Origin of the sequence: Pandoraea terrigena (assembly GCF_902459705.1) — a bacterium.
Classification (GTDB): domain Bacteria; phylum Pseudomonadota; class Gammaproteobacteria; order Burkholderiales; family Burkholderiaceae; genus Pandoraea; species Pandoraea terrigena.
The window spans coordinates 172,393-229,087 of sequence record NZ_CABPRU010000006.1 but is presented as its reverse complement, the minus strand read 5'-3'; the positions used below and the strand labels follow the sequence as shown (position 1 = coordinate 229,087).

General features: G+C 65.0%; 57 protein-coding genes and 1 pseudogene (2 of these 58 running past the window's edge). 37 read left to right on the top strand and 21 right to left on the bottom strand.

Annotated elements, in window-relative coordinates; all coding sequences use genetic code 11:
• From atpD to PTE31013_RS14750, 24 genes are all read left to right on the top strand, one after another.
• A protein-coding gene (atpD, locus tag PTE31013_RS14865) for a F0F1 ATP synthase subunit beta (protein ID WP_150613556.1) crosses the window boundary here: on the top strand, positions 1-906 show its 3' portion. Its footprint begins 486 nt before the window's first position; only the last 906 of its 1,392 coding nucleotides appear in the window; its start codon lies beyond the left edge, outside the window; the stop codon is at positions 904-906.
• Positions 907-1,053: 147 nt separating this feature from the next.
• The gene (locus PTE31013_RS14860; RefSeq protein WP_150613555.1) at positions 1,054-1,470 is read left to right on the top strand and encodes a F0F1 ATP synthase subunit epsilon; all 417 of its coding nucleotides are present in this window, start codon (positions 1,054-1,056) and stop codon (positions 1,468-1,470) included.
• A gap of 393 nt (positions 1,471-1,863) precedes the next feature.
• Complete coding sequence (locus tag PTE31013_RS14855; RefSeq protein WP_150613554.1) at positions 1,864-3,582, top strand: AMP-binding protein; 1,719 nt, start codon at positions 1,864-1,866, stop codon at positions 3,580-3,582.
• A gap of 103 nt (positions 3,583-3,685) precedes the next feature.
• Positions 3,686-4,897: a Bcr/CflA family multidrug efflux MFS transporter gene (locus PTE31013_RS14850; protein ID WP_150613553.1), complete on the top strand. Its 1,212-nt coding sequence runs from the start codon at positions 3,686-3,688 to the stop codon at positions 4,895-4,897.
• Between the two features lie 558 nt (positions 4,898-5,455).
• Positions 5,456-5,773, top strand: coding sequence for a flagellar transcriptional regulator FlhD (flhD, locus tag PTE31013_RS14845; protein ID WP_150613552.1), 318 nt, complete (start codon positions 5,456-5,458; stop codon positions 5,771-5,773).
• 65 nt (positions 5,774-5,838) lie between these two features.
• A complete protein-coding gene (flhC, locus tag PTE31013_RS14840; protein ID WP_150613551.1) occupies positions 5,839-6,414 on the top strand; it encodes a flagellar transcriptional regulator FlhC in 576 nt (191 codons plus the stop codon).
• A 116-nt stretch (positions 6,415-6,530) separates the two neighbouring features.
• Complete coding sequence (motA, locus tag PTE31013_RS14835; protein WP_017233809.1) at positions 6,531-7,391, top strand: flagellar motor stator protein MotA; 861 nt, start codon at positions 6,531-6,533, stop codon at positions 7,389-7,391.
• 12 nt (positions 7,392-7,403) lie between these two features.
• A complete protein-coding gene (gene motB / locus PTE31013_RS14830; protein WP_150613550.1) occupies positions 7,404-8,381 on the top strand; it encodes a flagellar motor protein MotB in 978 nt (325 codons plus the stop codon).
• Between the two features lie 17 nt (positions 8,382-8,398).
• Complete coding sequence (locus tag PTE31013_RS14825) at positions 8,399-8,782, top strand: response regulator (protein WP_150613549.1); 384 nt, start codon at positions 8,399-8,401, stop codon at positions 8,780-8,782.
• A 42-nt stretch (positions 8,783-8,824) separates the two neighbouring features.
• Positions 8,825-11,038, top strand: a complete 2,214-nt coding sequence (gene cheA, locus PTE31013_RS14820; RefSeq protein WP_150613548.1) for a chemotaxis protein CheA — start codon at positions 8,825-8,827, stop codon at positions 11,036-11,038.
• Positions 11,039-11,055: 17 nt separating this feature from the next.
• On the top strand, positions 11,056-11,571 hold the full coding sequence (locus tag PTE31013_RS14815; RefSeq protein WP_023598346.1) for a chemotaxis protein CheW: 516 nt from the start codon (positions 11,056-11,058) through the stop codon (positions 11,569-11,571).
• A 76-nt stretch (positions 11,572-11,647) separates the two neighbouring features.
• Complete coding sequence (locus PTE31013_RS25270) at positions 11,648-13,972, top strand: methyl-accepting chemotaxis protein (RefSeq protein WP_150613547.1); 2,325 nt, start codon at positions 11,648-11,650, stop codon at positions 13,970-13,972.
• A 71-nt stretch (positions 13,973-14,043) separates the two neighbouring features.
• Entirely contained in the window at positions 14,044-15,813 is a 1,770-nt protein-coding gene (locus PTE31013_RS25265; protein ID WP_150613546.1) for a methyl-accepting chemotaxis protein, read from the top strand.
• A 181-nt stretch (positions 15,814-15,994) separates the two neighbouring features.
• Positions 15,995-17,617: a methyl-accepting chemotaxis protein gene (locus PTE31013_RS14800; protein WP_150613545.1), complete on the top strand. Its 1,623-nt coding sequence runs from the start codon at positions 15,995-15,997 to the stop codon at positions 17,615-17,617.
• 35 nt (positions 17,618-17,652) lie between these two features.
• Positions 17,653-18,594, top strand: a complete 942-nt coding sequence (locus PTE31013_RS14795; protein WP_150613544.1) for a CheR family methyltransferase — start codon at positions 17,653-17,655, stop codon at positions 18,592-18,594.
• Position 18,595: 1 nt separating this feature from the next.
• Positions 18,596-19,270 (top strand): chemoreceptor glutamine deamidase CheD, encoded by a 675-nt coding sequence (gene cheD, locus PTE31013_RS14790; RefSeq protein ID WP_150613543.1) that lies wholly within the window; start codon positions 18,596-18,598, stop codon positions 19,268-19,270.
• Positions 19,267-20,346, top strand: a complete 1,080-nt coding sequence (locus tag PTE31013_RS14785; protein WP_150613542.1) for a protein-glutamate methylesterase/protein-glutamine glutaminase — start codon at positions 19,267-19,269, stop codon at positions 20,344-20,346. The genes cheD and PTE31013_RS14785 overlap by 4 nt, the downstream gene beginning before the upstream one ends.
• Before the next feature lie 136 nt (positions 20,347-20,482).
• Positions 20,483-20,881, top strand: a complete 399-nt coding sequence (gene cheY / locus PTE31013_RS14780; protein WP_150613587.1) for a chemotaxis response regulator CheY — start codon at positions 20,483-20,485, stop codon at positions 20,879-20,881.
• 83 nt (positions 20,882-20,964) lie between these two features.
• A complete protein-coding gene (cheZ, locus tag PTE31013_RS14775; RefSeq protein WP_246174590.1) occupies positions 20,965-21,558 on the top strand; it encodes a protein phosphatase CheZ in 594 nt (197 codons plus the stop codon).
• Positions 21,559-21,744: 186 nt separating this feature from the next.
• Positions 21,745-22,896, top strand: coding sequence for a flagellar biosynthesis protein FlhB (flhB, locus tag PTE31013_RS14770; protein WP_150613541.1), 1,152 nt, complete (start codon positions 21,745-21,747; stop codon positions 22,894-22,896).
• Between the two features lie 9 nt (positions 22,897-22,905).
• Positions 22,906-25,005 carry a flagellar biosynthesis protein FlhA gene (flhA, locus tag PTE31013_RS14765; RefSeq protein WP_425495571.1) on the top strand — a complete coding sequence of 700 codons (2,100 nt, stop codon included), beginning with the start codon at positions 22,906-22,908 and terminating at the stop codon, positions 25,003-25,005.
• Complete coding sequence (flhF, locus tag PTE31013_RS14760; RefSeq protein ID WP_150613539.1) at positions 25,002-26,276, top strand: flagellar biosynthesis GTPase FlhF; 1,275 nt, start codon at positions 25,002-25,004, stop codon at positions 26,274-26,276. Before flhA ends, flhF begins: the two co-directional genes overlap by 4 nt.
• Complete coding sequence (locus PTE31013_RS14755; protein ID WP_150613538.1) at positions 26,269-27,144, top strand: MinD/ParA family ATP-binding protein; 876 nt, start codon at positions 26,269-26,271, stop codon at positions 27,142-27,144. Before flhF ends, PTE31013_RS14755 begins: the two co-directional genes overlap by 8 nt.
• A gap of 37 nt (positions 27,145-27,181) precedes the next feature.
• The gene (locus PTE31013_RS14750; protein ID WP_150613537.1) at positions 27,182-27,910 is read left to right on the top strand and encodes an RNA polymerase sigma factor FliA; all 729 of its coding nucleotides are present in this window, start codon (positions 27,182-27,184) and stop codon (positions 27,908-27,910) included.
• Between the two features lie 202 nt (positions 27,911-28,112).
• Here PTE31013_RS14750 and PTE31013_RS25380 read toward each other — a convergent pair whose 3' ends face one another.
• Genes PTE31013_RS25380 through PTE31013_RS14735 form a run of 3 tightly spaced genes read right to left on the bottom strand, consistent with a single transcriptional unit; the run spans position 28,113 to position 29,018 of the window.
• Positions 28,113-28,334, bottom strand: coding sequence for a flavoprotein (locus PTE31013_RS25380; protein ID WP_150613535.1), 222 nt, complete (start codon positions 28,332-28,334; stop codon positions 28,113-28,115).
• The gene (locus tag PTE31013_RS25375) at positions 28,331-28,588 is read right to left on the bottom strand and encodes a CBU_0592 family membrane protein (RefSeq protein ID WP_425495569.1); all 258 of its coding nucleotides are present in this window, start codon (positions 28,586-28,588) and stop codon (positions 28,331-28,333) included. Before PTE31013_RS25375 ends, PTE31013_RS25380 begins: the two co-directional genes overlap by 4 nt.
• Position 28,589: 1 nt before the next feature.
• Positions 28,590-29,018, bottom strand: a complete 429-nt coding sequence (locus tag PTE31013_RS14735; RefSeq protein ID WP_150613534.1) for a tunnelling fold family protein — start codon at positions 29,016-29,018, stop codon at positions 28,590-28,592.
• Between the two features lie 292 nt (positions 29,019-29,310).
• On the opposite strand from PTE31013_RS14735, the pseudogene PTE31013_RS25140 reads away from it, so the two are divergent.
• A pseudogene (locus tag PTE31013_RS25140) lies at positions 29,311-29,456 on the top strand (toxin-antitoxin system HicB family antitoxin); the annotation flags it as partial.
• 23 nt (positions 29,457-29,479) lie between these two features.
• Here the strand turns inward: PTE31013_RS25140 and PTE31013_RS14725 are convergent.
• The 3 genes from PTE31013_RS14725 to flgA all read right to left on the bottom strand — a co-directional run bounded on the left by PTE31013_RS14725 (position 29,480) and on the right by flgA (position 31,434).
• Positions 29,480-29,938, bottom strand: coding sequence for a flagella synthesis protein FlgN (locus PTE31013_RS14725; protein ID WP_150613533.1), 459 nt, complete (start codon positions 29,936-29,938; stop codon positions 29,480-29,482).
• Positions 29,935-30,273: a flagellar biosynthesis anti-sigma factor FlgM gene (gene flgM / locus PTE31013_RS14720; RefSeq protein WP_150613532.1), complete on the bottom strand. Its 339-nt coding sequence runs from the start codon at positions 30,271-30,273 to the stop codon at positions 29,935-29,937. The genes PTE31013_RS14725 and flgM overlap by 4 nt, the downstream gene beginning before the upstream one ends.
• Before the next feature lie 126 nt (positions 30,274-30,399).
• Positions 30,400-31,434 (bottom strand): flagellar basal body P-ring formation chaperone FlgA, encoded by a 1,035-nt coding sequence (gene flgA, locus PTE31013_RS14715; protein WP_174978575.1) that lies wholly within the window; start codon positions 31,432-31,434, stop codon positions 30,400-30,402.
• Positions 31,435-31,830: 396 nt separating this feature from the next.
• Between flgA and flgB the strand changes: the two genes are divergently transcribed.
• The 11 genes from flgB (at position 31,831) to flgL (ending at position 42,668) form a co-directional block, all read left to right on the top strand.
• Positions 31,831-32,271 (top strand): flagellar basal body rod protein FlgB, encoded by a 441-nt coding sequence (gene flgB / locus PTE31013_RS14710; RefSeq protein WP_150613585.1) that lies wholly within the window; start codon positions 31,831-31,833, stop codon positions 32,269-32,271.
• 5 nt (positions 32,272-32,276) lie between these two features.
• Entirely contained in the window at positions 32,277-32,681 is a 405-nt protein-coding gene (gene flgC, locus PTE31013_RS14705; RefSeq protein WP_150590141.1) for a flagellar basal body rod protein FlgC, read from the top strand.
• Between the two features lie 22 nt (positions 32,682-32,703).
• The gene (flgD, locus tag PTE31013_RS14700; RefSeq protein WP_150613530.1) at positions 32,704-33,435 is read left to right on the top strand and encodes a flagellar hook assembly protein FlgD; all 732 of its coding nucleotides are present in this window, start codon (positions 32,704-32,706) and stop codon (positions 33,433-33,435) included.
• 88 nt (positions 33,436-33,523) lie between these two features.
• Complete coding sequence (flgE, locus tag PTE31013_RS14695; RefSeq protein WP_150613529.1) at positions 33,524-34,780, top strand: flagellar hook protein FlgE; 1,257 nt, start codon at positions 33,524-33,526, stop codon at positions 34,778-34,780.
• A 41-nt stretch (positions 34,781-34,821) separates the two neighbouring features.
• Complete coding sequence (locus tag PTE31013_RS14690) at positions 34,822-35,565, top strand: flagellar basal body rod protein FlgF (protein WP_130027566.1); 744 nt, start codon at positions 34,822-34,824, stop codon at positions 35,563-35,565.
• Between the two features lie 67 nt (positions 35,566-35,632).
• Positions 35,633-36,415 carry a flagellar basal-body rod protein FlgG gene (gene flgG, locus PTE31013_RS14685; protein ID WP_150613528.1) on the top strand — a complete coding sequence of 261 codons (783 nt, stop codon included), beginning with the start codon at positions 35,633-35,635 and terminating at the stop codon, positions 36,413-36,415.
• A 30-nt stretch (positions 36,416-36,445) separates the two neighbouring features.
• Positions 36,446-37,207 (top strand): flagellar basal body L-ring protein FlgH, encoded by a 762-nt coding sequence (locus tag PTE31013_RS14680; RefSeq protein WP_150613527.1) that lies wholly within the window; start codon positions 36,446-36,448, stop codon positions 37,205-37,207.
• An 8-nt stretch (positions 37,208-37,215) separates the two neighbouring features.
• Positions 37,216-38,385, top strand: a complete 1,170-nt coding sequence (locus tag PTE31013_RS14675) for a flagellar basal body P-ring protein FlgI (RefSeq protein WP_425495568.1) — start codon at positions 37,216-37,218, stop codon at positions 38,383-38,385.
• A 1-nt stretch (position 38,386) separates the two neighbouring features.
• The gene (gene flgJ / locus PTE31013_RS14670) at positions 38,387-39,271 is read left to right on the top strand and encodes a flagellar assembly peptidoglycan hydrolase FlgJ (RefSeq protein ID WP_150613525.1); all 885 of its coding nucleotides are present in this window, start codon (positions 38,387-38,389) and stop codon (positions 39,269-39,271) included.
• Positions 39,272-39,427: 156 nt separating this feature from the next.
• Positions 39,428-41,416: a flagellar hook-associated protein FlgK gene (gene flgK / locus PTE31013_RS14665; protein ID WP_150613524.1), complete on the top strand. Its 1,989-nt coding sequence runs from the start codon at positions 39,428-39,430 to the stop codon at positions 41,414-41,416.
• 16 nt (positions 41,417-41,432) lie between these two features.
• Positions 41,433-42,668, top strand: a complete 1,236-nt coding sequence (gene flgL, locus PTE31013_RS14660; protein ID WP_150613523.1) for a flagellar hook-associated protein FlgL — start codon at positions 41,433-41,435, stop codon at positions 42,666-42,668.
• A gap of 114 nt (positions 42,669-42,782) precedes the next feature.
• Here flgL and fliR read toward each other — a convergent pair whose 3' ends face one another.
• The 13 genes from fliR to fliF all read right to left on the bottom strand — a co-directional run bounded on the left by fliR (position 42,783) and on the right by fliF (position 54,337).
• Positions 42,783-43,574, bottom strand: a complete 792-nt coding sequence (gene fliR / locus PTE31013_RS14655; RefSeq protein ID WP_150590150.1) for a flagellar biosynthetic protein FliR — start codon at positions 43,572-43,574, stop codon at positions 42,783-42,785.
• A gap of 12 nt (positions 43,575-43,586) precedes the next feature.
• A complete protein-coding gene (gene fliQ, locus PTE31013_RS14650) occupies positions 43,587-43,856 on the bottom strand; it encodes a flagellar biosynthesis protein FliQ (RefSeq protein ID WP_026131892.1) in 270 nt (89 codons plus the stop codon).
• 14 nt (positions 43,857-43,870) lie between these two features.
• Positions 43,871-44,665 (bottom strand): flagellar type III secretion system pore protein FliP, encoded by a 795-nt coding sequence (fliP, locus tag PTE31013_RS14645; RefSeq protein ID WP_150613522.1) that lies wholly within the window; start codon positions 44,663-44,665, stop codon positions 43,871-43,873.
• Entirely contained in the window at positions 44,665-45,219 is a 555-nt protein-coding gene (fliO, locus tag PTE31013_RS14640) for a flagellar biosynthetic protein FliO (RefSeq protein ID WP_150613521.1), read from the bottom strand. The genes fliP and fliO overlap by 1 nt, the downstream gene beginning before the upstream one ends.
• Positions 45,216-45,656 carry a flagellar motor switch protein FliN gene (gene fliN, locus PTE31013_RS14635; RefSeq protein WP_150613520.1) on the bottom strand — a complete coding sequence of 147 codons (441 nt, stop codon included), beginning with the start codon at positions 45,654-45,656 and terminating at the stop codon, positions 45,216-45,218. Before fliN ends, fliO begins: the two co-directional genes overlap by 4 nt.
• On the bottom strand, positions 45,656-46,654 hold the full coding sequence (gene fliM / locus PTE31013_RS14630) for a flagellar motor switch protein FliM (protein WP_150613519.1): 999 nt from the start codon (positions 46,652-46,654) through the stop codon (positions 45,656-45,658). The genes fliN and fliM overlap by 1 nt, the downstream gene beginning before the upstream one ends.
• Before the next feature lie 7 nt (positions 46,655-46,661).
• Positions 46,662-47,096, bottom strand: coding sequence for a flagellar basal body-associated protein FliL (gene fliL / locus PTE31013_RS14625; RefSeq protein ID WP_246174581.1), 435 nt, complete (start codon positions 47,094-47,096; stop codon positions 46,662-46,664).
• A gap of 217 nt (positions 47,097-47,313) precedes the next feature.
• Positions 47,314-48,747 (bottom strand): flagellar hook-length control protein FliK, encoded by a 1,434-nt coding sequence (locus PTE31013_RS14620; protein WP_150613517.1) that lies wholly within the window; start codon positions 48,745-48,747, stop codon positions 47,314-47,316.
• Positions 48,748-48,766: 19 nt separating this feature from the next.
• Positions 48,767-49,219: a flagellar export protein FliJ gene (fliJ, locus tag PTE31013_RS14615; RefSeq protein WP_150613516.1), complete on the bottom strand. Its 453-nt coding sequence runs from the start codon at positions 49,217-49,219 to the stop codon at positions 48,767-48,769.
• A gap of 12 nt (positions 49,220-49,231) precedes the next feature.
• Complete coding sequence (gene fliI / locus PTE31013_RS14610) at positions 49,232-50,803, bottom strand: flagellar protein export ATPase FliI (protein WP_425495570.1); 1,572 nt, start codon at positions 50,801-50,803, stop codon at positions 49,232-49,234.
• Between the two features lie 170 nt (positions 50,804-50,973).
• Positions 50,974-51,633: a flagellar assembly protein FliH gene (gene fliH, locus PTE31013_RS14605; RefSeq protein WP_150613515.1), complete on the bottom strand. Its 660-nt coding sequence runs from the start codon at positions 51,631-51,633 to the stop codon at positions 50,974-50,976.
• A gap of 21 nt (positions 51,634-51,654) precedes the next feature.
• A complete protein-coding gene (gene fliG / locus PTE31013_RS14600) occupies positions 51,655-52,653 on the bottom strand; it encodes a flagellar motor switch protein FliG (protein ID WP_150613514.1) in 999 nt (332 codons plus the stop codon).
• On the bottom strand, positions 52,640-54,337 hold the full coding sequence (gene fliF, locus PTE31013_RS14595; protein WP_217426235.1) for a flagellar basal-body MS-ring/collar protein FliF: 1,698 nt from the start codon (positions 54,335-54,337) through the stop codon (positions 52,640-52,642). Before fliF ends, fliG begins: the two co-directional genes overlap by 14 nt.
• A gap of 350 nt (positions 54,338-54,687) precedes the next feature.
• Here fliF and fliE point away from each other — a divergent pair, with 350 nt between their 5' ends.
• Positions 54,688-55,023 (top strand): flagellar hook-basal body complex protein FliE, encoded by a 336-nt coding sequence (fliE, locus tag PTE31013_RS14590; RefSeq protein WP_150613512.1) that lies wholly within the window; start codon positions 54,688-54,690, stop codon positions 55,021-55,023.
• 138 nt (positions 55,024-55,161) lie between these two features.
• Here the strand turns inward: fliE and PTE31013_RS14585 are convergent, their stop codons facing one another.
• Positions 55,162-55,554 carry an EscU/YscU/HrcU family type III secretion system export apparatus switch protein gene (locus PTE31013_RS14585; RefSeq protein ID WP_150613511.1) on the bottom strand — a complete coding sequence of 131 codons (393 nt, stop codon included), beginning with the start codon at positions 55,552-55,554 and terminating at the stop codon, positions 55,162-55,164.
• Positions 55,551-56,695: the 3' portion of a flagellar hook-length control protein FliK gene (gene fliK / locus PTE31013_RS14580; protein ID WP_150613510.1), read on the bottom strand. It continues 280 nt past the right edge of the window; the window shows 1,145 of its 1,425 coding nt (coding positions 281-1,425); the start codon falls outside the window, past its right edge; the stop codon is at positions 55,551-55,553. Before fliK ends, PTE31013_RS14585 begins: the two co-directional genes overlap by 4 nt.

Here is a 56,695-nt window from a genome sequence, read left to right as displayed (position 1 = left end):
ATGGAACTCATCAATAACATCGCCAAGGAACACGGCGGTTATTCGGTGTTTGCCGGCGTGGGCGAGCGTACCCGTGAAGGGAACGACTTCTACCACGAAATGAAGGACTCGAACGTTCTGGACAAGGTCGCGCTGGTGTACGGCCAGATGAACGAGCCGCCGGGCAACCGTCTGCGCGTGGCGCTGACCGGTCTGACGATGGCCGAGCACTTCCGTGACGAAGGTCGCGACGTGCTGTTCTTCGTGGACAACATCTACCGTTTCACGCTGGCCGGTACCGAAGTCTCGGCACTGCTCGGCCGTATGCCGTCGGCCGTGGGCTATCAGCCGACGCTGGCGGAAGAAATGGGTAAGCTGCAAGAGCGCATTACGTCGACCAAGACCGGCTCGATCACGTCGGTGCAAGCCGTGTACGTGCCTGCCGATGACTTGACCGACCCGTCGCCGGCCACCACCTTCGGTCACTTGGACGCCACCGTCGTTCTGTCGCGTGACATCGCCTCGCTGGGTATCTACCCGGCCGTCGATCCGCTCGACTCGACCTCGCGTCAGATCGACCCGAACGTGATTGGCGAAGAGCACTACACGGTGACCCGTCGCGTGCAATCGACGCTGCAGCGCTACAAGGAACTGCGCGACATTATCGCGATTCTGGGCATGGACGAACTGTCGCCGGACGACAAGCTCGCCGTGGCCCGCGCGCGTAAGATCCAGCGTTTCCTGTCGCAGCCGTTCCACGTGGCCGAAGTGTTCACGGGCTCGCCGGGCAAGTACGTTCCGCTCAAGGAAACGATCCGCGGCTTCAAGATGATCGTCGATGGTGAGTGCGACCACCTGCCGGAACAGGCGTTCTACATGGTTGGCACGATCGACGAAGCGTTCGAAAAAGCCAAGAAGATGCAGTAAACGGTTGAGTGCCGAGCGACGGCGGGGTCTCGCTGGAGACGCCACCGCACGCCGGCAGGTGACTGTTGCGGGGCGGGGTGGCGAAGCGAGGACGGCAACGTCCAGACTGGCGCGCCTGCCGCTTCATCACACTCAACGGGAGCGATTATGGCAACCATTTACGTAGACGTCGTCAGCGCCGAAGCGCAGATCTTCTCCGGACCCGCGCGCTTTGTGGCGCTGCCCGGCGAAGCCGGCGAACTGGGCATCTTGCCCGGCCACACGCCGCTGATCACACGTATCAAGCCGGGTGCGGTGCGTATCGAGGACGAAGCGGGTAACGAGGACTTCGTCTTCGTGGCCGGCGGCATTCTCGAAGTGCAACCGGGTACGGTGACCGTGCTCGCCGATACCGCGATTCGCGGCAAGGACCTGGACGAAGCCAAGGCGGCCGAAGCCAAGCGTCGTGCCGAAGAAGCGCTGTCGAACAAGGATTCGAACATCGAGTACGCGACTGCCCAGGCCGAACTGGCCGAAGCCATCGCCCAACTTGCTGCGATCCAGAAGTTCCGCAAGGTGAAGTAATTTCGCATCGCTGTGGCGATGGCCTCACGGTCGACGCCACACGCCGTGCGCGCCGTAGACCAACGGTGAGCGTCTTCGCGACACTCATCGCCACGCAACGGCCGAAAGCCCCAGGCATGCAAGTGCCTGGGGCTTTTGTTTTGCTCGGCGCGCGTGTCATCCGCCATCGCCGCCCGTCCGTGCGTCTCACCAAATCCGCCACTCGACTCAGGGCCATCCCCACTCGTGCCGTCGCCGGAATTACGTTAACGTAAACGTCAAGTCAGCATGGCGCGCTATTGTTATGAAAAGAGCGCCCCGGTCGTTGGACGTAACGACGGGTGGGCGATTCACATGGGCGAGCGCCGGGCATCAGCATTTCACCCTTTCAGCATGGCTTCAGGAGACAAGCGCATGGAAAGCCGGGAAGTTTCGGGCGTTGTACCTCGTAATGGACTGTCGTATGTGAAGGGTGATACCACCATTCCGCTATCGACGTTGACGGTGTTCGGCCTGCTCGCCGAGACGGCGGCCAAGTATCCGGAGCGGCGGGCCGTCGTGTTCCGCGAGCAGGGCGTGGATTGGACGTGGCGCGAATTCATCGCGCACGTGGACACCTTTGCCGCCGGGCTGCTGTCGTTGGGCTTGAAGCAAGGCGATCGCGTGGGCATCTGGTCGCCCAATCGCGTCGAATGGCTGGTCACGCAGTTCGCAACGGCGCGTATCGGACTGATTCTGGTGAACATCAATCCGGCGTACCGGCTGGCCGAACTCGAATACGCGATCAACAAGGTCGGCTGCAAGGCGCTCATCGCGGCAGAGTCCTTCAAGACGTCTCGCTATCTCGACATGCTCAACACGCTCGCTCCCGAGCTGGCGGAGAGTTCCCCCGGTCAATTGCACTCGGCGAAGCTGCCGACGTTGCGCACCGTGATTCGCATGGGCGCGGGCGTCACGCCGGGCATGATGAATTACGGCGATGTCGTTACGCTCGGCGCGGATGCCAATCTCGACACCCTGCGCGAGATCTCCGATGGGCTCGATAGCTTCGACGCCATCAATATCCAGTTCACGAGCGGCACGACCGGCAGCCCGAAGGGCGCCACGCTCACGCACCACAACATCGTCAACAACGGTCGCTTCATCGCCATGGCGATGCGCTTCTCGGAGCACGACAGCCTGTGTATCCCGGTGCCGTTCTACCACTGCTTCGGCATGGTGCTGGCGGTGCTCGCCTGTGTGTCGACTGGGGCGACGATGGTGTTCCCGGGCGAGGCGTTCGACCCGAAGGCCACGATGGCCGCGGTGTCGGAAGAGCGCTGTACCGCGCTGCATGGGGTGCCGACGATGTTCATCGCCCAGCTCGATCATCCGGACTTCGGCAACTACCAGTTCGATTCCCTGCGCACGGGCATCATGGCCGGCTCGCCGTGCCCGATCGAGACGATGAAGCGCGTGATCAGCGAAATGCACATGAGCGAAGTCACGATTGCCTACGGCATGACGGAGACGAGCCCGGTGTCGTTCCAGACCACCACGACCGATCCGCTCGAGAAGCGCGTGACGACCGTCGGGCGCGTGCAGCCGCACCTCGAGGTGAAGCTCGTCGATGCCGCCGGGGAGATCGTGCCGGTCGGCGAGAAGGGCGAGCTTTGCACCAAGGGCTACTCGGTGATGCAGGGCTATTGGGACGACGAGCCGCGCACGCGCGAGGCGGTCCGCGACGGCTGGATGCACACGGGCGACCTCGCCACGCTCGACGAAGAGGGCTATTGCAATATCGTCGGGCGCGTGAAGGACATGCTCATTCGCGGGGGCGAGAACATCTACCCGCGCGAGATCGAGGAGTTCCTGTTCCGTCACCCGAAGGTGCAGGCCGTGCAGGTGTTCGGCGTGCCGGATGCGAAGTACGGCGAGGAAGTGTGCGCCTGGATCATTCTCAAGCCGGGACAAAGCGCGACGGAAGAAGACATTCGCGCGTTCTGCCAGGATCAGATCGCGCACTACAAGATTCCGCGCTACATCCGCTTCGTGACCGAGATGCCGATGACGATCACGGGCAAGGTGCAGAAGTTCGTCATGCGCGAGCAGATGGTCGAAGCGCTGGGGCTGTCCGAAGCGAAGACGGCCTGACCGCCATCGGACACGGGCCCGCCGAACAGCGGGCCTTTGCTTATCTTTTGAGCGCGTCTGGAGGCAATGCCGTATCATTCGGGATTACCCTAGGTCTCGCGCCATGCCTGCTCACACCTTCCGCACTGTCTTTGTCCTCGGCATTCTGTCGGCCATCGGCTCGCTGTCGATCGACATGTATCTGCCTGCGCTGCCGAGCATTGCGCGCGAGCTGAAGACGACAGACGCGGCAGCACAATTCTCGCTGGCGTCGTTCTTCATCGGCCTTGGGCTTGGCCAATTGCTGCACGGCCCGCTGGCCGATCGATACGGGCGCAAGCGTCCGCTGTATGCCGGGCTGGCCTTGTATACACTCGCGTCGGCCGGCTGTGCGCTTGCGACGAATATCGAGACGCTGATCGTTTGCCGTTTCATTCAGGCGGTGGGCGGATGCGCGTGCTTCGTGATCGCGCGGGCGATGGCCCGCGACCTGTTCGACACGAGCACTGTCGCGCGCGTGCTCTCGCGCATGACGCTCATCATGGGCGCCGCCCCGATCCTCGCGCCGCTGATCGGCGGTCAGGTCCTGTTGTTCGTCGGCTGGCGCTGGATCTTCTGGGGCCTGACGGTATTCGGTGCGATGTGTTTTGCGATGTCCGTCTATTGGCTGCCGGAGACGCGCGCGGCCGCGAGGCAGGCCCGTCATTGGCTCGCCACGGCGTGGCATAACTACGGCGCGCTCGTGCGCGACCGGGAGTTCATGGGCAATGCGCTCGCAGGGGGAGTGTCCCAGGCGGGGATGTTCGCTTACATCACCGGCTCGCCGTTCGTGTTCATCAATCTCTACGGGGTCGACCCGGCGCATTACGGCTGGCTGTTCGGATTGAATGCGTGCGGCATCATTGCCGGCTCGCAGGTCAACGCACACCTGTTGCGCAAACGGCGTCCGGCCGATGTGCTGTGGCGAACCAACAACCTGGTGGCCGTGTTGGGACTGCTGATGCTGGCGGTGGCATCGCTGAAGCTCGGCGGCCTGATCGGGCTGATGGTGCCGTTGTTCGCCTATGTCACCAGGCTGGGCTTTTCGCAGCCGAATGCGGTGGCCGAAGCGCTGAACCGGCAGCATCAACGCGCCGGGGCCGCCTCGGCGCTGCTGGGCGCGCTGCAATTTCTCGCCGCTGCGAGCGCCGGGGCCGCGGTCGGCCTGATGCACGCCCGCTCGGCAGTACCGATGGCGGCCGTCATGGCCGTGTGCGGCGTGCTGTCGTGGTGTTTCCACACGGTGCTGATTCGTCGCGCCGCCCAGGCGTCGCCTCCCGCTGCCGGGCCGGCTTAATCCCCTTGTACGTCATTGCAACTTGCAAACGCGTCACCCTTCGGCGCCATCGTGTGTTGGAATCTCGCGACGCTGGGAGGGGGGCGACGGGCGGTCGGGCGGCTGGCACGACAATTTTTGGGGAACCGATGCGCGATGTGGGCTTCCAACCCAGACATTCGCACCTCGTCATGTCACCTGTAACAGTTTGTAATTGCACTGTTCCCCTGCCGCCACGATAGGCAAAGTGCGATGCATAGCCCTCCTGCAAAGCCCCCCTGGAAACTTTTGCAAGAACGGCTAAAGTTCGGCACCCGCGTGCCGAAATACAATCAGTTAGTAAAGCGCAGCTTCGTGACGCTGTCATGACGCTGTCGTCAATCCGCCATCGATCGCCCTCCCGAGCGCATCGCAGGGGACGCTCGCACCCCGCCTGTAGGAAAAACTCCTACAAAAAACTTCCGCTTTTCTCACCGCCTCACGTAGTTTTTCTCCGATTTCTTTCTCTTTCGCCCTTGTCCACAATGCAGGGGAATAAACAGTAGTCCGCCAGAATCATCCATTGCGCCGGGGGGCCGCATGCGAAACAGTGAAACACTCAATGAGATTCGTGAATTGAATCTCTCTTATCTCGTCCTGGCTCAGCGCCTGATCCGTGAGGATCGTGCCGCGGCAATGTTCCGTCTGGGGATCAGCGAACAACTGGCCGACGTGCTCGGCGGTCTTACACTGGCCCAACTCGTCAAGTTCGCGGGGTCCAACCAGCTTCTGTGCCGATTTCGCTTCGACGACCACGTGATGCTATCCAGCCTCACGCATGGTGCAAAAGACGCGGGTATGCAGCAGTCGCACGCTTCGATTCTGCTGGCGGGGCAACCCGTCGAGCAAATCGGCTAAGCACGCCACGCACGCTACGCCGTCCAGCGGGCGGCGCTTCGCGTGACTTGCCAGGAAGTTTGTCTATGCGTACCAAAAGCGTCGTCCTTGAGGCCCGTGAAATTCAATTGGCCATCGAGCTGATCGAACTCGGCGCCCGTCTCCAGTTGCTGGAGGCCGAAACGAGTCTGAGCCGCGACCGGCTCATCAAACTCTACAAGGAACTCAAGGGCGCCTCGCCGCCCAAGGGCATGCTGCCGTTCTCGACCGATTGGTTCGTGACGTGGCTGCCGAACATCCATTCGTCGCTTTTCCACAATATCTATCGTCACCTCGTGCAGCACGGGGGGTGCCAGGGCATCGAGGCCATCGTCAAGGCTTACCGCTTGTACCTCGAACACGTGGAATTGCATGGCTGGGAAGCGGTGCTCGGGTTTACACGTGCGTGGACGCTCGTTCGCTTCTTCGACAGCAAGATGTTGCAGACGACGCCGTGCACGCGCTGCGGCGGACATTTCGTCACGCACGCTCACGAGCCGCATGGCCAGTACGTTTGCGGACTTTGCCAGCCGCCATCGCGCGCCGGCAAGACCCGCAAGGCGAAGCATGCGCACGCGGCCGATTTGGCGCCGGTCACCGATATTTCTCCGCTGGCCGCCTAGGCAAGCCCACGTCACGAGGTCGCACCCCCTACAGTTTCCCTGCGTGTCTGCCGTTAAGCCCTCTGAACAGGACGGACAATTTTCCGTAGACGTATTTTTGCGAGAGGTATCCGGCAGTGCTTGTCGTCATTGGTTACATCATCGTTCTGGCATCGGTCTTTGGCGGTTTCGTCATGGGCGGCGGCCACTTGGGCGCGCTGTTTCAGCCGACCGAGCTGCTGATCATCGGTGGCGCGGGCATCGGCTCGTTCGTGGTGGGCAACAACAGCAAGGCGATCAAGGCGACGATGAAAGCGCTGCCGATGCTGTTCAAGGGCTCGAAATACACCAAAGATCTGTACATGGAGCTGATGGCGCTCCTGTACGTGCTGCTCGCGAAAGCGCGCAAGGACGGCATGCTCGCCATCGAGGGCGACGTGGAAGACCCGGCATCGAGCCCGGTGTTCTCGCAGTACCCGCGCATTCTCGGCGAGCCGCGCATCATGGAATTCCTCACCGACTACCTGCGCCTGATGGTCAGCGGCAACATGAACGCGTTCGAGATCGAGAACCTGATGGATCACGAAATCGAAACGTATCGTCACGAGGGCGAAGTCCCCGCGCACTGCCTGCAGAAAACGGGCGATGCGATGCCGGCTTTCGGTATCGTGGCGGCCGTGATGGGCGTGGTGCACACGATGGCGTCGGCCGACCAGCCGCCGGCCGTGTTGGGCGCGCTGATCGCCCAGGCGCTGGTGGGCACGTTCCTCGGCATTTTGCTGGCTTACGGCTTCATCTCGCCGCTGGCGCAACTCATCGAACACCGCATCAACGAATCCGTGAAGCTCTATGAGTGCATCAAGGTCACGCTGCTCGCCAGCTTGAACGGGTACGCGCCCGCACTCTCGGTCGAGTTCGGCCGCAAGGTGCTCTATTCCACTGTCCGTCCGTCGTTCGCCGAGCTTGAAGAGCACGTGCGACAGGTCAAGGCGCGCTGACGGGTCGCCGCAATGAGCGAGAAAGAAGAGCGGCCCATCGTCGTCAAGCGCCGTGCGCGCAGCGCGCACGGCCATCATGGCGGCGCGTGGAAGATTGCCTATGCCGACTTCATGACGGCCATGATGGCGTTCTTCCTGCTGATGTGGCTGCTCAGCTCCGCGACCAGCAAGGAGCTGACGGGGATTGCGGAATATTTCCGCACGCCACTCATGGTCGCGCTGACCGGCGGACGCAATGCCGCAGACAACAGCGGTGTCATTCCCGGCGGCGGCACCGACACGACGCGCACCGATGGCCAGCAGTCGCGCGGCGACCAGGTCAGGTCGCGCCAGGCGATGTCGGCCGAACTGGCCGAGCGTGCCGAAGCCCATCGTTTGCGCGAACTCAAGTCGCGCATCGAGAAGGCGATCGAGAGCAACCCGACACTCAAGCAGTTCCGCAAGCAGTTGCTCATCGATGTGACAACCGAGGGCTTGCGCATCCAGATCGTCGACGACCAGAACCGGCCGATGTTCGCCAATGCAAGCGCACAGGTGCAGCCGTATATGCGCGACATCCTGCGCGAGATCGGCAAGTCGCTCAACGACGTGCCGAACCGCATCAGCCTGTCGGGCCATACCGACGCCACGGCCTACGCGCAGGGCGACAAGAGCTATAGCAACTGGGAGCTGTCGGCCGATCGCGCGAACGCGTCGCGGCGCGAGCTGATTGCCGGCGGTCTCGATGGCGAGAAGGTGCTGCGTGTGGTGGGCCTGGCGTCCACCGTGCCGCTCGATCGCGATAACGCGTACAACCCGATCAATCGTCGCATCAGCATCATCGTGCTCAATCGTCGCGCGGAGCAGTCGGTCAAGCAAGAGGCCGACCAACCGACGATCGACGCCGCGAACGCGCGCGGCGCAGGAAGCGATGCCGTGAACGCCGTCATCAACGGTGAGTTGCCGGCACCGCCGGCTCCCCCGGCGGCTCCCGGCGCCGCCATGCGATAACTGACAAGAGGAGACGCATGCAGGCCCTTCGCAACACGATTCTCGCCGTTGACGATTCCGCGTCGATGCGCCAGATCCTGGCGGCCACGCTCGATGAAGCCGGTTACGCCGTGACGACTGCCCGCGACGGGCAGGAGGCACTGGCGCTGGCGTCGAACGCGACTTTCGATCTGGTACTGACCGACCAGCACATGCCTGGCATGGACGGCCTGTCGCTCATTCGCGCGTTGCGCGAACTCGACACGTTTGCCCAGACGCCGATCCTGGTGCTCACCACCGAAGTCGACGGTGCGTACAAGACGGCGGCCCGCGAGGCGGGCGCCAGTGGCTGGCTGATCAAACCGGTCGACCCCGAGGCATTGGTCGACGTAGTGGGCTCGCTCGTCGGCGAAGGCGCATGACGATGACGTCGATGGCACAACCAAGTTAGGACGAGGAAACCGGTGGATATCACCCAGTTCTACCAGACCTTTTTCGATGAAGCGGAAGAGTTGCTCGCCGAGATGGAGCATCTCTTGCTCGCGCTCGATATCAACGCCCCCGACAACGAGCAGCTCAACGCGATTTTCCGCGCGGCGCACTCGATCAAGGGTGGCGCCGCGACGTTCGGCTTCACCGCGCTCACCGAGACCACTCACCTGCTGGAAAACCTGCTGGACCGCGCGCGTCGCGGCGAATTGCAGCTGCGCACCGAGATGGTCGACACCTTCCTGGAAACCAAAGACGTGTTGCATCAACAGTTGAATGCCTACCGCGCCTCCAGCGAGCCCGATGTCGAGGCGATGAAGCGCATCTGCGCGGTGCTCCAGCAGCTCGCCGCCGAGGAAGGCGGCGCCCAGGCCCCTGCCGCCCCCGCTGCGCCCGCGGCACCGGCCGCTTTCGCAGCGCCAGCCGCCCCCGAAGCCGCTGCCGTGCCGGCGACCGACGCGAGCGGTGCGCCCGCAAGCGCTGTTCCCCCGGGCCAGACGCGTCTGAAGGTTACGCTCACCGGCGTGGGAGAGAAGGATCAGGCGTTGCTTGCGGACGAACTGGGCAACCTTGGCGACGTGGCTGGCCGCCAGTCGAGCGGCGACACGCTGCACCTTTGGCTCGACACCACGTGCGGCGCCGACGATATCCTCGCGGTGTGCTGTTTCGTGATCGAGCCATCGCAGATCGATGTGCAGGACGCCGCCGCAGCAGCCCCGGCGACGGCCGCCGCGCCGGTCGACGCGCAGGTAGCAGCCCCGGTCCAGACTGCCGAGATCTTTGCACAGGCTCCGGCCGCTTCGGCGCCCATCGAGGTGCCGGCTGCACCGGTGACGGCGGCTGTTTCAGCGGCCCCCGTGCCGCCGCCGGCGGATGAGCCGATCATCGTGCCGCCCGAGGCCCCGGTGGCGCAAGGCGGTACCGCCGGTGGCAGTGGCGGCAATGGTGCGCATCCACCCGCCGAGAAGCGCGTGGCCGCCCCGGCCGGCGGCGCGGCCGGACACGAGAACAGTTCGATTCGCGTGGGCGTGGAAAAAGTCGATCAGCTCATCAACCTGGTGGGCGAACTGGTGATCACGCAGGCGATGCTCGCGCAAACGGCGAGCAGCCTCGATCCGATGCTTCACGACCGCCTGTTCAACGGCATGGGACAGCTCGAGCGCAATGCGCGCGACTTGCAAGAGGCCGTGATGTCCATCCGCATGATGCCGATGGATTATGTGTTCTCGCGCTTCCCGCGCCTGGTGCGTGATCTCGCGAGCAAGCTGGGCAAGCAAATTGAGCTCGTCACGTTTGGTCAGGCGACCGAACTCGACAAGAGCCTGATCGAGCGCATCATCGATCCGCTCACGCACCTTGTGCGCAACAGCCTCGATCACGGCATCGAGACGACGGAGCTGCGCCTGGCCTCGGGCAAGGATCCAGTCGGTCAACTCGTGCTGTCGGCCGCGCATCAGGGGGGCAACATCGTGATCGAAGTGAGCGACGACGGCGCGGGCCTGCGCCGCGAGAAGATTCTTGCCAAGGCCCAGCAGCAGGGGTTGTCGGTGTCGGAGTCGATGTCCGACGAGGAGGTGTGGCAACTGATCTTCATGCCGGGCTTCTCCACGGCCGAGGCGATCACCGACGTGTCGGGCCGCGGCGTGGGCATGGACGTCGTCAAGCGGAACATCCAGCAGATGGGCGGGCACGTGGAGATCCTGTCCACACGCGGCAAGGGCACCACCATCCGCATCGTGCTGCCGCTCACGCTCGCGATTCTCGACGGCATGTCCGTCAAGGTCGGACCAGAGATCTTCATCCTGCCGCTGAACTTCGTGATGGAGTCGCTGCAGCCGCGTCGCGACGACATTCGCGCGGTGACCGGCGAAGGGCAGGTCGTGCTGGTGCGCGGCGAATACCTGCCGCTCGTCGAGCTGTATCGTGCGTTCGATGTGCCGGAGGCGCGCGCCGATCCCACGCAGGGCATCATCGTGATCCTTCAGGCCGAAGGCCGCCGCTTTGCGCTGCTTGTCGACGAACTGGTCGGTCAGCAGCAGGTCGTGGTGAAGAACCTCGAAACCAATTACCGCCGTATTCACGGTATTTCCGCCGCCACCATCATGGGTGACGGCAGTGTGGCATTGATCGTCGACGTGGCGGCGCTTCAGCGCGGCCAGCGCTCGGCGGCCGCCACCATCTTCAACTGAAGTCGGAGACGCGTCAGATGGACAACCTTTCGCAAGAGCATGCCGTGTCGCGCCAGGGCGGCGCCATGCAGACCGATGGCGACGGTCAGGAGTTTCTGGTCTTCACGCTCGGTGAAGAGGAATACGGCATCGACATCCTGAAGGTGCAGGAGATTCGCGGCTACGACGCGGTCACGCGCATTGCCAATGCACCAGATTTCATCAAGGGCGTGATCAATCTGCGCGGCATCATCGTGCCGATCGTGGACATGCGCATCAAGTTCCGCCTGGGCCGCGTCGAGTACGACACGCAGACGGTCGTGATCATCCTGAACGTGGCGGGCCGCGTGGTCGGCATGGTGGTCGACGGGGTGTCTGATGTGCTCACGCTCGCCCGCGGCGAAATCAAGCCGGCGCCTGAGTTCGGCGCGCAACTCGCCACTGAGTACATCACGGGGCTGGGCACCGTCGAGGGCCGCATGCTGATCCTGATGGACATCGAGAAGCTCATGACCAGCAGCGATATGGCGCTCATCGAGCGCCTGGCGAGCTGAGACGCGGCCGCCCGGAAATCCATCGCGCCAACCGTTAGACCTGACCCACGACCTGCCTTCCACGGAGACCTAGCACGTGCGCAATAACCAGCCCGTTACCCAGAACGAATTCGTCGTCAGCGAGCATCAGTACCTGATCTCACGGACGGATCTGAAGGGGCGGATCACGTATGCCAACCCCGCCTTCGTGGAGGTGAGCGGCTACTCGCGTGATGAACTACTGGGCGCACCGCACAACCTCGTTCGTCATCCGGATATGCCGCCGGAGGCGTTCGGCGACCTGTGGGAGACGGTCAAGCGCGGCGATACGTGGACTGGCCTGGTGAAGAATCGCCGCAAGAACGGAGATTTCTACTGGGTCCTTGCTACCGTGACGCCCACGCAGGAAAACGGTGCCGTCGTGGGCTACACGTCGGTGCGCGTGCGTCCGGCGGCGGGCGCGACCACGCAGGCCGATGCGATCTACGCGCGCTTTCGCAGCGGGCAGGCCGGCAACTTGCGCATTCGTGGGGGGCAGGTCGAGCGCGGCGGTCTCGCGGCCGTGGCGCGCAAGATCCGCCTCGACACGCTGCGCGCGCGCCTGACCGGCATCATCATGCTCGGCGCGCTGCTGCTCGCCCTGGTGGGCGGCCTGGGTCTTTGGGGGATGTCGAGCAGCAACGGAAAACTGCTGCAGGTGTATCAGCACGGCATGGTGCCGGTCAGCACGTTGGCCGTCATCGGCCAGAAGCTTGACCGTGATGTACTGCTCGTGGCCGAAGCCGTGGGCAGCCCGAACCTCGACGCCATGAAGCGCGCGGGCGATGAGATCACCAGCAGTCTGGACGACATCAACCGCCAGTGGGCCGAGTACATGGCGGGGGTCGACCCGGACACACGGGCGCAGGCCGAGCGCTTCAACACGATTCGCCAGCGCTTTACGACCGATGGCCTGCAACAGACGGTCGAGATGCTCAAGGCCGGCTCGGCCGAAGGCGCGCAGCAGACCTATCTCGAAAAAGTGAAACCGGCCTATGGGCCGATGCGCGACGAGCTGAACGTGCTCACTCGCCTCGAACTCACCCAGGCGACTGACCTGTATCAGCGCTCGCAAAAGGAGCACACCCTCGTGCGTGCCGCGACGGCCGTGGCGGTGATCGGCGGCATCGTGGTGCTGTTTGTCCTGGGCAGCGTGTTGCGTCGCGCGATCAATCATCCATTGCGTGTGGCGCTCTCGATGCTCAAGCAGATCGCGGCCGGCGACTTGACCGGCAAGGCGCAAGGCACGGGCCACGACGAAATCGGCCAGTTGCTCTTCGGCCTCGTTGTCATGAAGAACAGCCTGCTGTCCATCGTCTCGGATGTGCGCGAAGGTATCGAATCGATCAACGTGGCGTCACGCGAAATCGCGGCAGGCAACACCGATCTGTCGGCGCGCACGGAACAGCAGGCGGCCTCGCTGGAGCAGACGGCATCATCGATGGAACAGCTCACCGCCACGGTCAAGCAGAACGCCGACAACGCGAAGCAGGCCAGCGCGATGGCAGCGAATGCGTCGGACATCGCCGCACGCGGCGGTCGCGTGGTTGGCGACGTCGTCGACACCATGCAGGGGATTTCGTCGAGTTCGCACAAGATTGTCGACATCATCAGCGTGATCGAAGGCATCGCGTTCCAGACCAACATTCTCGCGTTGAACGCGGCGGTGGAAGCGGCGCGCGCGGGCGAACAGGGCCGGGGTTTTGCCGTGGTGGCCGGAGAAGTGCGCACGCTGGCGCAGCGCAGCGCGGCGGCGGCCAAGGAAATCAAGGTCCTCATCGAAGACTCGGTCGGGCGCGTGGAAAGCGGCTCGACGCTGGTGGCGCAGGCCGGCCAGACGATGGAGGAAATCGTGCAGGCGGTGCAGCGCGTGACCGACATCATGGGCGAGATCTCTGCGGCATCGAGCGAGCAGTCGAGCGGCATCGAACAGGTCAATCGCGCCGTCACGCAGATGGATGAAGTCACGCAGCAGAACGCGGCGCTCGTGGAAGAAGCGGCGGCCGCCGCCGGTTCGCTCGAAGACCAGGCGCATCGCTTGCGCGACGCCGTCGCCGTCTTCCGTGTCGGCGACGCCTTCAAGGCCGACACGGTGCAGACCGTCGACGTGCGGCACGCCACGTCCGCCGGGCGTCAGCCGGAGGTCGCCACGACGGCGGTCACGGCCGCCGCATCGGGCGCCCGTGCGGCACCGGCACGCGCCAGCGCAGGCGGGGGCGCCACGCGCGCCGTCACGCGGCGCCCGCAGTCACCCGCGCCCGCCGCCGCTGGCACGCCGGAGGACGCGCAGGTGCTGCAGCTGGCTGCGCGTCGCGACAAGGCGCCGGCAGGATCGGTGTCGGGCGCGACGTCGAGTGACTCGGGCGATTGGGAAGAGTTTTGACGTGTGGATGATTGAGATGGTTGAGATGGGTCCGCCGGCCGCAGGCCGGTCTTCACGAGGTAGAGGTCGTTATGTTTAAGAATGTCACCATCCGGGCACGGCTGACGCTGGCGCTGGGACTCTTCATGGTGCTGCTGGTCATCGGCGCCGCGGCGGGCCTCCTCTCGCTGCAACAAAGCAACGCGTCGCTGCAGGAGATCTACAAGACCGACATGGCGTCGTCGCGTGCGCTCGCGCAGACGACGATATCGACGCTGTCGGCGCGTGTGACGCTCTCGCGCATCGAGTTCATTGCCGATCCGACCGAGATCAAGACGGCGATCGACCGCGTTCGCGAGAATCTCAAGAAGGCGGATGACGCGTGGGGCGCCTACGCGGCGAAGCCGATGTCCGATGGTGAAAAGCCGTTGGCCGACGCCGTGATCTCCGCTCGCGGCAAGGTGGTCAACGACGGTATCCTGCCCGCGCTCAAGGCCATTGAATCGGGCGACATCCCGGACTTCCACGCCAAGACGGTGATGGACGTGCCGCGTCTGTTCGCCGATTACACCAAGGCGATGGTGGCGTTGGCCGATTTGCAGGTCAAGAACGCCGAGAATCGATATCTGGTCGCCCAGGCCCGTTACACGCTGGTGATGTGGATGGTCGGCATCGGCCTGGCCATCGGCCTGCTCGTGGGCATCATCACGCAGGTCACGCTCACGCGCGCGGTCGTCGGTCCGATCGACGACGCCATCAAGCATTTCGAGAAGATCGCGGGCGGCGACCTCACGCAACGCATCGACGTATGGAACGACACTGAAACCGGGCGTCTGTTCAAAGGCGTGAAACACATGCAGGACAGCCTCGTGCGCACCGTGACGGAAGTCCGCACGGGCACCGAGTCGATCACCTCGGCCGCGCAGCAGATCGCCGCTGGCAACACCGATCTGTCGGCGCGCACCGAGCAGCAGGCCGCGTCGCTCGAAGAGACCGCGTCGTCGATGGAGCAGCTCACCGCGACGGTCAAGCAGAACGCCGACAACGCGCGCCAGGCGAGCCAGCTTGCCGTGAATGCCTCGGACATCGCCGCCCGCGGCGGCGAGGTGGTGGGGCGTGTGGTTGGCACGATGCAGGGCATCTCGACCAGCTCGAACAAGATCGTCGACATCATCAGTGTGATCGACGGCATTGCGTTCCAGACCAACATCCTGGCACTGAACGCCGCGGTGGAAGCCGCCCGTGCAGGCGAACAGGGCCGGGGTTTTGCCGTGGTGGCCGGCGAAGTGCGCACGCTGGCGCAGCGCAGTGCGGCGGCCGCGAAGGAAATCAAGGAACTGATCGAGGATTCGTCCCACAAGGTGCAGGATGGCTCGGCGCTGGTCGAGCAAGCCGGTCAGACGATGGAAGAGATCGTGCAGGCGGTCAAGCGCGTGACGGACATCATGGGCGAGATCTCGGCGGCGTCGAGCGAGCAGTCGGGCGGTATCGAGCAGGTCAATCGTGCCGTGACGCAGATGGATGAGGTGACGCAGCAGAACGCGGCGCTCGTGGAAGAAGCGGCCGCCGCCGCTGGCTCGCTCGAAGAGCAGGCCAATCGTCTGAAGACGGTCGTCTCGGTGTTCCGTCTGGACGCCAGCCACGTGGCCTCCAGCCACGCTGCCCCGACACTCCCGGCCGCACCGCTCACGCGTCCGATCGCAAAGAAGGCGAAGGCGGTGACGCCTGCGGCGTCAGCGCCGACACCGGCCGCGGCCCCGAAGGCGGCAGCGGCGTTGCGCCGGCCGGCCCCGGCGGCGGCCCCGGCAGCCAGCGCCCGCACCGGCACGGATGACGCCAGCGGCGACTGGGAGACCTTCTGATCGCGCCGAGCGCGCTCACTCAGGCAACACGGTAAGCACTATTGGAACGGTGCACGCGCCACTCCCCGTCGTGGGACGAACCGAAAGGCACGGGGCGCGTGTCGGCAAGTGGCAACAATCGGCAAGACGAAAGCTGTCGCGGGCGTCGCGTCGCGATGGGCGGGTAGGAGAGGGTCACATCATGAAGCAATTGAGTCTCAAGGCAAAACTCTGGTCCGCGCTTGCGCTGATGTGGCTGGGTCTTCTGGTTTTCGGCGGCTGGGCATCCTGGCACGAACGCAGCATGATGGTGTCGGAGCGGCGCGTGGCGGTGGAGAACATCGTCACGAGTGCCGACGGTATCGTGCGCGACTACGCAGCGCAGGCAGCGGCGGGCAAGATCAGCGTCGATGAGGCGAAGCAGCAAGCCATGGCTCGCCTGAAGACGATGCGCTATGGCGGCAGCGGCTACCTGGTCGTGTTCGACTCGAAGCCGGTCGTGCTCATGCATCCGACGCTGGCCGACCTGGTGAACAAGGACGTCTCGAACTATAAGGATCCGAACGGCAAGCTGTTGTTCGTCGAGATGGCCCGCGTCGCCAAGGAGAAGGGTTCGGGCTTCGTCGAATATCACGGTCGTGTCGCGGGGAGTGACAAACGCCTGGAGAAGCTCTCGTTCGTGAAGTACTTCGCGCCGTGGGACTGGAGCGTGATGAGCGGCATCTACATGCAGGATGTCGACAAGGCGTTTTACAGCGCGTTGATTCGCTACGGCATTACCCTGCTCATCATCGGCGCTATCGTCACCGCCGCCATGATCGCGATCATTCGCAACGTGCAGCGCAGCCTTGGCGGCGAGCCCGAGTATGCCGCCGAAATCGCCCATCGCATCGCGAGCGGCGATCTGCAAAGCCAGGTGAGTCTGGCGCCGGGTGATAACAGCAGCCTGCTCCATGCGATGCAGCGCATGCAGCGCACGCTTGCCGAGACCATCCAGCAGATCCGCGAGGGTACCGAGTCGATCACGACGGCGGCGCAGCAGATCGCCGCAGGCAACACCGATCTGTCCGCACGCACCGAACAGCAGGCCGCGTCGCTCGAAGAGACCGCGTCGTCGATGGAGCAGCTCACCGCCACGGTCCGGCAGAACGCCGATAACGCGCGTCAGGCGAGCCAGCTCGCCGTGAGCGCGTCGGAGATCGCCACGCGTGGCGGTCAGGTCTCCGGGCAGGTGGGCGAGACGATGGACGGCATCTCGACCAGCTCGAACAAGATCGTCGACATCATCGGCGTGATCGACGGCATCGCCTTCCAGACCAACATCCTGGCACTGAACGCTGCCGTGGAGGCCGCCCGTGCGGGCGAACAGGGGCGCGGTTTTGCCGTGGTGGCGGGCGAAGTGCGCACGCTGGCGCAGCGCAGTGCGGCAGCGGCCAAGGAAATCAAGGCGCTGATCGAAGAATCGGCGCGTCGCGTGCAGGACGGCACGGCGCTTGTCGCGCAGCAACGTCAGACGATGGGCGAGATCGTGCAGGCGGTCAAGCGCGTGACGGACATCATGGGCGAGATCTCGGCGGCATCGAACGAGCAGTCGAGCGGAATCGAGCAGGTCAATCGCGCGGTGACACAGATGGACGAGGTGACGCAGCAGAACGCGGCGCTCGTGGAGGAAGCGGCGGCAGCCGCCGGTTCGCTCGAATCGCAGGCGCACGATCTGCGCTCGGCGGTGGCGGTGTTCCAGACGAGCGATGCGGGTCTGGCCGCTCACGCGATTAATGCCCCGCGTCGTGGGCAGGTGTCACGGACGCTGGCTCGCGCGGCGTAACGCGAACGACTGCCGCGGTGGCAAAGTGAGACGACATGACTGATTCGCGCATGACCTCGCCAACGACGCGCCGAGGTGCCGCCGGCACTGACGGCGATGTCGGCTCGCGCAGCGCCGATTTCGCGCGCGCCAGCGGTGCCGCCCTCTCGGGCGAGCGCGATTTCGCTTTCTCGCTGACCGATTTCGGGCGCATCCGCCACCTGATTTATCAGCGCGCCGGCATCGCGCTGGCGGAACACAAGCGCGAGATGGTGTATAGCCGGATTGCGCGGCGTTTGCGGGCCCTGGGCCTGACAAGCTTCACCGAATACCTCGACATGCTCGAGGCCGACACCGGCGAGACCGAATGGGAGTCGTTCACCAACGCGTTGACGACCAACCTGACGTCGTTCTTCCGGGAGTCGCATCACTTCCCGCTGCTCGCCGACCTCGTGCGTCAGCAGGGCAAGCCGATCTCGATCTGGTGCTGTGCGGCGTCGACCGGTGAAGAGCCCTATTCGATTGCGATGACGCTCGTTGAAGCGCTTGGCACGCGTCCCAGCGCGAGCGTGCTCGCCACCGATCTCGACACGCAGGTGCTCGCGCGGGCATCGAGCGCCGTCTACAGCGGCGAGCAGACCGGCAAGCTCTCGCAGGAGCAGTTACGCCGCCATTTCCTGCGGGGCACGGGCGCGAACGAGGGCAAGATCAAGGTGCGCCCGGAGCTGCAGCAACTCGTGACGTTCGCGCCGCTGAACTTGCTCGCGCCATCGTGGCAGATCGGCGGGCCGTTCGACGCCATCTTCTGCCGCAATGTGATGATCTATTTCGACAAGGCCACGCAGGCGCGCATTCTCGAGCGCTTCGTGCCCTTGCTCAAGCCGGATGGCTTGCTCTTCGCCGGACATTCCGAGAACTTCACCTATGTGAGCCAGGCGTTCCGGCTGCGCGGGCAGACGGTGTACGAGCTGGCCGGCAAGCGCGCGCGGGGAGCCTGACATGACGCAGCCACTGGCCGAAGCGCTCGCGACCAACCACTATTTCGATAATGCGTTCGACACGCAGGCGGTGAAGTTGCTGCCGTCGGAGTACTACGTCACGACCGACGACATCATGCTCGTGACGGTGCTGGGCTCGTGTGTGGCCGCGTGTGTGCGCGATACCATCACCGGCATCGGTGGCATGAATCACTTCATGCTGCCGGACGATGGCGAGAGCGAGCGCGATCGTATACTCTCGGCGTCGATGCGCTATGGCGCTTACGCCATGGAAATGCTCATCAACGAGCTGATCAAGCTCGGCGCCCGGCGCGAACGGCTCGAAGCGAAGGTCTTCGGCGGCGGCGCGGTGCTTGCGGGCATGACGACCCTGAACATCGGCGATCGCAACGCGAACTTCGTGTTGCGCTACCTGGAGATGGAGCAGATTCGCGTCACGGCGCAGGATCTGCTCGGACCGCATCCGCGCAAGGTGTGCTTTTTGCCGCGCACCGGGCGGGTGATGGTGAGGAAGCTGGGCGACCGGGGCGACCCGGCCATCGCCCAGCGCGAACAAGCGTACGCGCAGCGTCTGCGCGCACGCGAAGTACGGGGTTCCGTGGAACTCTTTGCGCCACCGGCCAGAAATGCCAAGCCTCGGCCGGGGCCTGACAACCGACAAATGGAGGAGGCTTGAGCGAACCAATCAAAGTCCTGTGCGTGGACGATTCCGCACTCGTGCGCAGCCTGATGACCGAGATCATCAATGCGCAACCGGACATGACCGTTGTGGCGACCGCCCCCGACCCGCTCGTGGCGCGCGACCTGATCAAGCAGCACAACCCGGACGTGCTTACGCTCGACGTCGAAATGCCGCGCATGGACGGGCTCGACTTCCTTGAGAAGCTCATGCGCCTGCGTCCGATGCCGGTGCTCATGGTGTCGTCGCTGACCGAGCGCGGCTCGGAAGTCACGTTGCGCGCGCTCGAACTCGGGGCGGTGGACTTCGTGACGAAGCCGCGCCTGGGCATTCGCGACGGCATGCTTGACTATGGCGAGATGATTGCCGACAAGATTCGCGGCGCCGCGCGCGCTCGCGTGCGTAGCGCTCCGCCCAAGAACGCGTCGCCTGCGCCGGTCGAAGCGGCGCCGATGCTGCGCAATCCGCTGGTGTCGACGGAGAAGCTGATCATCATCGGCGCGTCGACGGGCGGCACGGAAGCGATCCGCGAGGTGCTCATGCCGATGCCGCCGGACGCGCCGGCGATCCTGATTACCCAGCACATGCCGGCGGGTTTCACCAAGTCGTTTGCGCAGCGCCTGAACAGCCTGTGCCGCATCACGGTGAAGGAAGCCGAGCATGGTGAGCGGGTGCTGCCGGGCCACGCGTACATCGCGCCGGGCGGCGACACGCACCTGCTGCTCTCGCGTAGCGGCGCGAACTACGTGGCCTTGCTCGATGCGGCACCGCCCGTGAATCGACATCGGCCATCGGTCGATGTATTGTTTCGCTCCGCGGCGGTCCACGCCGGACGCAATGCGATTGGCGTGATTCTCACGGGCATGGGTCGCGATGGGGCGGCGGGTCTGGTGGAGATGCGCCGGGCCGGGGCACACACGTTCGCGCAGGACGAGGCGAGCTGCATCGTGTTCGGCATGCCGCGCGAGGCGATTGCGATGGGCGGGGCGGAAGAAGTGGTGCCGTTGCACGAGATGGCCCGCAAAGTGTTGCACCAGGTCGCGAAATTTGGCGACCGCACACAGCGGGTATAGTAGGGCGCTTTTTTGGCGTTTTTTCGCCGTATGCGCCGCATCGATTTGCGGACACACTCGGGGCATCGAGTGGTGGCGAAATCTGCCCATGAATATCGCCGGCCCCCGCGGGGCGCCGGCCGAATTTGGAGTGATGATGGTAGACAAGAACTTGAAATTCCTGGTCGTCGACGATTTTCCGACGATGCGCCGGATTGTGAGAAACCTGCTCAAGGAGCTGGGCTTTTCCAATGTCGACGAAGCGGAAGATGGTGCGGCGGCGCTGGCCAAGCTGCGCGGTGGCAACTTCGAATTCGTGGTGTCGGACTGGAACATGCCGAACATGGACGGCCTGACGATGCTCCAGCAGATCCGCGCCGATCCGAACCTGGCGAAGCTGCCGGTGCTGATGGTGACGGCCGAAGCGAAGAAGGAAAACATTATCGCGGCCGCCCAGGCCGGGGCCAGCGGGTATGTCGTCAAGCCCTTTACGGCTGCGACGCTAGACGAAAAGCTGGGCAAGATCTTCGAGAAAATGGAAAAGACGGGGGCCTGAGCGTGACCCACGAGGCGAGCACTGAATGGCCGGGTGAGCCCAACGGCGCATACGTGACCGGCGAAGCAGATCCGTCCGCGCGCATGCTCATGCGCATCGGACAGTTGACGCGCATGCTGCGCGACAACCTGCGTGAGCTCGGGCTGGACAAACAACTCGAGCAGGCTGCCGAAGCGATTCCTGACGCACGCGATCGCCTGAACTACGTCGCCACCCTGACCGAGCAGGCGGCGGTGCGGGCGCTCACGGCCATTGAACTGGCCAAGCCCATCCAGGACCGCCTCGAAGCGGACGCCAACGCGCTCGACGGCCGCTGGGCCAAGTGGTTCGACGAGCCGCTCGAACTCGACGACGCCCGCAAGCTGGTCGTCGAGACGCGCACGTATCTGCGCCGCGTACCCGACGATACGCGCGCGACCAACAACCATCTGATGGAAATCATGATGGCGCAGGACTTCCAGGATCTGACCGGGCAGGTCATCAAGAAGATCATGGATGTCGTGCAGGAAATCGAGAAGCATCTGCTTCAGACGCTGCTCGAGAACATGCCGCCCGAGAAGCGCAAGGAAGCGGAAGATTCGCTGCTCAATGGGCCGCAGGTCAGGACGGACGGCCGCACCGACATCGTGGCCGATCAGGGGCAGGTCGACGACTTGCTCGCCAGCCTGGGCTTCTGATGTCGTGCCCCGCCAGCCCGTCCATGGGCTGCCGGGGTGTCACTTTTCGACGCGGGTTCCGGCCGTTGCAGGTCGCCCGCGCGAAATACCGCCCAATCCCGCCTCTATTCCCCCCTTTGTGACTTGACGGTTACGGCCATAATCGGTCGCGATAGGGTGGCTTCGTCCGCCCGCAGTGGATAGGGCATGGCTGAGGATAGCGATCTCGAAAAGACGGAACCTGCGTCTCCCCGGCGCCTTGAAAAGGCGCGCGAGGAAGGACAGGTTGCGCGTTCGCGGGAGCTGTCCACGTTCGCCTTGCTGGCGGCCGGGGTGGCCGGCCTGTGGATGACAGCCGATCGTATCTCGCAGGGCTTTGCTCAACTGATGCGTCACGGCATGCAGTTCGAGCCAGGCACCGCCCTCGACACCCATCGCATGCTCTCGTACGCCGCGCGCTCGGGCGCCGACGCGCTCATCGCCATTGCACCGCTGCTCGGCGTGCTGGTGCTGGCGGCCATCGTGGCCCCGATGGCGCTGGGCGGTTGGCTCTTCACCACCCAGTCGCTCGCCCCCAATTTCGGCCGCCTGAACCCGCTCAAGGGGCTGGGCCGCATGTTCTCGGTGCAGGGGCTGGTCGAACTCGTCAAGGCGGTGGCCAAGACGCTGCTCGTCGGCACCGTGGCCTACTGGGCAATTGCGCGCGACCGCGACGCCGTGATGGGGCTGATGACCCAGTCGCCGCGCGCGGCGCTACCGTATGTGGGCGAGTTGATCGCGGTGTGCTGCGCGTTCATCGTGGCATCGCTGATGCTGGTGGCAGCCATCGACGTGCCCTTCCAGCTCTGGCAGCACTACAAGAAGCTGCGCATGACCAAAGAGGAAGTGCGCCAGGAGAACAAGGAAAACGAAGGCGATCCGCACCTCAAGGCGCACATTCGCCAGTTGCAGCGCCAGACGGCGCGCCGTCGCATGATGCAGGACGTGCCCAAGGCCGACGTGATCGTAACCAACCCGACGCACTTCGCCGTCGCCCTCGAATACAAGGACAACATGTCGGCGCCGCGCGTGCTGGCCAAGGGCACCGATCTGGTCGCGCAGCGCATCCGCGAAATGGGCGCCGAGCACAACATCCCGATTCTCGAAGCCCCGCCGTTGGCGCGGGCACTGCACGCGCACGTGGACATTGGACACGAAATCCCGGCCACGCTGTACACGGCCGTGGCCGAAGTGCTGGCGTGGGTCTTCCAGCTTCGCCGCTGGCGCACCGAGGGGGGCGTCGCGCCCGTCACCCCGTCGGACCTGCCGGTGCCGGCCGACCTCGACGCGCCGCGGCGCGCCGGGGCGAAACGAGTGTAACCCATGAACCTGAACCCTCGCGCAAACCAGCTACTGCGCTCGTCGCAACTGCTTCTCGGCGGCAATTTGAAGTCGCTTGCCGCGCCGGTGCTGATCGTCATGGTTCTGGGCATGATGATCCTGCCGTTGCCGCCGTTCATCCTGGATCTGCTCTTTACCTTCAACATCGCCCTGGCGGTGATGGTGCTGCTCGTGAGCATGTACACGCAGAAGCCGCTCGACTTCGCGGCGTTCCCGAGCGTGCTGCTGTTCTCCACCTTGCTGCGCCTGTCGCTGAACGTGGCATCCACCCGCGTGGTGCTGCTCGAAGGCCATACCGGCCCCGACGCCGCCGGCAAGGTGATCGAGGCGTTCGGCCACTTCCTCGTGGGCGGCAACTATGCCGTCGGTATCGTGGTGTTCATCATCCTCGTGGTCATCAACTTCATGGTGATCACGAAGGGCGCCGGGCGTATCGCCGAAGTCGGCGCGCGCTTCACCCTCGACGCCATGCCCGGCAAGCAGATGGCTATCGACGCCGACCTGAACGCCGGATTGATCGGCGAAGAGGACGCGCGCAAGCGCCGCTCGGTGATCGCCCAGGAAGCCGACTTCTATGGATCGATGGACGGCGCATCGAAGTTCGTGCGCGGCGACGCGGTCGCTGGTCTGCTCATCATGATCATCAACATCGTCGGCGGGCTGATCGTCGGCGTGGCCCAGCACGGCCTGGATATCAGCACGGCCGCGAAGAACTACACGCTGCTGACCATTGGCGACGGTCTGGTCGCTCAGATCCCCGCGTTGGTGATCTCGACGGCCGCCGGTGTGGTCGTCTCGCGCGTGGCGACCGACGAAGACGTCGGCCAGCAGGTCGTCTCGCAACTGTTCAGCAATCCGCGCGTGCTGGGGATCACGGCGGCGATTCTCGGCCTGATGGGCTTGATTCCGGGCATGCCGCACTTCGCCTTCCTGCTGCTGGCCGTGGGCCTGGGGGCGCTGGCGCGTTACCAGTTCCGCCGCGCCGAGGCCGAGAAGCAACAGGCGGCGCGTCCGACCCCCGTGGCGGCCAGCGCGCCGACCGAAGTGGCCGAGGCGTCGTGGGACGACGTGGCGCTCGTCGACCCGTTGGGACTGGAGGTCGGCTATCGCCTGATTCCGCTCGTCGACCGCAATCAGGATGGCGAATTGCTCAAGCGCATCAAGGGCATCCGCAAGAAGTTCGCTCAGGAAATCGGCTTTCTCGCGCCAGTGGTGCACATTCGCGACAACCTGGAACTGCGCCCGAACCAGTACCGCATCACGCTCAAGGGCGTGGTCATCGGCGAGGGCGAAGCGTATCCGGGACAACTGCTCGCCATCGACCCGGGGCAGGTCAGTGCACCGCTGCAGGGTACGCCCACGCGCGATCCGGCCTTCGGCCTGCCGGCGACGTGGATCGACGTCGGACAGCGCGATCAGGCCCAGGCGTATGGCTATACCGTGGTGGATGCGGGGACGGTGGTCGCCACGCATCTGAACCACCTGATCAACGCCCACGCGCATGAGCTGCTGGGCCGTCAGGAAGTGCAGCAGCTCATCGAGCGCATCGGCAAGGACGCGCCCAAGCTCATCGAAGACCTGGTGCCGAAGACCGTCGCGCTCACCACGCTGCAAAAAGTGTTGCAGAACCTGCTCGAGGAGCAGGTGCCGATTCGCGACATGCGCACGATCATCGATACGCTCGCCGAACACGGTGCGCGCGTGCAGGACGCACAGGACCTCACGGCGCTGGTGCGCCTGGCGCTGGGCCGCGCGATCACGCAAAGCGTGTTCCCGGGCAATGGCGATCTCGAGGTGGTGGGGCTCGACGCCAATCTCGAACGCATTCTCACGCAGGCGTTGTCGGCCGGCGGCGGCACCGGCCTGGAGCCGGGTCTCGCGGACACGTTGTTGCGGGAGACGCAGGCTGCCGTGGCGCGTCAGGAGCGTCAGGGCCTGCCGTCGGTACTGCTGGTCCAACATCCGCTGCGTTCGCTGCTCTCGCGCTTCCTGCGCCGCGGCGTGCCGCAGCTCAAGGTTTTGTCGTATGCGGAAGTGCCTGATACACGGAACGTGAAAATGACGGCACTCATCGGAGGTCAAGGGTGAAGATTCGGAAATTCTTTGCGGGCACGTGCCGCGATGCACTGCGCCAGATTCGCGAGGAAATCGGACCCGATGCGGTCGTGTTGTCCAACCGTTCGGTTGCCAATGGCGTGGAAATCGTCGCGTTGGCCGAAGAGGATCTTGACGCGCTCGCGGGCGGCGACATGCCGACCCATCGTCCGCGTGCACGCCCGGCGGTGCCGGTCGCCCCGGTCGCCGCCGCCCCTGGCGCGCCGGTTGCAGCGGCCCATGACGTGGCGGGGGCAAACGCGTTTGCCCAGTCCATGATGGGCGAGCTTCAGAGCATGCGCGGCTTGCTCGAAGAGCAGGTTGCGGGGCTGGTCTGGAACGACAAGCAACGTCGCTCCCCGGCACAGGGCGAGATCCTGCGCACGCTGCTCGCTGCCGGGTTCTCGGCACAACTGGGTCGGGCGCTGCTCGAGCACCTGCCGGAGGGCAGTGACCTGGACAGCGGGTTGGCATGGGTGAAGCGTGCGCTCACGCGCAACCTGCCCGTCATGCCGAATGAAGACGAATTGATGGACCGCGGCGGCGTGTACGCGCTGATGGGGCCGACCGGCGTGGGCAAGACCACCACGACGGCCAAGCTCGCGGCGCGCTGCGTGATGCGGCACGGCGCGGAGAAGCTCGCGCTGCTCACGACTGACAGCTATCGTATCGGCGGGCATGAGCAACTGCGCATCTACGGCAAGATTCTCGGCGTGACGGTGCATGCAGTGAAAGACGCCACGGACCTGCGCCTCGCGCTGACCGAGTTGCGCAACAAGCACATGGTGCTGATCGACACGGTGGGCATGAGCCAGCGCGACCGCACGGTGCCCGAGCAGGTGGCGATGCTGTGCGGCGCCGAGACGCCGGTACAGCGCCTGCTGCTGCTCAACGCCACGAGCCACGGCGATACGCTCAACGAGGTGGTGCACGCTTATCGCAGCGCGAGCGCGCAGGGCGGTGGCGATCTGGCCGGGTGCATTCTCACGAAACTCGACGAAACGACCAATCTCGGGTCGGTGCTCGATACGGTGATTCGTCACCGCTTGCCGGTGCATTACGTGTCCACGGGGCAGCGCGTGCCGGAGAACCTGCACGTGGCCGATAAACCGTTCCTCATCGATACGGCACTTTCCGCGCCGGTCACGGGGTCGCCGTTCGTGCCGGCCGAAGAAGACTTGCCGGCCGTGGTGCGCGGTGTCGATCCTCAATACAGCGGGCTGTTCGCGCCTGCGCAACCGTCAAGCGAGGCCTGCTTTGGTTAAGCTCGTACTCGATCAAGCGGAAGGTCTGCGCCGGCTCGTGGCGCGTCACACCACGCGTATCGTCGCGGTGGTGGGGAGTGCGCCTGAAGCGGGTCAGACGAGTGTCGCGCTGAACCTGGCCAGTGCCCTGGCGCATCATGGTCAGGATGTCGTACTGGCCGATGAGAGCGGTCACGCCGTAGCGGCGCTGGGCCTGGCGTTGCGTGGTGACCTTCACGACGTGCTTGCGGGGCGTGTGTTGCCCGAGTCGATTCGCGTGCACACACGCGAAAATGTGGTTGTGGTCCCCGTGGCGCATCGTCATCCCGAGCGTATCGATCCGTTGCGTGCGCTGCCGTTGTTGACAACGGGTGAGCCGGACGTCGTGGTGATCGACTGCACGCATGCGGGGGCGGTGCTCAGCCCGCTTGCGGCGCACGCGCACGACGTGCTGGTGGTGCTGGGCTGCGAGCCGGCATCGATCACGGGGGCGTATTCGTGGATCAAGCAGGCGCATTTCGAATACGCGCTGGCGCAGTTCCGGGTGCTGGTGAACCGGGCGGAGGATGTGGAAGCGCGCGTGGTGTGCCGCAACCTGGCCACGACGGCGAGCCGTTATCTGGCGGTGTCGCTGGAGTTGGCGGGCCATGTGCCGGCGGACCGGCAGGTCATGCGCGCGCGGCAATTGACGCGCACCGTGGTCGACGCGTTTCCGATGGCGCCGGCGGCGGTGGCGTATCGGCAGTTGGCGGCGCAGGTGATGCATTGGCCGTTGGCCATGCGAGAGACGGGGCTGGCTGGGTTGGGCGCCGGGGTTGGTGATATCGGCGGCGATCGCGGCAGCGACATAACGCACGGCGTGGGCGCGGTGAGCGCGCACACGGCCTGAGCGACACGGCACGCGTCAAGAGGAAGCGGAGGGAAACATGTATACCGCGCGCGGGAAGGTCGACACGAACGACACGCTGACCCAATACGCGCCGCTGGTGCGTCGCCTTGCGCTGCAGCTGATGGCGAAGCTGCCGGCGAGCGTGGAGTTGGAGGATCTGATTCAGGCGGGCATGCTGGGGCTGCTCGATGCGGCGAACCGCTATCAGGAGACGCAGGGCGCGCAGTTCGAGACGTACGCGAGCCAGCGCATCCGTGGCGCGATGCTCGACGAGTTGCGCGAGCTGGATTGGGCGTCGCGCGGCATTCGCAAGACGGCGCGCCAGATCGAGAAGGCGGTGCAGCGTCTGGAGCAACGGCTGGGCCGCGGGCCATCGGAGAGCGAGATCGCGAGTGAGTTGTCGATCGGCCTGGCCGAATATCAGCAGATGTTGCAGGACGTGCATGGCTGCCAGCTCGTCTATTACGAGGATTTCGACTCGGCGGACGACGAGCCGTTTATCGACCGGATCTGTGCGGATCCGGGCGCCGATCCGCTGACGACGTTGCTCGACGATGGGTTGCGTGGCGGCGTGATCGATGCAATCGATCGGCTGCCCGAGCGCGAGAAGTTGCTCATGAGCCTGTATTACGACCAGGGCTTGAACCTGCGCGAGATCGGCGCGGTGCTGGAAGTGAGCGAATCGCGCGTCTGCCAGTTGCATAGCCAGGCAATCTCCCGCCTGCGCGCGACGTTGCGCGAGAAAGCGTGGACGTCGGCGAGTTAAGGCTTCCGATTGGCCGAAAGGGTGCGGCCGACGGACTCGGCAATGCCTTCTGGCTTAGCCATCGCGGCGGGGCCGAAGTCCCCGCCCGCGAGCCGCTTTTCTCTTGGGGGGATAACGCAGACATTCCAAGACTGAAGGCGAGCCAGATGGGTTTCGGTGGCGGGATGCTCCCACATGAATTTGTTCATCGACGGTGCGACCATCAGGGGTTTGACTCCCAATTGCCACGCTCGAAATACCGTCGTGAGCAAGTTGTCGCATATTGCGCCGACGCCAGATCGAAAAATGCTGGCGACGAGGCGGACGCCACGACTTGAACCTCGTGTTTCGCGCAAAGCAACCCGATCAGCTTCACTGAATCCTTCGCGCCAATACTCCCCGTGATACCTAGGAGAACGCGACCTTGGATTTCGTTCGAGTTCATTCTCGTCTCCGTGCGCTAAATGACTTGAGCAAGCCATATAGGCTGATCGAAGCCCAAAAGATCTCGATGAGCAGCGACGCTGGGTTAGGGTTGTAGATTAGCGAATAGACGATCATCGCCGATCCGCAAAGATTCAATGCGGAATAGCGGTAAGCGCTGGTCGGGAGCGATCCGTGAAGATTCAGGAAGTAGGCTGCGACGACGAGGAGCGCGCCTGCGACACCGATAAGATCCGCAATGGCTGTTGTTATCATGTCAGGCCGGCATCGCGATTTTCTTTTCGAAGGCTGACGACGTGAACGTCGGCAGATGAATGGCATCCGTCCACCCGCGTGATGCACGACTAGTGGCCGTCGCACAATCCGACAGTTCGTTCTGCACAATCAATTCACATTGAATGGGCTCAAGGGCTTCGAAGAAATCGTCAATGATCGACCAGCACGCTTGCTCAAGTGTCATTGCCAGTTTGGCGTATTTGCTCAAATACGCCTTGAACGAGAAAAATCCAACAAGTTGCTTTCTCGGGTGATATCGGAATTTCAAGCGGGCAACGTTCACCTCGGTCGGGTGAAGGTGTTCGTGGGTGCGGAATGTCGGTAGGTCGAATGCGATTTCATATGCCCGCATTCGGGCTTGTTGCTTGATGGCATTCGGAATGACGACAGAATCGTGATCAACGTTCATTGAGACCCCCTGTCGGATGTCATGCATTGTCAAGACTGGGAAGTTTGACCCGATGCGTCGAGATTTGGCGCGATGACGATGGCAGCTTCCGCACTGAACCGTGCGAAGGCGCTTAGCTGGCACTCTCTTCTCGTTGCGTGAGGCGATGCGACAACGTGCCGCTTTTCGGAAGAGACCCAAGAAGTTTGGCGACTACGCGAGACGGCATAGACCTAGGCGAGTTAAGTTACGCCCGTTGAACCAAGCCCTCGGACGTGCGTCTCCGAGCATTTTTTTTGCATTTTTGGCGCGGCAAGAGGTGCCGGAACCGCTGGCCAAGCATCGTTACAGTGGTGAATTTCGCGTGCGGGTTCCCCAACGCTACATCGCGCGTTGGTCATCGAAGCGGCGGAACTGGGGGACAGTCTGAATCGGCTGGCGAGCCTCAAGCTTGCGGCGAACCCAATCGCGTCCAGCCTTGGTCAAGCCGTAATGCTGCCGCCGCTCGATCGCGGGGCGGTGCGACCGTCGGGCCCGTAAAGCGGGACATTCTGCTGTGGGCCGTACAACACGTTCAGCGCCTGCTGCGTGTAGGTCAGACGCGTGCGAATCAATACGCCGTTGGTCTCGTTCGCGCGCTTGGCTTCGATCGCTGCATCCAGCAGCGCCTTCCATGCGGCGTCGATGCCGGTGTGGGCGGCGGCGGCTGCCGTCGCGCCCACCTCGTCCGGGCGATAGCCCAAAGCTTCCAGCCGGGCGTCGCGTTCACGACCCAGTGCCGCGAGTTCGGTCACCGCGTGGGTCTTGCGCTCCGTCAGCTCCGGCAACGCGTCGAGCGTGCCGCTGACCAATGCCTGCTGTTCCTCGAGAAGCAGCGCCGAAAACGCGCGAATGGCGGTCGTTTCGGCGGCGAGCGTCTTCAGCAGGGCATCGGTGGTCATGACTTCGATTGCGCGGAGAGCAGATCGCGCGCGGTCGCAATGAGACCGTCCGCAATCTTGTTGGGATCGATGGCGAGCTTCCCTTCGGAAATCGCCTGCTTGATCGCGGCCACCTTGGCAACGTCGATATCGGCCGACCCCGTCTTGGCCAGCGCAGCCTGCAAGGCGCGCATCTCCGACGAGAGCGCGCTCGTGCTCACGTTTGCGTCGCTGCCCGTGCCGGCGACGGACGGGCTCGCGCCATCAGCGCTCACAGTGCCGGCAGTCGCCCGGTCGGTCGGCGCCTTGCCCGGACCGACGCCAGTCAACGGATTGGCGGGTGGTTTGACTTTCATATGCTTTCCCCTGAAACCTGCCTGTGTAACGGCATTGCCGGGCACAACTTTAGGCAAGTTACATCCTGTTACCCGATCCAGCTGTCGGCAGATTTCAGTGAATTCTAACCTGCAGTGAGTGTTTGCTTACAGGGCGACTTCGACTTCGACGTTCCCATTCTTGCCGGTCTTGACGGTGCCGCTGACCAGCTGACCGGTGCGAGTGCGCACCTGGACGGGATCGCCGGCGCTCGCGCGCGACAGGACCTGTCCTTCGGTGCTCACCTCGAAGCCCGAGCCGCGCGAGACGACGCGCACGGTTTGCCCCTGCTGGACGGCAATCGCGCTGCGCAGCAGATCGGACCGGATCGGCAGGCCGGACGTGATGCGGTTCACGGCCACCGTGCCGATGATCTGGCCGGCGTCGGTCGCCACCGTGCGCGGCAGCAAGGTGAGGTCGCCCTGACGCGGTGACAGATCGTTCGGGCCGATAGTCTCGCCCGGGTTGATCTGGCGGGCGGCAACGAAATACGTGGCGTTGATGCTGACGCGCGCCTGGAGGTAGAGCGTCCAGGGGCGCTCGCCGGAACAACGCACGCCGACGGTCGTCGCCCCCCAGAGGCGCGCACCCGGCGGCAGGAACGGTTCGAGCCCAGCGCATGAGGGCATCCGGTTGGACACGGCATCGCTCACGGTGAGGGTCACACGACCCGGCAGCCCCGTCGTCTGCTCACGCAGGAAGCGCTCGGCCGTCTGACGGATGACTTCGGTGTTCTGGAACTGGGATGGGACGGTGGCGCTGGCAGCCTGGGGGGCCGGCACTGCGGCCGCCATCGCGGCATTCGGATTGGCGTTCGCCGTTGCGACCGTACGGGCCGCGTTCGACACGTTGTAGGCGTTCGGTGTGTTCGAGACGATGCCGTCCGCTGCGGTGTGATGACCGGGAATGACGACGGCGCCGGGGCCGAACGTGTTGCCCAGATGCTCGGCGGCCGGATCGGTGGCGATACCTGCGACAGAAGCGGTTGTCGAGGCAGCCTGCGCAAGACCCGGCACAGCGAGATCCGCCAGACTCAGGGCGACGGCGAGCAGGCCGGACCGCACACACGTGCGAATGCCATGCCGCAGCGCGCGCTGCGCGCGCGGGGCACTGGCGAGACCGCCGCCGAAATTGCCTGCCATGCTCACTCTCCTTCGTACCCGGCACCCGAGCGGTGTGTGGGATGCCTGGCGCACATCCGACGCCGCGCCGTGAAGTCGACGGCTCCGGGCAGCGTTCCGATGCCTGGGGGGCGAACCCCACCCGATGCCGTCAGGAAGCCATTCTAGAGATGTCGCCCAGCGGGGCATGGCCCGAAATGGCGGCCAATCACGTGCCTATTCCCCCGATTGAATCCCGAGGGGTACGCATACGATGCAAAGCATGCCAAAAGGTCCGTCCTTTTTCCGGACCCGGCAGGACGTGTCGTCTGCGCACCGCTGCGAAACCCGCCATCCACGCTGAGCGGGCGCCAGGTGCCGAGACGGCGAGGCTTCTTGTGCACTACCTGCATCAAGGCAAGCATCGGGCGAGACGAGATCATGGACAAACTGGACGCGGCATTGCGATTTTCTCAGCAGGCGCTGGCCATGCGCGCCTACCGCCAGGAGGTGATCTCGTCGAACATCGCCAACGCGGACACGCCAGGATACAAGGCGCGCGACGTCGATTTCAACAATGCGTTGAGTCAGGCGGTCGAGCGCGGCGCGCAGCAGCAGCTGGCTTCCGAGTCGAGCGTCTCGCTCGCGCGCACGTCGTCGCGTCACATCGCGGGACGCGGTGTGAGCATGGCCCCGCCGTTGGGCGGCCCCGAACTGCTGTATCGCGTGCCGTACCAGCAAAGTGTCGACGGCAACACGGTCGAACTCGATGCCGAGCGAGTGAACTTCGCCGACAACGCCGTGCATTACCAAACGGGCCTCACGGTCCTGTCCAGCCAGATCAAGACGATGCTGGCCGCCATCACAAGTCAAGGGTAAGCGCCATGCCGCTGATGAGCATCTTCGATGTCGCCGGTTCGGCCATGACTGCGCAGTCGCAGCGCATGAATGTTACGGCCAGCAATCTCGCCAACGCCGAGTCGGTGACCGGTCCGGACGGTCAGCCGTACCGCGCCAAGCAGGTCGTGTTCCAGGTCAATCCGGTCGCGGGCACCGACGTCGGCGGTGTGAAGGTGGCCGGCGTGGTCGAGGATCCGTCGCCGCTCAAGACCGTGTACGACCCGAAGAACCCGGCGGCCAATGCTCAGGGCTACGTCACGATGCCCAACGTGAATCCGGTGGAGGAGATGGTCAACATGATCTCCGCTTCCCGTTCCTATCAGGCCAACGTCGAGGCGCTCAACACCGCCAAGACGCTGATGCTCAAAACCCTCACGGTCGGCCAGTAAGGGGCCGCACGGAGACCAGAAGATGGCAAGTATCAATACGTCGAACCCGGCGAACCTCTCACAGACGTTCCTCGACTCGGTCAACGGCACCGCCAGCAACAGCGCCAGTTCCAGTTCGTCCGCGGGCGGCGCAAATGATTTGCAGAACAGCTTCCTGAAGTTGCTCGTCGCGCAGATGAACAATCAGGATCCGCTCAATCCGATGGACAACTCGCAGGTGACCTCGCAGCTCGCGCAGATCAGCACGGTCTCGGGCATCACCCAGTTGAACACGACGCTCTCGTCGGTGACCTCGCAGCTCAATTCGACGCAAAGCCTGCAGGCCTCGGCGCTCGTGGGCAAGGGTGTGCTGATTCCGGGCAGCACTGTCGGGGTGGGCAGCACCACGGCCACCGACGGCACGGTCACGAAGACGGCCACCCCGTTCGGCTTCGAACTGCCGAGCGACGCCGACACGGTGACCATTCAGATCAAGGACAGCACGGGCAAGGTCGTGCGTACGGTCAACGCGGGCGCGCTCGACGCCGGGGTGCAGGCGCTCACATGGGACGCCAAGGACGACTCGGGTACCGCCGTGGCCGATGGCAAGTACACGCTCTCGGTGAGCGCATCGGCCAACGGCAAGGCTATGACGCCGACGCTGCTGGCGTACGCGCAGGTGCAAAGCGTGGTGGCCAGCACGACCGGCGCACCGCTGCTCAACGTCGGCACGGGCTCGAACGTCGCGCTCTCGGATGTCCGCGAAATCCTGTAACCGATCACCTCGACCCTATTCGGCGTAAGCCTTTAACCGTTTTCATTGCGACAGACGTCGTCGCCCACCGAATTTCAGGAGTATCCACATGGCCTTTTCGACCGGACTGAGCGGCCTGAACGCCGCCTCCAAAGACCTGGACGTCATCGGCAACAACGTTGCCAACGCGGCCACCGTCGGCTTCAAGCAAGGTGAGGCGCAATTCGCCGACATCTACGCCAACTCACTGTACGGCGCGGGCAACAACACGGTGGGGATCGGCACGCGTGTGGCGGGCATCGCCCAGCAGTTCACGCAGGGCGACATTACCGTCACGAACCGTCAGCTCGATCTGGCGATTTCGGGCAACGGCTTCTTCCGCATGTCGAACAACGGCGCCATTGCCTACACGCGCAACGGTCAGTTTTCGCTCGACAAGAACGGCTACATCGTCGACACCAACGGCGACCGCCTGACCGGCTATCTGGCGGGCCCGACCGGTATCATCAACAGCGTCTCGCCGGTCGATCTGCGGATCCCGACGGGCGACCTGTCGCCGACGGCCACGTCCAAGATCACCGCACAGTTCAACCTCGACTCGCGCAGCGCGGTCAATACGACGGCATTCTCGATTACCGATCCGAACTCGTACACGAATGCCACGTCGCTCAAGGTCTACGACTCGCTGGGCAATTCGCACGACGTGAACCTGTATTTCGTGAAGTCGAGCGTCAACGCCGTGACCAACAACGCCACCTGGTCGGTGTACGCCTCGACCGACGGCACGACCCAGGTGGGCGCCGGTCCGATCGGCACGCTGACGTTCAACTCGGCCGGCAGCCTCGTGTCGCAGACCGACTCGACCGGCGCCGCCGTGACGGGCCCGATCACGCTGCCTACGATCAACTACGGTAACGGTGCGTCGAGCGCCAGCATGACGCTCGACATGTCGGGCACCACGCAATACGGTAACACCTACTCGCCGAACAACTTGACGCAGAACGGCTACACGTCGGGCCGACTGACCGGGTTCACGTTCAGTGCCGACGGCACGATCATCGGCACGTACTCGAACACCCAGTCGATGGCGCTGGGCCAGGTGGCGTTGGCGAACTTCAACAACGTGCAGGGCCTGATCCCGCAGGGCAACAACCTTTGGCAAGAGTCGGCCGCGTCGGGCATTCCGATCGTCGGCGTGCCGGGCGGCACGAACCTCGGCAAGCTGCAGTCGGGCGCCGTCGAAGCCTCGAACGTCGACCTGACGGCAGAACTGGTTCACATGATCACCGCGCAGCGCAACTACCAGGCCAACGCGCAGACGATCAAGACCGAAGACCAGTTGATGCAGACGATGGTCAACCTGTAAGGCGGATTCGAAGGCATGCAAAACTTGCACGGGGGCCGTTGATGGATCGTCTGATCTATATCGCCATGACCGGCGCGAAGCAGGCGATGGAGCAGCAATCGACCACCGCCAACAATCTCGCGAATGTCTCGACGCCGGGCTTTCGCGCCCAGCTCGCAGCGTTCCGCCAGGCGCCGGTGCGCGCGCCAGACGGCACGACCGGTACGCGGACCTTTGTCGCCACGTCCACGCCGGGCACCGACTTCACACCCGGCGCGATGCAGCAGACGGGCCGCCCGCTCGACGTGGCCATCCAGGGGCAGGGCTGGCTCGCCGTGCGCGATGCGCAGGGCCGCGAAGCCTACACGCGCGGCGGTAATCTCGAGATGACGGCCGACGGCCAGCTCACGCTGCACGGGCTGCCGGTGATGACCGACGCCGGGCCGGCCGCCGTGCCGCCGGGCGCTGCGGTGAGCATTGGCACGGACGGTACGATCTCGGCGCTGGGGCAGGGCGATCCGCCCAACTCGATTGCCGTGATGGGTCAATTGAAGCTGGTCAATCCACCGGAGAACAACCTGGTGCGAGGCGACGACGGGCTGTTCCGAACCGCGAACAATGCGCCGGCACAGGTCGATCCGAACGTCGTCGTGGTGGCCGGTGCCATCGAGAACAGCAACGTCAATCCGGTCACCGGACTGGTGAACATGATCTCGCAGTCGCGGGCCTTCGAGATGCAGATGAAGATGCTGCAGACGGCCGATACCAACGAACAATCCGCCAACCAGTTGCTGAACTTCAGCTAACGGCCGTGTGGCGCGCCGGGTCCGAGGGGAGCCGCGCGCCGCGACCGTACACGGGGAGAATCACCACATGATCCGTTCACTCTACATCGCTGCCACCGGCATGAACGCCCAGCAGACGAACATGGACGTGATTTCGAACAACCTCGCCAACACCAGCACGAACGGCTTCAAGAAGGGCCGTGCGGTGTTCGAGGACCTGCTGTACCAGACGCTGCGCCAGCCCGGCGCCCAGTCGTCGCAGCAGACGTTGCTGCCCTCGGGCCTGCAACTGGGCACTGGTGTGCGCCCGGCGGCGACCGAGCGCATCTTCACGCAGGGCAACCTGACGCAGACGAGCAATGCCAAGGACGTGGCCGTCAACGGCGACGGCTTCTTCCAGGTGCTCATGCCGGACGGCACGACCGCCTACACGCGCGATGGCTCGTTCCAGGTCGACAACAACGGCCAACTCGTGACGGCATCGGGTTACCCGGTGCAGCCGGCCATCACGATTCCGGCGAACGCGCTCTCGCTGACCATCGCCCGCGACGGGACGGTCTCGGTCACGCAACCGGGCAACACGGCCAATGTGCAGATCGGTACGTTCCAGCTTGCCACTTTCATCAACAACGCCGGCCTGCAAAGCCTGGGCGAGAACCTGTATGCCGAGACAGCCGCCTCGGGCGCGCCGAACGTGGCGCAGCCTGGCACCAATGGCGCGGGCGTGCTCAACCAGAACTACGTCGAAACGTCGAACGTGAACGTGGTCGAAGAGCTGGTGAACATGATCCAGGCGCAGCGCGCGTATGAAATCAACTCGAAGGCAGTCACTGCATCCGACCAGATGCTGCAACGCCTGACGCAGATGTAAGCAGCGGTACGCCGCGATCCGCCCCAGAAAATGAACGTCGAAATATCAGCTCAAACGACCGTTGCAACCGTCTCAACGGTTGCGCGCGTGAAGACCGTGAGGCTTCGCAGCGCGGGCCTCGCGCGGTGCCTGGCGCTGGCGGGCGCCGCCGCGCTGAGCGGTCTGGCGGGCTGCGCCTATATCCCGCAGGAACCGGTCGTGACCGGGCCGACGACCACGCGTCCGCCGCCTCCGCCGATGGCGGCCGATCCGGAAGGCTCGATCTACCGCCCGCTCTACTCGAACCGTCCGCTGTTCGAAGACCGCCGTCCGCGCAACGTTGGCGACATCCTCACGATCGTCATCAACGAGAACACGGCGGCGAGCAAGAACTCGGCGGCCAACACGACCCGTGCGGGCAGCGGCACGCTGACGCTGAAACAGACCCCGGGCGTGATCGGCGGTGTGCTCAACAATCAGGGCCTGGACGTGAGCGGCGGCAACAAGTTCGACGCCAAGGGCGCGGCCAATGCGAACAACGTATTCTCCGGCCAGATCACCGTGACCGTGATGGAGGTGCTCTCGAACGGTAACCTGGCGGTGGCCGGCGAGAAGCAGATCGCGATCAACCAGGGCACGGAGTACATCAAGTTCTCGGGCGTGGTCAGCCCGCAGACGATCTCGGGCGCGAATACCGTGCCTTCGACGCAGGTGGCCGATGCGCGCATCGAATACCGTGGCAAGGGCTACATCAACGAAGCCGAAACCATGGGCTGGCTGCAGCGCTTCTTCCTTAATATTTCGCCATTCTGATGTCGATCATGCCGTCCCTGTCGCACCGCGCGCCGTCCTTGCATCTCCTTCGCCGGGGCCTTCACCGCTTCGTCACCACGCTGGCCGTGGCGGGCGCGGCCACGGCAATGCTGCTGGCGCCGGGCGTGGCGCGCGCTGAACGTCTCAAGGAACTGGCATCGATTCAAGGCGTGCGCGACAACCAGTTGATCGGCTACGGCCTGGTCGCGGGCCTCGACAACTCGGGCGACCAGACCACGCAGACGCCGTTTACCGTGCAGAGTATGACCAACATGCTTTCGCAGTTGGGCATTACCGTCGCGCCCGGCACCAACATGCAGTTGAAGAACGTGGCCGCCGTGATGGTGACGGCCACGCTGCCGGCGTTCACGCGTCCCGGCCAGGCCATCGACGTGGTGGTGTCCTCGATGGGGAACGCCAAGAGCCTGCGTGGCGGTACGTTGCTCATGACGCCGCTCAAGGGGCCGGACGGACAGGTCTACGCGCTGGCGCAGGGCAATCTGCTCGTGGGCGGGGCCGGGGCGTCGGCCAACGGGTCGAGCGTCACGGTCAATCAGTTGGCCTCGGGCCGTATCCCGAGTGGCGCCATCGTCGAGCGAGCCGTGCCGAGCGCCATGGGCGGACAGCCTGGCACGGTACAGATGGAGCTGAACGTGACCGATTTCTCGACCGCGCAGCGCGTGGTCGATGCCGTGAACCGCCGCTTCGGCTACGGCACCGCGCAGGCGCTGGACGGCCGCGTGATCTTGCTGCACACGCCGAGCGATCCGTCGGGCCGTGTCCAGTTCCTCGCCCAGCTCGAAAGCGTGGACGTGCGACCAGACAACACGGCCGCACGCGTCATCATCAACGCGCGCACCGGGTCGGTCGTGATGAACCAGAACGTGACGATCCAGCAATGCGCGGTGGCACACGGCAATCTGTCGGTCGTCATCGACACGCAGAACAACGTCAGCCAGCCGGCACCGTTCTCGGGCGGTCAGACGGTGGTGGCGCCAAATTCGCAAATCTCCGTGCAGCAGGAGAACAACGCGCTCAGGATGATCAAGGCGGGTGCGAATCTGGCCGACGTCGTCAAGGCGCTCAACTCGCTCGGCGCAACCCCGGCCGACCTGATGTCGATTTTGCAGGCCATGAAGGCCGCGGGCGCGCTGCGCGCCGATCTGGAGATCATCTGATATGGCCGACGGCTCACGACTCACCGGCGCGGGCATACCGCTGCCCGACCTGACGCAACGCGCCACCTACGATATGCAGGGCCTCACGGCCTTGCGCGTTGCGGCCCACCAGCAGACGCCGCAGGCGACGCAGCAGGCGGCCAAGCAGTTCGAGGCCGTCTTCACGCAGATGATGATGAAGAGCATGCGCGACGCCACGATGTCCGGCGGCCTGCTCGGCAGCGATCAGGAAAAGATGTTCAACGGCATGCTCGACGGCCAGCTCGCGCAGCAGCTCGCATCGAACAAGGGCATAGGTCTGGCCGATATGATGCTCAAGCAGCTCGCCCGGACCGGCACCACGCTGCCGCCGGCGGCGACGGGGCGCCAGCAACCGTTGCAGGGCCGCGCCTACAATGCCGCCGATGCCATTGGCGTTGCCGAAGGGGCCCCGGCCGCCGCCGGCGATTTCGTCGAGCGCATGGCCACGGCCGCCCAGAACGCCAGCGCCAGCAGTGGCATACCGGCGCGCTTCATGCTCAGCCAGGCCGCGCTCGAATCCGGCTGGGGCAAGCGCGAGATCCGTCGCGGCGACGGCACCACGAGCTACAACGTCTTCGGCATCAAGGCGGGCAAGCACTGGACCGGGCCGACGGTCGAGGTCGCCACCACCGAGTATGTGAACGGCCAGCCGCGCAAGGTGATGGCCAAGTTCCGCGCCTACCGCTCCTATGACGAGGCGTTTGCCGATTACGCGAACTTGATTTCGAACAATCCGCGCTACGCGTCGGTCGTGGCGAGTGCCAACGACGCTGCCAGCTTCGCAACGAATCTCCAGCGCGCAGGCTATGCGACGGATCCGCAATATGCCAGCAAGCTGATCAAGATCATGAAGCACTTCGCCTGAGCGGCGCGAGCACTGGCCTGACCGGACGGGAACCGGCACGAAATCCTGTGGCGCGCCGGCCTCAATTTTGCCAGCGGGCTGCCGTAAACACATCGGTAACGGTGCGCGAGCGGACTTTCCGCCGTGGGGCGCACCCTCAATTCAAGCCGCGAGATCATGAGCCTAATCAATATTGGCATGAGCGGGCTGAACGCCTCCCAGTTCGCCCTGAACACCACCGGCAACAACATCTCCAACTCGGGGACGGCCGGCTACAACCGTCAGATTGTCGACTACACCCAGGCTGACAGCCAGTTCGCCGGGGTGGGCTACGTTGGCCAGGGCGTGTTGGTGAGCGACGTGTCGCGCGTGTACGACCAGTTCCTGTCGAATCAGGTCAATCAGGCGCAGACGCAGTACAGCCAGCTCAATACCTACTACCAGCAGATCTCGCAGGTCAACAACGCGCTGGGCAGTTCCACGACCGGCTTGTCGGCCTCGATGTCCACGTTCTTCACGAACCTGCAGACGATCGTGACCGCGCCGAACAACTCGGCCACCCGGGCGACAGTGATTTCGTCCGCGCAGACGCTCACGAGCATGTTCCAGTCGCTCTCGGGCACGCTGTCGTCGCTGCGTGCCAGCGTGAACGGCAACATTACCCAGGCGACCACGCAGATCAATACGTACGCCAAGCAGATCGCCAGCCTCAACGACGCGATTCTGCAGGCGCAGGGCAACGGCACCCATACGATGCCGAACGACCTGCTCGACCAGCGCGATCAGGCCGTCGCAAGTCTGAACGCGATCGTACAGACGAACGTCGTCAAGGACACCAACGGGTCGTACAACGTGTTCGTCGGCAATGGCCAGTCGCTGGTATCGGGCAACTCGGCCTATCAGATGACGACGGTGCCTTCGACCAGCGATCCGTCGCAAATGACCGTGGCCTACGTCACCGGCAACGGCACGAAGGTTGCGATTCCGGAGTCGTCGATCACCGGCGGCTCGCTCGCCGGCCTGTTGTCGTTCCGCAGCGGCGCGCTCACGCAGGCGCAAAACTCGCTCGGCCAGATCGCCATGTCGCTGGCCGGCACGTTCAACGCGCAGAACCAGTTGGGGATGGATCTCTACGGTCAGATGGGCGGCAACTTCTTCACGGTGCCCAATCCGACGATCATCGCGAATACCGGCAATTCGAACGCGGCCACGCTCAACGCCAGCATCACCGACGCCTCGAAGGTGACGGCAAGCGACTACTCGGTGAGCTTCGACGGCACGACCTACACGCTCACGCGCCAGACCGATGGCGCCAAGTGGACGGCGGGGGCACCGGCCACGCCGAGCACCCCGCTGAACTTCCAGGACGCTGGCGGCGCGGCGTTCGGCGATGGCTTTTCGGTCACGACAAGCGGCATGGTCGCCGGCGACAGCTTCGCGATCCAGCCCACGCGCAACGCCGCGCAGAACATCGGTGTGGCCATCACCGATCCGGGCAAGATCGCGCTGGCCGCACCGATCCTCGCCTCGACCCCCAGCACCAATAGCGGTTCGCTCAAGGTCGATCAGGGCAGTGTAGACGCCAGCTATCTGTCGAACGTGCTGAGCGCACCGGTCAACTTCACGTTCAGCAAAGACGCCGTGACCGGCGCACTGACGCTCGTGGCCCCGTCTCCGATGACGGTCACCGCCAATGGCGTGACGACCTCGTATGCCGCCGGCGCCACCGTGCCGTACAACGCCGCTACAGGGGCGAAGATCACGATGAGCGGCATGACGGTCAACCTGAGCGGCACGCCGTCCAATGGCGACACGTTCACCATTTCGCCGAATACGTCTGGCGCGGTGACCGACAACCGCAACGGTCTGGCGCTGTCGGCCCTGCAGAACGACACGACCAAGGTGGGGGGCACGCAGAGCTATGCGACCGCCTACGCGAGCCTGGTCTCGTTTGTCGGCTCGACCACGAATACGTACAAGTCGACCAGCGCGGCGCAGCAGACACTGTTGCAACAGACGCAGACGGCACAGCAGTCCAACTCTGGCGTGAACCTCGACGAAGAAGCGGCGAACCTGATCAAGTACCAACAGCTCTACCAGGCTAATTCGAAGGTGATTCAGACCGCGTCGACGTTGTTCAGCACCATCCTCCAGATCGTCAATTAAGCGCAGGGGCATCGCGATGCGTATCAGTACCAGCATGATTTACGATCAGGGGATGCGCTCGATGAGCCAGAACACCTCCGATCTTCTCAACGTTCAGGCGCAACTCTCGTCGGGCAAGCGTGTGACCACGCCGAGCGACGACCCGATTGCCTCGGCGCAGGCAGTGGCCGTGTCGCAGGACAACGCCATGAACACGCAGTACGCGTCGAACCGTCAGGCGGCGACCACCCAGTTGCAGCTCGAGGATTCGACCTTCGGCAACGTCATCAACGCGTTGCAGCACGTGATGTCGCAGGTCGTGTCGGCGGGCGATGCCTCGCTCAACGACAACGACCGCTCGACCATCGCGACCGATCTGCAATCGAGCTTCCAGCAATTGCTCTCGCTGGCGAATACGACCGATGCCAACGGCCAGTATCTGTTCTCGGGCTTCAAGGGCAATTCGGCAGCGTACATGGCCTCGGCCACGGGGGCATCGTACGCCGGCGATTCGGGCGTGCGCTACGTGCAGGTGAGCCCGAATCGTCAGATCGCGATCAACGATGTCGGCTCGAGCGTCTTCGAAGGCGTGCAGAGCGGTACGTCCGGCACGCTCATCAGCGGCAACGCCGCCAATCAGGGTACTGCGACGTACTCGCCCGTCTCGACGACCAACGTGGCGGCGGCGGGCGCGGACCACCAGTACCAGATCAGCTTCGCGATCGACAATACGACCACGCCGCCCACCACCAACTACACGGTCAAGGACCAGACGGATACGACCGTGCCGGACGTGACCGGCGCCTACACCGCCGGCCAGCCGATCTCGTTCGGCGGCAAGTCGGTGACGTTCTCGGGCGCGCCGGCCACGGGCGACACCTACACCGTGCAGCCGGCCGCCACGGGCGGCACGAACATGTTCGACAACCTGCAGGCGCTGATCAACACGCTCAAGACGCCGATCAGCAGCACGAACGGCGCGGGCCAGGCAAACCTGGACAACGCGCTGACGACGTTCAGCCAGAAGTTCAGCAACACCTACGACAACGTCACGACGATCCGCACGACCACGGGCTCTCGCATGAACGAACTCTCGGCGCTCAACAATATCGGCGACAGCAATTCGCTGAACTACCAGTCGCAGTTGGGCGATCTGCTCGACGTGGACTGGAACTCGGCGGCGACCAAGTTCTCGCAGTTGCAAGCCGCGTTGCAGGCGTCGCAGCAGAGCTTCCTGCAGACGCAGAAGCTTTCGCTGTTCAGTTTGCTCTGATCCGTCGCGCGGCACATTGCCCGCGCAGCATCGGGAGACAACGGGCCGCCCGGGATTGCCGGGCGGCCCGTTGTCATTCGAGCGCGCGGCGCAGCACCGCCGGCGCCCCGGCGTTCAGGGTTTCGGGACGAATGCGGCGGTCGTGCGAATCATCATGTCGATGCCGATGGCGATGAAGTGATCCATCACCGGGGCGATACGCGGCATCATCAGCTCGATCACCACCAGCCCGACGGCCAGCGTGAGCGGAAAGCCCACGGCGAAGATATTGAGCTGCGGCGCGGCGCGATTGAGGATGCCCAGCGCCAGGTTGCAGATGAGCAGCGCGGCCACGAGTGGCAGCGAGAGCATCAGCGCGAGCATGAAGAGCTGGCCGCCCAGCATGGCGAGGTAGTGCCAGCCTACACTCGAGAGCGGTGCGGCGGAGACCGGCAACACCGTGAAGCTCTGCACCAGCGTGGCGAACATCACCAGATGGCCATTGGTGGCGAGGAACACGAGCATGGCCACGACGTTGAGCAGCATGCCGAGCACGGCGGTGCTGCCGTCGCTGTTCGGGGTGAGCAGCGTGGCGAACGACAGCCCCATCTGCAAGCCGACGAAGTCGCCGGCCATGCTGATGGCCGAGAACACGATCTGCATGCACCACCCCAGCGCCGCGCCGATCATGACCTGCTGCACGAGGATCCAGAGTCCCTCCCACGAGAACGGCGAGGCGGCGGGCATCGGGCCGAGCACCGGTGCCAGCGCCAGCGCGACGATGCCCGCAAGCCCGATCTTGACCGTGCCGGGCACGGCGGCGTCGCCGAACAGCGGGGCGCTCATCGAGAGCGCCAGCAGGCGCACGAACGGAAACAGGAACGCCGCAATGACGCCCGAGAGTTGTTCGTAAGTGAAGCTGATCAACGCCGGCGCGGCTTACCCGACCAGGCCGGGAATGCCGGTGAGCAACTGGCGCATGTAGTCGACCATCAGGTTGAGCATCCAGGGGCCGGCGATCACCAGCGTGGCGAACACGGCCAGCAGCTTGGGGATGAACGAGAGCGTCATTTCGTTGATCTGCGTGGCGGCCTGGAACAGGCTCACGAGCAGACCCGAGACGAGGGCGACGAGCAGCAGCGGTGCGGCGAGCAACAGGGTGACCTGCATTGCCTGATGGGCCAGCGCCATGACGGTTTCCGGGGTCATTTCGCGTTCCTGCGCTACATCGTGAAGCTCTGGGCGAGCGAGCCCAGAAGCAGTTGCCAGCCGTCGACCACGACGAACAGCATCAACTTGAACGGCAGCGATACCGTCGAGGGCGAGACCATCATCATCCCCATCGACATCAACACGCTCGCGACCACCAGGTCGATGATCAGGAACGGGATGAAGATCGTGAAGCCGATCTGGAACGCGGTCTTCAGTTCGCTCGTGGCGAAGGCGGGCACGAGAATGCGCATCGGCACGTCTTCCGGGCCATTCATCGGCGGCGTTTTGGCCAGCTTGGCGAAGAGGGCGAGATCGGCTTCACGTGTTTGCTTGAGCATGAACGCGTGGAAGGGCTTGGCGCCCGTGTCGATGGCCTGCTCGAAGCTGATCTTGTTGGCGGCGAAAGGCTGATAGGCGTCAGTGTAGGCCTTGTCGAACACCGGCGACATGACGAAGAAGGTCAGGAACAGCGCCAGGCCGATCAGGATCTGGTTCGGCGGCGACGTGGTGACGCCGATGGCATGGCGCAGCAGCGAGAGCACGATGATGATGCGCGTGAACGCAGTCATCATCAGCAGCATCGCGGGCAGGAAGCCCAGCGACGTGAGCAGCAACATCGTCTGCACGGACAGCGAATACGTCTGTCCGCCGCCGGGCGCCGGGGTGGTGGTGAACGCGGGCAGCGTGGCCTGTGCAAGCGCGGTGCCCGGCAGGGCGAGGCAGGCGAGCGCGAGTCCGAGCGTGAGACCGAGTCCCCAGCCCGACAGACGCGGCAATTTCCCGGCCGACAGCAAGCCGCGCACCATCAGGAATCCTTTTTCATCGTTTCGCGCAATTTTTGCGCAAACGCCTGGGCGGCGCGGTTGGCGTGCGTGCCTGGATGGGAAACGGTCGGCGCGGGCGCGGCAGGCATTTCGGCAACGCGATCCGCATCGATCACATGAAGGCTGCGGACCTGGCCGGGCGCAACGCCCAGCACGATCCAGTCGCCCGCAACTTCCACGACCACTACGCGTTCGCGCTGGCCCACGGCGGCGCTGCCGACGATGCGCACGTTGCCGCCCCCCAGCGGGCGTTGCAGTCCGAAACGCTTGGCCAGCCACGCCAGCCCGAAGAGCAGTGCCAGCACGAGCACGAGGCCAAGCCCCGTCTGCACGATGCCCGCACCGCCAAGGCTGGGTACGGCCGCCGCCTGCGAGGCGGCGCCCTGTGCGTGAGCGGAGGTGATGGTCAGGCCGGCCAGCAGGGCGCATGCGGCGCGAGCGGTGCCGGACGTCGCGGCGCCAGCGCGGGCCGACCCGCGGCCGACGGCTGCCGCGGCACGCCCCACGGGGGTGCCGCGGACTTTTGTTGCATTCATCGGTTGAGCTTTCGGATGCGTTCGGATGGCGTGATGATATCAGTCAGGCGAATGCCGAACTTGTCGTTCACAACCACCACTTCGCCCTGGGCGATGAGGCAACCGTTGACCAGCACATCCATCGGCTCGCCGGCCATGCCGTCGAGTTCCACCACCGAGCCTTGCGCCAGTTGCAGCAGGTTCTTGATGGCGATCTTCGTGCGGCCCAGCTCCACGGTCATCTGAACCGGGATATCGAGGATCAGGTCGATGTCGTTGTGCGTGGCGTTCGGTGGATTGCCGGCTGCGGCCGACAGCGGCTGGAACACGGGGGCAGGGGCGGGGGCGGCGGCCGGTTGCGCCGCGGCATCGGTCGCCGTCTGCTCCGCCATGGCACTGGCCCACTCGTCCGCCATGGCCTGGGCGTCGTCACCAGGCGTTTGAGGGGTATCGCTCATCACTCGTTGTCCTTCGTGTAATCGCTGTGCGAATGGTTGATCATCTGGTCCACGCGCAGCGCGTATTGACCGTTGAAGACGCCGTAATTGCATTGCATCACGGGCACGCCATCGACCTTGGCTTCGAGCACCTCGGGCACGTCCAGCGGAATCACGTCGCCCACGCGCATATTGAGCAACTGCGAAAGCGTCATGTCGAACTGCGCAAGGTTGGTCACGATTTCCACGTCGGCGGCCTGCACCTGTTGCGAGAGCAGGCGCACCCAGCGCTTGTCCACTTCGAGCGTCTCGCCTTGCAGCGGGCTCGAGAGCTGGTCGCGCATCGGCTCAATCATCGAGTAGGGCATGCAGATGTGGAATTCGCCGCCGACCGAGCCGAACTCAATGTCGAACGTGGTCGTCACCACCACCTCGTTGGGCGTGGCGACGTTGGCGAACTGGGTGTGCATTTCGGCGCGCACGTACTCGAACTCGACCGGATATACCGGCTTCCACGAAGCGCCATAGTTCTCGAACACCAGGTCGAGCAGGCGGGCGATGATGCGCTGCTCGGTCTGGGTGAAGTCACGCCCCTCGACGCGGGTGTGGAACCGGCCGTCGCCGCCGAACAGGTTGTCCACCACCAGGAACACGAGGTTCGGATCGAACACGAACAACGCCGTGCCGCGCAGTGGCTTGATGTGGACCAGGTTGAGGTTGGTCGGGACCGGCAGGTTGCGGATGAACTCGCTGTACTTCTGCACACGCACGGGGCTGACCGAGATTTCGGCGCTGCGGCGCATGAAATTGAACAGGGCAATGCGGAACAAGCGCGAGAAGCGATCGTTGATGATCTCGAGCGTGGGCATGCGCCCGCGCACGATACGCTCTTGCGTCGCGATATTGTATGGCCGGATGCTGGAATGATCTTCCGCCTCCGACCGGTCATCCTGTTCGCCGGTGACACCCTTCAGAAGGGCATCGACCTCTTCCTGCGACAGGAACTCCTCATGCGCCATGTATCACTCACTGAATTACAAACGCGGTGAACAGCACGTCGCCCACGGCCTGCGGCGACATGTTGGCCGCGAACGGCTGCGCGACCAGTGTGCGGATCTCGCTCGCCAGGCGGCGCTTGCCGTCGATCGTGGCCAGATCCTCCGGCTGCTTGGACGACAGCAGCAGCAACACACGGCTGCGCACTTCGGGCATGTGCTGCGTGATGCGGGCTTGCGTCTCGGCGTCTGCCACCTTGAGCGAGAGGCCGATATGCAGATAGCGCTCTCCGTCTTCGCCCGACAGGTTCACCGTGAACGGGTCCAGGCTGACGAACACGGGCGGCGGCGGGGGCGGCGGTGCTTTCGCGGTTTCGTGGCGTCCGGTCAGCAAATACACGGCCGTTGCCGCGCCGGCAGCGGCCATGAGGGCTACCGCAACGATCAACAGAATCCATTTGCGCATGCTCCCTCCGGAGGGAGCCGCGGCTTGTGTCGGTGCGGGATTTGCCATGTGTTCGCCTGCTATTGGGTAATGATTGTCGGCCAAGCCGCCAACGGGTGATCGGCCGAAAAGAAGGGACAATCGCGTCTAACTCGCGTCTTTGTCTTAACGGCAGGAAAACCCGCTGGCTTGAGGGCGGCGCGACGCCCGGTCGCGTCGCTCGTGCAAAACCGGGCGATCAGGCGAACGTGTCGACGAGACCGTTGCTCACGCGTACCGGAACGCTCGCGGTCGTGGCGAGCACCGCGTCGTCGCCCTGACCGAAGCCCGGCGTGCCGCGTGCGCTGCCGTTGCCGCTTCCATTACCACTCCCGTTGCCGTTCGCGCCCTGCTGGGCAAAGGCCTGTTGCTGCGAGCTGTCGCTGCTCACGGTCGCGTTGCCCAGCGCGATGCCATTGTTGGCAAGGCTTTCGCGCAGTTGCGGCAAGGCCGCCTGCACGGCGTCGCGCACGGCGGCGTGCTGCGAGACGAACATCGCTTGCGCCGAGTCGTTCGCCACGTTCAACACCACATGCAGCGGGCCGAGATCGGGCGGATTCAGGCTCAATTGCGCGGTCTGCGCATGGGCGGACGAGAGCCACACGACTTGTTGCGAGAGCTGGTTGTTCCAGTCCTGCGTCCCCACCCGCGCATTCAACGCGAGCGCGGCCGGCAGATTGGCCTGGGCGGCCAACTGCGGCTGGGCGTCCAGGGCGGGCGCGGCCGTTTGCGCCATCTGTGCGGCCGCTTGCGTGGCCGTGGCGGTGGCCGCTTGCGCAGCCGTGTCGCGATGTCCCTGTGCCTGCGCCAGCGTGTCGGCCATGCGTTGCGCCTGAGCGTCTGCGCTGACCGTTGTGCTAGCGGCCTTGGCGTCGGCTGCGGCCGGTTGCGCGCTCGCCTGCGCTGCCGTCCCATTCTTGGCCAGTGCGTCGAGCGAGAGGCCGCCAGTCTTGTTGGCGTTCGACGCCGCCGTGCCATCGACCGGTGTGCCCGCCTTTGCGGTCCCGGTCGCGGCCTTGGCGTCGGTGGCGGCACCACCGGCCGGCGCCTGGCCGGCCAGTTGCGCGACGCCCGTGGCCTGCAAGGCACCGCTCACCGCCGCAGCAACGGCCGCGTCGGCGCCGGGCTTGGCGTCGCCCGCGTTGGCGGGCGCGGCCGACACGTGCGGTGCCAGCGGCGCGTTGTTCATCGCGGCGAGGGCCACGGCAAGGGCGGCTGCCGGATCACCGGGCGCCGCAGCGGCCGGCGTTGCGTCGGCGGTGCTTTCGCGCTTGTCGCCTTCGTCCGTCGTCGATTTCGAGGGTTTCGTCGAAGCGTTCGTTGGGCCTGTTTGACCCATTTGGTTCGCCTGGCTCGCTTGATCGGCGCCCGAGGCGTTGTTGGCGGCGTTGTCCGTCGGCGTCGAGCTGCCGCCCGAGGCGTTCCCGGACGACGTATTCGTCTGCCCGGCGCGCGCAGACGTGTTGCTCGTGGGGCTCGTGGCGGGCTGGACAGTCTGGCGCGTCTGCTCGGAGAGCACGGCAGAGAAGGGCAGCGCGCTGTTGTCGTCGGTGTTTGACGACCCGGCGCGGTTGCCCTTCACGGCTTGCAGGGCAGCGCCTGCGGAATCGGTCAGGAAACTCAGAATGGACATGTTGGGCGCCTCGGGTCCTTCAAATCGGGGATTCGGCACGACGGCGCAGGCTGCGCGCGGCGTACTCGTCGTTTTCCTTCTGCTCGCGACGCGCCACGCGCAGCGCCGTGCGGGCTTGCTCGCGCGACGCGAGCGTGCCGAAGGAGTTCAGGCGGCGCTGCTGCGCCTGCCATTCGCGGCGGGCGGCCGCGAGGCGCTCGTCGGCTTGTTCGAGCAGCATGGCTTGCTGTTCGATGGCCGTGTCGAGCGTATCGATGAATTGCTGAAAGTTGCGCCAGTCGCAGCCTGCCATGCCCTGAATCGTCGCCGTCTGCATGCGTGTGCGATATTCGTGACGGTACTGGCGCAGCGCTTCGAGCTGACGCTCGACCTCGGCGCGCTGCGTCTGGCGTTCGCCGAGCAGGCGCGCGGCTTCGTCGACGTCCTTCTGGGCGAGTTCGATGAGCAGCTTGAGGGGCAGGGTGGAATTCATGGCCGCCGCCGTTTAGTGGAACAGGCCGTGCATCTGGTGCACGGCGTCCGGATAACTGGCCCGCTCGCGCATTCCCTGTTGCAGGAAGTGTTCGAGACGGGGATACAGCTCGATCGCCTGATCGAGCATCGGGTCGCTGCCCGGTGCGTACGCGCCCACATTGATGAGATCGCGATTGCGCTGATAGCGCGAGAGCATCTGCTTGAAGCGCCGTACCTTGTCGAACTGTCCGTCGTCGATGAGCGAGGCCATCGCACGACTGATCGACTGTTCGATGTCGATCGCCGGGTAGTGGCCCGACTCGGCCAGTTGACGCGAGAGCACGATATGCCCGTCGAGAATGGCGCGGGCCGAATCGGCGATCGGATCCTGCTGATCGTCGCCCTCGGTAAGCACGGTATAGAACGCCGTGATCGAGCCGCCACCGTCTGGCCCGTTACCGGCACGTTCGACCAGCGCCGGGAGCTTGGCGAACACCGATGGCGGATAGCCTTTCGTCGCCGGCGGCTCGCCGATCGCCAGTGCGATTTCGCGTTGCGCCATCGCATAACGCGTGAGCGAATCCATGATCAGCAGCACGTCCTTGCCCTGGTCGCGGAAGTACTCGGCCAGCGTGGTGGCGTACGCCGCACCTTGCAGGCGCAGCAGCGGCGAGACGTCGGCCGGTGCCGCCACGACGACGGAGCGCGCCAGGCCGTCCGGTCCGAGAATGTTCTCGATGAAGTCCTTCACCTCGCGCCCGCGCTCGCCGATCAGGCCCACGACGATGACTTCGGCCTGCGTGAAGCGGGCCATCATGCCCAGCAGTACGCTCTTGCCGACGCCCGAGCCCGCGAAGAGGCCCATGCGTTGGCCGCGCCCGACGGTGAGCAGGGCATTGATGGCGCGCACCCCCACGTCGAGCACCGACTCGATGGGGGCGCGGCCCAGCGGATTGATCGGCACCGACGCGAGCGAGGCGCTGTCGGTCATGCCCAGCGGGCCGAAATCGTCGAGCGGCCGGCCGGCAGCGTCGACCACGCGGCCGAGCAGCGCTTCGCCGACCGGCAGGCGCTTGCCGTTGTGACGTTGATTCGGCAGCGGACCGTCGGCGGCGGGCTCCATCGGGTACACGCGAGCGCCCGGCAGCAGGCCAGCGACTTCCGTCTGCGGCATCAGGAACAGGCGGTCGCCGCCGAAGCCGACGACTTCCGCTTCGGCCGTGGCCGGTTCGCGCGACGCGTCGTGCACGGGCAGCTCGATCAGGCAGCCTGCGCCGACCGGCAGGCGCAGGCCAACGGCTTCGAGCACGAGTCCGGCCGCGCGCGTGAGGCGGCCGCAGCGGCGTGTCGGTTCGACGGCGTGCACGTGGGCGATGCGCTCGCGCAGGGTGTTCTGCCAGCGGCGCAGATGCGAGTCGCTGGCAATCTCGCGGGCGTCCAGGACATGCTTGGACGCTTTCGGCGCGGCGGATTCGGCGGCAACGCCCGGATCGACGCCAGCAGGTGCCGTATCCGCATGGGTCGGTTGAGCGGGGCCGTCGCTGTGCTCGGTGGGCTCGGCGAGATCGTCGGGTTGCAGCGCACCGGCCTGCGCGGTCTGCAGGGGCGTATCCAGGCCTGAGCCGACGCCGGCATCGATTTCATCCCACAGGCGCACCGACGGCGTCGTGCCGTCGTTCGCCGGGGCGGGCGTGGGCGGCGTCGCGTCATCGTGCGTGTTCTCGGTGCTGGGCAGCACCGGTGCATGCGCGGTGAGCGGGATGAATTCGGCGTTCACCACGGCAGATCCTTGCCCAGCGCAGCCATGACGCGCTGCCAGCGCGTGGCGACCGTGGCGTCGACTTCGCCGCTCGCGGCTTCGGCCTTGCAGCCACCGCGTTCGATGGCGGGATCGGCGCGTACCGCCCAGCCTGCCGCACGCAGTTCCGCGCCCACATGCGCTTCGACGAGCGCGACGTCTTCGGGATGCAGCAGCAGACGGGGCGAGCCGGTGACCGGATCGTTGGAGAGCAGGTCGCGCACGATGGGCAGCAACGTTTCCGGATGCATCGTGAGCGTCTGGCGCAGCGCCTGGCGCGCGATGTCGAGCGCCAGCCCGAGCAGCGGCTCGGCCACTTCGCGATCGATGGCGTTCACGGCGTTGCCAAACCCGTGCGCGATATCGGCGAGTTGCGCGGCGCGCGTGTCGACGTCCCGCTGTCCGGCGGCTTGTCCGGCGGCATAGCCCTCGGCGTGACCGGTGGCGTAACCCTGCGCGTGGCCTTCGGCGCGGGCTTCCTCACGCCACGCGGCGATCTGCTGCGCGAGCGCGGGGTCGTCGAGCGGGTTGGGCGGCAACGGTTGCGGCGGGGGCGGGGGCGGCGGCGGATCGAACGACGCCATCTCCCAGCGCTGCCAGGCGGAGAGGCGTTCCTTCGGGATGATGGTCGACATTCGCGTGCGGTCCCCGGTCGGTTACACGTAGGCGTCTTCGCCGCGGCCGCCCACCATGATGGCGCCCTGATCGGCCAGACGTCGCACCACTTGCAGCACCTTCTTCTGTTCGGCTTCGACTTCCGAGACGCGCACTGGACCGCGCGATTCGAGGTCCTCGCGCAACAGCTCGGCCGCGCGCGCGGACATGTTCTTGAAGAACTTCTCGCGCAGCTCGACCGGCGCGCCCTTGAGCGCGATGATGAGCGATTCCGACTCGATTTCCTTGAGCAGCACCTGAATGCTGCGGTCTTCCACGTCCAGCAGGTTCTCGAACACGAACATCTCTTCGACGATCTTCGCCGCGAGGTCCGAGTCGTAGGTGCGCACGGCTTCGATGACCGATTCTTCGTGCACACCGCCCAGGTAGTTGAGAATTTCCGCTGCGGTGCGCACCCCGCCCATCGGGCTGCGCTTGATGTTCTCGCTGCCCGAGAGCAGTTTCGTCAGCACGTCGTTGAGTTCGCGCAGCGCGGCCGGCTGAATGCCGTCGAGCGTGGCAATACGCAGCACGACGTCGTTGCGCAGACGCTCCGTGAACAGGGCAAGCACTTCCGATGCCTGATCGCGGTCCAGATGCACGAGGATCGTGGCGATGATCTGCGGATGCTCGTGGCGGATCAGCTCGGCGACCGCCGTGGAGTCCATCCACTTCAGGCCCTCGATACCGCTGGTGTCGCCGCCTTGCAGGATGCGCTCGATGAGGCCGGCGGCCTTGTCGCTGCCCAGCGCCTTGTTGAGCACCGAGCGAATGTATTCGGACGAATCGAGCGAGAGCGCCGAGTGCTGTTCGGCTTCGAGCACGAAGTCCTGCAGCACGTCGGCGATCTGGTCGCGCGTGACTTGCCGCAGCGAGGCCATGGCCGCGCCGAGCTTCTGCACTTCGCGCGGCGCGAGGTACTTGAAGACCTCCGCCGCTTCGTCTTCACCCAGCGACATCAGGAGGATGGCGCTGCGTTCAAGTCCCTCAGCCGCGCTCATCGCCACCACCTACCCATGATTTGACTACCGTTGCCACGATCTTCGGATCCTGTCGCGCGACCTGGCGCGCGTACTGCAAATTACGCTCGTAGGCGCTGAGTTCGGCCCGCTTGCCGGCATCGCCGTCGGCACTCTCGCCGTCGCTCCCTTCCGCGTCCGCTGCGCCGCCCGCACCGGCTGCACCGGCCAGCGTCGGCTCGGCTGGCGGCGGCGGACTCAGGTGCTTGCGAATGGCCGGGCGGATGACGCCAAACCACAGGTAGAGGCCGACCAGCCCGATCAACACCCATTTGCCGACTTGCTTGGCCAGTTCGATGTTCTGCCGCTGACGCCACCACGGCAGGTTGGCTTCCGGATCGGCCTCGACCGTGAATGGGCTGTTGACGATGTTGAGCGTGTCGCCGCGCTGGCTCGAGTAGCCGATGGCTTCCTTCGCCAGATTCTGAATCTGGTCGAGCTGCGCTTGCGTGAGCGCCACCATCGCTGCCTTGCCCTTCGCGTCGGTGCCCGGGTGATAGTTCACGACCACGGCGGCCGACAGGCGCTTCAGGCCGCCCGTTGCTTGCTGTACGTGGCGAATCGTGCGGTCGACTTCGTAGTTGACGGTGGCGTCCTTGCGATCGCTGCGCGGGCCCTGCGCGGCGCTGGCGGCGCTCGCCGCGTTGGCGGCGTTTTGCTGGGCAAACTGCTGTTGCGTCTGCGTGATCGGCGCGGTGGCTTGACCCGGTGGCTGGTTCGACAGCGCGCCGGGCACCCCGCCCGCGGGCGTGAGGCCGATCTGTGACGCTTCGCTGTTCTGCTGGCTGCGCACGGCCTGCTCGCCCGAGTTCGGCTTGTAGTTCTCGGACGTCTGCTCGACCTGGTTGAAGTCGACGTCCGCCGTCACCTGCGCGTGCACGTTCCCCGGCCCGACGATCGGGTTCAGGATCGCCTCGATGCGGCGTGCGTACGACTGTTCGAGTTCGCGAACGTACTTGAGCTGGCTGGCGTCCAGGCCCAGCGCGTTGCCGCCCTGTGCGGAGAGCAGGTTGCCGTTCTGATCGAGCACCGTGACATTGTTGACCGGCAGCTCGGGCACGCCCGAGGCGACCATGTGCACGATGGCGCTGACCTGGGCGTCGTCGAGCACGCGGCCCGGATACAGCGTGACGAGCACCGAGGCGCTCGGCTTTTGCCGCTCGCGCACGAAGACCGTCGGCTTGGGGATCGCGAGGTGCACGCGCGCGGCCTGCACAGCGGACAGTGATTCGACCGAGCGAGCGAGTTCGCCTTCGAGGGCGCGCTGGTAATTGACCTGCTCGGCAAACTGGCTGATGCCGAACTTCTGATTGTCCATCAATTCGAAGCCGACCAGACCGCCCTTGGGCAGGCCCTGCGAGGCCAGGCGCAGTCGCACCTCGTGCACCTGTTCGGCCGGCACCAGAATGGCACCGCCGCCCTCGGCGAACTTGTACGGCACGTTCATCTGCTGCAGCGAAGTGATGATGGCACCGCCGTCGCGATCGCCCAGGTTGCTGTACAGCACCTTGTAGTCGGGGGCGCGGCTCCAGAGGAATGCGGCGATCAGCAAGGCGAGGAGGGCCGCGCCACCGATGAGCAGCGGCAGACGCTCGCGCGAGCGCAACTGCGCGAGCAGGGGCGCCGGCTTGGCGGCGACGTCCGCCGACTGGGTGGCGGCGTTCATGCGCGGCTCCACGCCAGCGGCGTTGATACGACGTTCTTCGCGGTGGAAGTGCTCACTAACATGCGACAGAATTCTCCGGGGGTGCGCTTGGCATCGCGCTCACGTGCGAAGGTCGCTAAGGATTGGAAAGATCCGTTACCGGGTGCGCACGATGCCGATGGTCCTGATTATTCGTTGGCGAATATGGAATCGTTTTGACGATTAGGCGGGTGTTTTGCCACCAATTACGGTCTTGGGGGCTTGCCAGGCGGTGGTAAGCTCCGGCGTAACTGATAAAAGGCGAACGGGTGCGCGCGACGCGGTGTTGCGGCGGCGCCGGTGCCGCTCGAAGACAAGCGAGGACAAGCATCATGGCCATTCCGGGGATCGAGTCGGTGTTGCAGAAGCTGGGCAGCGTGGCGTCGCAGGCGGCGGGTTCGGTCCTGGGCACCGCGAGTGCTGGCGCTGGGGCGACCTCGGCGACAGGCGGTTTCGCGTCCGAGCTGGAGAATTCGCTCAAACGCGTCTCGTCGGCGCAGAACGGCGCTGAGGCACAAGCCCGCGCGTTCGAAATGGGTGGGTCGGGTGTGGCGCTCAACGACGTCATGGTCGACCTGCAGAAAGCCAATATCGGCTTCCAGATGAGCCTGCAAGTGCGCAACAAGCTCGTCTCGGCTTATACGACCGTGATGAACATGCAAGTGTGACGCAGACGTATGACGCGGGAGGGCGCGCCAGGGCGCATCCGCAGCACCAAGAAGGCCCCGCCGATCCGCGGGGCTTTTTTTTCGGCGGCAGGTTCGCTGCCGCGCGGCGATCGCCTGCGCTGCGCGGAGGGTACGACCTTAGCGCGCGCGGGGTTCGGCGGACGGGGCGTCGAGCGCGTTGGACGGTGGCGTGGACGCGGCAGGCGAGACGCCGGTCGGGATCCCGGAGGCACTGACGCCGGGTGGAAGCGGCGGTGGATGGCCGCCGCGTCCTGCTTCAAGCTTATAGAGCCACGCCAGCAATTCCGCGACCGCCTGATAGAGCTGTGCCGGGATCCGCTGGTCGAGGTCGACCTGCATGAGCAGGCTCACCAGTTCCGGCGATTCATGCACGTACAGGCCATGTTCGTGCGCGGTGCGCACGATCGTCTCGGCGAGCAGGCCGTAGCCCTTCGCCACCACGCGTGGCGCCGTGTCGTTCGCCCCGTAGGCCAGCGCGATCGCCGTGCGACGTTCCGGTGGGAGCGTCATACCTCATCTCCGGTCTGTCCCGTTGACGACACGTGGCTCGCCACCGGCACCGGGCGTCCGGTGCCGGTGGCAGGCGCGGCAGCATTGCGAGGGTTTGCAGGGTTGACGCTTGCCGGTGATCCATCGACGCTTCCGCCCGTGTCCGTCACCGCGCCGAACGACAACTGGCTCGCGATGAGTCCGACGGCGGCGAGCCGCTGGCGTAATCCTTCACCCTCTTGCGACAGCGCATCGGCCGACACGGTCGAATCGGTCAGCAGGCGGGCCTGTAACTGCTGCCCGGACAACCCGAGCGTGACGTCGACCGTACCCAGCAACGGCAGCGTGAGACGCAGATGGGTATGCCATGTCGACGGCGTGGGTGCCTCGCCGGGCATCGTTTGCCCGGCGCGTTCCTCGACTTGCCACGCCATCGGTGCGCCCGGCCACGCCATGCCGTTCCACTGGAATTGCGGGTTCACCAGCATGTCGAGCTGCTGACGCACCAGCGTGACACTCTCCGCAGGCGCATTCGCGACGGCGGCAATCGCCCCAGCCGGACCATGCGGCGCGGCATTCGCAGGTGAGCTGCTGCCCAGCGCGGTCAGGGTGGCGTCGCCACCCTGCGCGCCTGGCAGTACGCTGCTCGTCGTATGCACGACGCTTGCGGCATGCGCGAGTGCGTTGGCCGTGTTGGGCAGATTGGCGCTCGCATGCAGACCGCCATCGGTTGCCTCGCCCGCGAATGGCGGCGCACCGACGCTGGACGACGTGGTGCCGTAGGTGGCCGCTGAGGACAGGGCCGACGGGCTGAGCGCCGGCCAGCCGGTGGCCAGCGCCGCTTCGGCACCCGCGGGGCCGAGCAGACGGGTGAGCGGGCCGGGGCCGGGCAGCGTGGCGTCGGCGCCGGCCGCGCGCAACTGCGCGGCCAGGTTGGCCGACGCGGGCCAGCGCAACTGCGGCTCGGCCTGCAACTGCTCGAACGAACGGCTGCCCGATGCCCACTGCGACAGATGCGATTCGTAAAAGAGTCCGCTCGCGGACAACGCTTCCTTCAACGCCTCCGCGAGCAGCGGCGCGAGCGCGGGCGCGCCGGTACCGGGAGCGGCAGGCCACACCGGTGTGCTCGCCTGCACGGGCCCGGGCGAGTCGGGGGCGAGCC

Excerpts from the sequence above, each read along its gene's own strand:
- PTE31013_RS25265 (WP_150613546.1), top strand. The coding sequence starts at position 14,044 with ATGTTTAAGAATGTCACCATCCGGGCACGGCTGACGCTGGCGCTGGGA.
- PTE31013_RS14860 (WP_150613555.1), top strand. The coding sequence starts at position 1,054 with ATGGCAACCATTTACGTAGACGTCGTCAGCGCCGAAGCGCAGATCTTC.
- PTE31013_RS14800 (WP_150613545.1), top strand. The coding sequence starts at position 15,995 with ATGAAGCAATTGAGTCTCAAGGCAAAACTCTGGTCCGCGCTTGCGCTG.
- flgM (WP_150613532.1), bottom strand. The coding sequence starts at position 30,273 with ATGAAAGTCAAACCACCCGCCAATCCGTTGACTGGCGTCGGTCCGGGC.
- fliH (WP_150613515.1), bottom strand. The coding sequence starts at position 51,633 with ATGTCGACCATCATCCCGAAGGAACGCCTCTCCGCCTGGCAGCGCTGG.
- PTE31013_RS14735 (WP_150613534.1), bottom strand. The coding sequence starts at position 29,018 with ATGAACGTTGATCACGATTCTGTCGTCATTCCGAATGCCATCAAGCAA.
- fliN (WP_150613520.1), bottom strand. The coding sequence starts at position 45,656 with ATGAGCGATACCCCTCAAACGCCTGGTGACGACGCCCAGGCCATGGCG.
- PTE31013_RS14855 (WP_150613554.1), top strand. The coding sequence starts at position 1,864 with ATGGAAAGCCGGGAAGTTTCGGGCGTTGTACCTCGTAATGGACTGTCG.
- PTE31013_RS14750 (WP_150613537.1), top strand. The coding sequence starts at position 27,182 with ATGTATACCGCGCGCGGGAAGGTCGACACGAACGACACGCTGACCCAA.
- fliM (WP_150613519.1), bottom strand. The coding sequence starts at position 46,654 with ATGGCGCATGAGGAGTTCCTGTCGCAGGAAGAGGTCGATGCCCTTCTG.
- flhD (WP_150613552.1), top strand. The coding sequence starts at position 5,456 with ATGCGAAACAGTGAAACACTCAATGAGATTCGTGAATTGAATCTCTCT.
- PTE31013_RS14585 (WP_150613511.1), bottom strand. The coding sequence starts at position 55,554 with ATGACGCTCCCACCGGAACGTCGCACGGCGATCGCGCTGGCCTACGGG.
- PTE31013_RS14795 (WP_150613544.1), top strand. The coding sequence starts at position 17,653 with ATGACTGATTCGCGCATGACCTCGCCAACGACGCGCCGAGGTGCCGCC.
- PTE31013_RS14725 (WP_150613533.1), bottom strand. The coding sequence starts at position 29,938 with ATGACCACCGATGCCCTGCTGAAGACGCTCGCCGCCGAAACGACCGCC.
- motB (WP_150613550.1), top strand. The coding sequence starts at position 7,404 with ATGAGCGAGAAAGAAGAGCGGCCCATCGTCGTCAAGCGCCGTGCGCGC.
- flgL (WP_150613523.1), top strand. The coding sequence starts at position 41,433 with ATGCGTATCAGTACCAGCATGATTTACGATCAGGGGATGCGCTCGATG.
- PTE31013_RS25380 (WP_150613535.1), bottom strand. The coding sequence starts at position 28,334 with ATGAACTCGAACGAAATCCAAGGTCGCGTTCTCCTAGGTATCACGGGG.
- PTE31013_RS14675 (WP_425495568.1), top strand. The coding sequence starts at position 37,216 with ATGCCGTCCCTGTCGCACCGCGCGCCGTCCTTGCATCTCCTTCGCCGG.
- flhC (WP_150613551.1), top strand. The coding sequence starts at position 5,839 with ATGCGTACCAAAAGCGTCGTCCTTGAGGCCCGTGAAATTCAATTGGCC.
- cheZ (WP_246174590.1), top strand. The coding sequence starts at position 20,965 with ATGCTCATGCGCATCGGACAGTTGACGCGCATGCTGCGCGACAACCTG.
- cheY (WP_150613587.1), top strand. The coding sequence starts at position 20,483 with ATGGTAGACAAGAACTTGAAATTCCTGGTCGTCGACGATTTTCCGACG.
- flgE (WP_150613529.1), top strand. The coding sequence starts at position 33,524 with ATGGCCTTTTCGACCGGACTGAGCGGCCTGAACGCCGCCTCCAAAGAC.
- PTE31013_RS14680 (WP_150613527.1), top strand. The coding sequence starts at position 36,446 with ATGAACGTCGAAATATCAGCTCAAACGACCGTTGCAACCGTCTCAACG.
- flgA (WP_174978575.1), bottom strand. The coding sequence starts at position 31,434 with ATGGCAGGCAATTTCGGCGGCGGTCTCGCCAGTGCCCCGCGCGCGCAG.
- fliF (WP_217426235.1), bottom strand. The coding sequence starts at position 54,337 with ATGAACGCCGCCACCCAGTCGGCGGACGTCGCCGCCAAGCCGGCGCCC.
- fliO (WP_150613521.1), bottom strand. The coding sequence starts at position 45,219 with ATGAATGCAACAAAAGTCCGCGGCACCCCCGTGGGGCGTGCCGCGGCA.
- fliE (WP_150613512.1), top strand. The coding sequence starts at position 54,688 with ATGGCCATTCCGGGGATCGAGTCGGTGTTGCAGAAGCTGGGCAGCGTG.
- PTE31013_RS14815 (WP_023598346.1), top strand. The coding sequence starts at position 11,056 with ATGGACAACCTTTCGCAAGAGCATGCCGTGTCGCGCCAGGGCGGCGCC.
- PTE31013_RS14825 (WP_150613549.1), top strand. The coding sequence starts at position 8,399 with ATGCAGGCCCTTCGCAACACGATTCTCGCCGTTGACGATTCCGCGTCG.
- PTE31013_RS14850 (WP_150613553.1), top strand. The coding sequence starts at position 3,686 with ATGCCTGCTCACACCTTCCGCACTGTCTTTGTCCTCGGCATTCTGTCG.
- fliQ (WP_026131892.1), bottom strand. The coding sequence starts at position 43,856 with ATGACCCCGGAAACCGTCATGGCGCTGGCCCATCAGGCAATGCAGGTC.
- fliL (WP_246174581.1), bottom strand. The coding sequence starts at position 47,096 with ATGCGCAAATGGATTCTGTTGATCGTTGCGGTAGCCCTCATGGCCGCT.
- flhB (WP_150613541.1), top strand. The coding sequence starts at position 21,745 with ATGGCTGAGGATAGCGATCTCGAAAAGACGGAACCTGCGTCTCCCCGG.
- cheD (WP_150613543.1), top strand. The coding sequence starts at position 18,596 with ATGACGCAGCCACTGGCCGAAGCGCTCGCGACCAACCACTATTTCGAT.
- PTE31013_RS25375 (WP_425495569.1), bottom strand. The coding sequence starts at position 28,588 with ATGATAACAACAGCCATTGCGGATCTTATCGGTGTCGCAGGCGCGCTC.
- flgJ (WP_150613525.1), top strand. The coding sequence starts at position 38,387 with ATGGCCGACGGCTCACGACTCACCGGCGCGGGCATACCGCTGCCCGAC.
- flgC (WP_150590141.1), top strand. The coding sequence starts at position 32,277 with ATGCCGCTGATGAGCATCTTCGATGTCGCCGGTTCGGCCATGACTGCG.
- fliP (WP_150613522.1), bottom strand. The coding sequence starts at position 44,665 with ATGGTGCGCGGCTTGCTGTCGGCCGGGAAATTGCCGCGTCTGTCGGGC.
- PTE31013_RS14690 (WP_130027566.1), top strand. The coding sequence starts at position 34,822 with ATGGATCGTCTGATCTATATCGCCATGACCGGCGCGAAGCAGGCGATG.
- PTE31013_RS14620 (WP_150613517.1), bottom strand. The coding sequence starts at position 48,747 with ATGTCCATTCTGAGTTTCCTGACCGATTCCGCAGGCGCTGCCCTGCAA.
- flgK (WP_150613524.1), top strand. The coding sequence starts at position 39,428 with ATGAGCCTAATCAATATTGGCATGAGCGGGCTGAACGCCTCCCAGTTC.
- flgG (WP_150613528.1), top strand. The coding sequence starts at position 35,633 with ATGATCCGTTCACTCTACATCGCTGCCACCGGCATGAACGCCCAGCAG.
- flgD (WP_150613530.1), top strand. The coding sequence starts at position 32,704 with ATGGCAAGTATCAATACGTCGAACCCGGCGAACCTCTCACAGACGTTC.
- fliG (WP_150613514.1), bottom strand. The coding sequence starts at position 52,653 with ATGAGCGCGGCTGAGGGACTTGAACGCAGCGCCATCCTCCTGATGTCG.
- fliJ (WP_150613516.1), bottom strand. The coding sequence starts at position 49,219 with ATGAATTCCACCCTGCCCCTCAAGCTGCTCATCGAACTCGCCCAGAAG.